Annotated in this window: 60 protein-coding genes (1 of these 60 running past the window's edge); 46 read left to right on the top strand and 14 right to left on the bottom strand. The window is 64.4% G+C overall.

The features are described 5' to 3' along the window. Positions 1-207: 207 nt before the first annotated feature. The 14 genes from flgB to BGP00_RS21770 all read left to right on the top strand — a co-directional run bounded on the left by flgB (position 208) and on the right by BGP00_RS21770 (position 12,466). Complete coding sequence (gene flgB, locus BGP00_RS21835) at positions 208-570, top strand: flagellar basal body rod protein FlgB (RefSeq protein WP_292688997.1); 363 nt, start codon at positions 208-210, stop codon at positions 568-570. A gap of 2 nt (positions 571-572) precedes the next feature. Then, positions 573-980: a flagellar basal body rod protein FlgC gene (gene flgC / locus BGP00_RS21830; RefSeq protein ID WP_292688995.1), complete on the top strand. Its 408-nt coding sequence runs from the start codon at positions 573-575 to the stop codon at positions 978-980. Further along, positions 980-1,330, top strand: coding sequence for a flagellar hook capping FlgD N-terminal domain-containing protein (locus BGP00_RS21825; RefSeq protein ID WP_292688993.1), 351 nt, complete (start codon positions 980-982; stop codon positions 1,328-1,330). Before flgC ends, BGP00_RS21825 begins: the two co-directional genes overlap by 1 nt. A gap of 28 nt (positions 1,331-1,358) precedes the next feature. Continuing rightward, on the top strand, positions 1,359-2,171 hold the full coding sequence (locus BGP00_RS21820) for a flagellar hook-basal body complex protein (protein ID WP_168604306.1): 813 nt from the start codon (positions 1,359-1,361) through the stop codon (positions 2,169-2,171). A 10-nt stretch (positions 2,172-2,181) separates the two neighbouring features. Then, a complete protein-coding gene (flgF, locus tag BGP00_RS21815; protein ID WP_292688991.1) occupies positions 2,182-2,928 on the top strand; it encodes a flagellar basal body rod protein FlgF in 747 nt (248 codons plus the stop codon). A 29-nt stretch (positions 2,929-2,957) separates the two neighbouring features. Beyond that, on the top strand, positions 2,958-3,746 hold the full coding sequence (gene flgG / locus BGP00_RS21810; RefSeq protein WP_168604304.1) for a flagellar basal-body rod protein FlgG: 789 nt from the start codon (positions 2,958-2,960) through the stop codon (positions 3,744-3,746). A gap of 8 nt (positions 3,747-3,754) precedes the next feature. Further along, positions 3,755-4,414 carry a flagellar basal body L-ring protein FlgH gene (locus tag BGP00_RS21805; RefSeq protein WP_292688988.1) on the top strand — a complete coding sequence of 220 codons (660 nt, stop codon included), beginning with the start codon at positions 3,755-3,757 and terminating at the stop codon, positions 4,412-4,414. A 9-nt stretch (positions 4,415-4,423) separates the two neighbouring features. After that, positions 4,424-5,515, top strand: a complete 1,092-nt coding sequence (locus tag BGP00_RS21800) for a flagellar basal body P-ring protein FlgI (protein ID WP_168604302.1) — start codon at positions 4,424-4,426, stop codon at positions 5,513-5,515. After that, positions 5,512-5,817 carry a rod-binding protein gene (locus BGP00_RS21795; protein WP_292688986.1) on the top strand — a complete coding sequence of 102 codons (306 nt, stop codon included), beginning with the start codon at positions 5,512-5,514 and terminating at the stop codon, positions 5,815-5,817. Before BGP00_RS21800 ends, BGP00_RS21795 begins: the two co-directional genes overlap by 4 nt. Positions 5,818-5,821: 4 nt before the next feature. Continuing rightward, positions 5,822-7,171, top strand: a complete 1,350-nt coding sequence (gene flgK, locus BGP00_RS21790; protein ID WP_292688984.1) for a flagellar hook-associated protein FlgK — start codon at positions 5,822-5,824, stop codon at positions 7,169-7,171. Positions 7,172-7,188: 17 nt separating this feature from the next. After that, positions 7,189-8,112 (top strand): flagellar hook-associated protein FlgL, encoded by a 924-nt coding sequence (gene flgL / locus BGP00_RS21785; RefSeq protein ID WP_292688982.1) that lies wholly within the window; start codon positions 7,189-7,191, stop codon positions 8,110-8,112. Between the two features lie 75 nt (positions 8,113-8,187). Then, positions 8,188-9,051: a flagellar motor stator protein MotA gene (gene motA / locus BGP00_RS21780; RefSeq protein ID WP_168604298.1), complete on the top strand. Its 864-nt coding sequence runs from the start codon at positions 8,188-8,190 to the stop codon at positions 9,049-9,051. 15 nt (positions 9,052-9,066) lie between these two features. Further along, on the top strand, positions 9,067-9,912 hold the full coding sequence (locus BGP00_RS21775) for a flagellar motor protein MotB (protein WP_292688980.1): 846 nt from the start codon (positions 9,067-9,069) through the stop codon (positions 9,910-9,912). Between the two features lie 127 nt (positions 9,913-10,039). Then, the gene (locus BGP00_RS21770) at positions 10,040-12,466 is read left to right on the top strand and encodes an HAD family hydrolase (protein WP_292688978.1); all 2,427 of its coding nucleotides are present in this window, start codon (positions 10,040-10,042) and stop codon (positions 12,464-12,466) included. A 161-nt stretch (positions 12,467-12,627) separates the two neighbouring features. Here the strand turns inward: BGP00_RS21770 and BGP00_RS21765 are convergent, their stop codons facing one another. After that, complete coding sequence (locus BGP00_RS21765; RefSeq protein ID WP_168604295.1) at positions 12,628-13,458, bottom strand: flagellin; 831 nt, start codon at positions 13,456-13,458, stop codon at positions 12,628-12,630. A gap of 405 nt (positions 13,459-13,863) precedes the next feature. On the opposite strand from BGP00_RS21765, the gene BGP00_RS21760 reads away from it, so the two are divergent. The 19 genes from BGP00_RS21760 (at position 13,864) to BGP00_RS21670 (ending at position 30,886) form a co-directional block, all read left to right on the top strand. Beyond that, positions 13,864-15,207, top strand: a complete 1,344-nt coding sequence (locus BGP00_RS21760; protein WP_292688976.1) for a sigma 54-interacting transcriptional regulator — start codon at positions 13,864-13,866, stop codon at positions 15,205-15,207. Next, complete coding sequence (fliE, locus tag BGP00_RS21755) at positions 15,204-15,581, top strand: flagellar hook-basal body complex protein FliE (RefSeq protein WP_292688974.1); 378 nt, start codon at positions 15,204-15,206, stop codon at positions 15,579-15,581. The genes BGP00_RS21760 and fliE overlap by 4 nt, the downstream gene beginning before the upstream one ends. A gap of 3 nt (positions 15,582-15,584) precedes the next feature. Further along, complete coding sequence (gene fliF, locus BGP00_RS21750; protein WP_292688972.1) at positions 15,585-17,318, top strand: flagellar basal-body MS-ring/collar protein FliF; 1,734 nt, start codon at positions 15,585-15,587, stop codon at positions 17,316-17,318. Then, on the top strand, positions 17,315-18,361 hold the full coding sequence (gene fliG / locus BGP00_RS21745) for a flagellar motor switch protein FliG (RefSeq protein WP_246870201.1): 1,047 nt from the start codon (positions 17,315-17,317) through the stop codon (positions 18,359-18,361). The genes fliF and fliG overlap by 4 nt, the downstream gene beginning before the upstream one ends. After that, complete coding sequence (locus BGP00_RS21740; protein ID WP_292688970.1) at positions 18,354-19,037, top strand: FliH/SctL family protein; 684 nt, start codon at positions 18,354-18,356, stop codon at positions 19,035-19,037. The genes fliG and BGP00_RS21740 overlap by 8 nt, the downstream gene beginning before the upstream one ends. Then, entirely contained in the window at positions 19,037-20,362 is a 1,326-nt protein-coding gene (locus BGP00_RS21735) for a FliI/YscN family ATPase (RefSeq protein ID WP_292688968.1), read from the top strand. Before BGP00_RS21740 ends, BGP00_RS21735 begins: the two co-directional genes overlap by 1 nt. A 2-nt stretch (positions 20,363-20,364) precedes the next feature. After that, complete coding sequence (locus BGP00_RS21730; RefSeq protein WP_292688966.1) at positions 20,365-20,799, top strand: hypothetical protein; 435 nt, start codon at positions 20,365-20,367, stop codon at positions 20,797-20,799. Positions 20,800-20,868: 69 nt separating this feature from the next. Continuing rightward, complete coding sequence (locus tag BGP00_RS21725; RefSeq protein WP_292688964.1) at positions 20,869-22,752, top strand: hypothetical protein; 1,884 nt, start codon at positions 20,869-20,871, stop codon at positions 22,750-22,752. Positions 22,753-22,785: 33 nt separating this feature from the next. Beyond that, complete coding sequence (locus BGP00_RS21720) at positions 22,786-23,391, top strand: flagellar basal body-associated protein FliL (RefSeq protein WP_292688962.1); 606 nt, start codon at positions 22,786-22,788, stop codon at positions 23,389-23,391. A gap of 28 nt (positions 23,392-23,419) precedes the next feature. Continuing rightward, positions 23,420-24,358 carry a FliM/FliN family flagellar motor switch protein gene (locus tag BGP00_RS21715; protein ID WP_292688960.1) on the top strand — a complete coding sequence of 313 codons (939 nt, stop codon included), beginning with the start codon at positions 23,420-23,422 and terminating at the stop codon, positions 24,356-24,358. Next, complete coding sequence (gene fliN / locus BGP00_RS21710; protein WP_292688958.1) at positions 24,355-24,684, top strand: flagellar motor switch protein FliN; 330 nt, start codon at positions 24,355-24,357, stop codon at positions 24,682-24,684. The genes BGP00_RS21715 and fliN overlap by 4 nt, the downstream gene beginning before the upstream one ends. After that, entirely contained in the window at positions 24,684-25,010 is a 327-nt protein-coding gene (locus BGP00_RS21705) for a flagellar biosynthetic protein FliO (RefSeq protein WP_168604285.1), read from the top strand. The genes fliN and BGP00_RS21705 overlap by 1 nt, the downstream gene beginning before the upstream one ends. Positions 25,011-25,015: 5 nt before the next feature. Then, positions 25,016-25,777: a flagellar type III secretion system pore protein FliP gene (fliP, locus tag BGP00_RS21700; protein ID WP_292688956.1), complete on the top strand. Its 762-nt coding sequence runs from the start codon at positions 25,016-25,018 to the stop codon at positions 25,775-25,777. After that, positions 25,777-26,061 (top strand): flagellar biosynthetic protein FliQ, encoded by a 285-nt coding sequence (locus BGP00_RS21695; protein WP_168604284.1) that lies wholly within the window; start codon positions 25,777-25,779, stop codon positions 26,059-26,061. The genes fliP and BGP00_RS21695 overlap by 1 nt, the downstream gene beginning before the upstream one ends. A 12-nt stretch (positions 26,062-26,073) precedes the next feature. Beyond that, the gene (gene fliR, locus BGP00_RS21690) at positions 26,074-26,856 is read left to right on the top strand and encodes a flagellar biosynthetic protein FliR (RefSeq protein WP_292688954.1); all 783 of its coding nucleotides are present in this window, start codon (positions 26,074-26,076) and stop codon (positions 26,854-26,856) included. 4 nt (positions 26,857-26,860) lie between these two features. After that, positions 26,861-28,024 (top strand): EscU/YscU/HrcU family type III secretion system export apparatus switch protein, encoded by a 1,164-nt coding sequence (locus tag BGP00_RS21685; RefSeq protein ID WP_292688952.1) that lies wholly within the window; start codon positions 26,861-26,863, stop codon positions 28,022-28,024. 30 nt (positions 28,025-28,054) lie between these two features. Then, the gene (fliD, locus tag BGP00_RS21680; RefSeq protein ID WP_292688950.1) at positions 28,055-29,572 is read left to right on the top strand and encodes a flagellar filament capping protein FliD; all 1,518 of its coding nucleotides are present in this window, start codon (positions 28,055-28,057) and stop codon (positions 29,570-29,572) included. A 15-nt stretch (positions 29,573-29,587) separates the two neighbouring features. Then, positions 29,588-29,965, top strand: a complete 378-nt coding sequence (locus BGP00_RS21675) for a flagellar protein FliS (RefSeq protein ID WP_292688948.1) — start codon at positions 29,588-29,590, stop codon at positions 29,963-29,965. A gap of 318 nt (positions 29,966-30,283) precedes the next feature. Continuing rightward, a complete protein-coding gene (locus tag BGP00_RS21670; protein ID WP_168604279.1) occupies positions 30,284-30,886 on the top strand; it encodes a LuxR C-terminal-related transcriptional regulator in 603 nt (200 codons plus the stop codon). A gap of 22 nt (positions 30,887-30,908) precedes the next feature. On the opposite strand, the gene BGP00_RS21665 is transcribed toward BGP00_RS21670, so the two are convergent. Together BGP00_RS21665 and BGP00_RS21660 are read right to left on the bottom strand one after the other, a co-directional pair. After that, complete coding sequence (locus tag BGP00_RS21665) at positions 30,909-31,055, bottom strand: hypothetical protein (RefSeq protein WP_292688945.1); 147 nt, start codon at positions 31,053-31,055, stop codon at positions 30,909-30,911. A 246-nt stretch (positions 31,056-31,301) separates the two neighbouring features. Next, positions 31,302-32,333: a chemotaxis protein CheB gene (locus tag BGP00_RS21660; protein WP_168604278.1), complete on the bottom strand. Its 1,032-nt coding sequence runs from the start codon at positions 32,331-32,333 to the stop codon at positions 31,302-31,304. Positions 32,334-32,569: 236 nt separating this feature from the next. On the opposite strand from BGP00_RS21660, the gene BGP00_RS21655 reads away from it, so the two are divergent. From BGP00_RS21655 to BGP00_RS21610, 10 genes are all read left to right on the top strand, one after another. Beyond that, complete coding sequence (locus BGP00_RS21655; RefSeq protein WP_292688942.1) at positions 32,570-34,477, top strand: HAMP domain-containing methyl-accepting chemotaxis protein; 1,908 nt, start codon at positions 32,570-32,572, stop codon at positions 34,475-34,477. A gap of 143 nt (positions 34,478-34,620) precedes the next feature. Next, positions 34,621-36,114, top strand: a complete 1,494-nt coding sequence (locus BGP00_RS21650) for a methyl-accepting chemotaxis protein (RefSeq protein WP_292688940.1) — start codon at positions 34,621-34,623, stop codon at positions 36,112-36,114. A gap of 39 nt (positions 36,115-36,153) precedes the next feature. Continuing rightward, positions 36,154-36,417, top strand: coding sequence for an STAS domain-containing protein (locus BGP00_RS21645; RefSeq protein ID WP_273617324.1), 264 nt, complete (start codon positions 36,154-36,156; stop codon positions 36,415-36,417). Then, complete coding sequence (locus tag BGP00_RS21640; RefSeq protein ID WP_292688937.1) at positions 36,414-38,627, top strand: chemotaxis protein CheA; 2,214 nt, start codon at positions 36,414-36,416, stop codon at positions 38,625-38,627. The genes BGP00_RS21645 and BGP00_RS21640 overlap by 4 nt, the downstream gene beginning before the upstream one ends. Beyond that, a complete protein-coding gene (locus tag BGP00_RS21635; protein WP_292688935.1) occupies positions 38,624-39,505 on the top strand; it encodes a protein-glutamate O-methyltransferase CheR in 882 nt (293 codons plus the stop codon). The genes BGP00_RS21640 and BGP00_RS21635 overlap by 4 nt, the downstream gene beginning before the upstream one ends. After that, the gene (locus BGP00_RS21630) at positions 39,502-40,527 is read left to right on the top strand and encodes a chemotaxis response regulator protein-glutamate methylesterase (RefSeq protein ID WP_292688933.1); all 1,026 of its coding nucleotides are present in this window, start codon (positions 39,502-39,504) and stop codon (positions 40,525-40,527) included. Before BGP00_RS21635 ends, BGP00_RS21630 begins: the two co-directional genes overlap by 4 nt. A gap of 17 nt (positions 40,528-40,544) precedes the next feature. Continuing rightward, positions 40,545-41,096, top strand: coding sequence for a chemotaxis protein CheD (locus BGP00_RS21625; protein ID WP_168604273.1), 552 nt, complete (start codon positions 40,545-40,547; stop codon positions 41,094-41,096). A gap of 18 nt (positions 41,097-41,114) precedes the next feature. Further along, entirely contained in the window at positions 41,115-41,486 is a 372-nt protein-coding gene (locus tag BGP00_RS21620; protein ID WP_168604272.1) for a response regulator, read from the top strand. A 20-nt stretch (positions 41,487-41,506) separates the two neighbouring features. Beyond that, positions 41,507-41,947, top strand: a complete 441-nt coding sequence (locus BGP00_RS21615) for a chemotaxis protein CheW (RefSeq protein ID WP_168604271.1) — start codon at positions 41,507-41,509, stop codon at positions 41,945-41,947. Then, positions 41,944-42,234: a hypothetical protein gene (locus tag BGP00_RS21610; RefSeq protein ID WP_246870199.1), complete on the top strand. Its 291-nt coding sequence runs from the start codon at positions 41,944-41,946 to the stop codon at positions 42,232-42,234. Before BGP00_RS21615 ends, BGP00_RS21610 begins: the two co-directional genes overlap by 4 nt. A gap of 57 nt (positions 42,235-42,291) precedes the next feature. On the opposite strand, the gene BGP00_RS21605 is transcribed toward BGP00_RS21610, so the two are convergent. Beyond that, on the bottom strand, positions 42,292-42,843 hold the full coding sequence (locus tag BGP00_RS21605; RefSeq protein ID WP_292688929.1) for a hypothetical protein: 552 nt from the start codon (positions 42,841-42,843) through the stop codon (positions 42,292-42,294). 419 nt (positions 42,844-43,262) lie between these two features. Between BGP00_RS21605 and BGP00_RS21600 the strand changes: the two genes are divergently transcribed. Further along, positions 43,263-43,433, top strand: coding sequence for a hypothetical protein (locus BGP00_RS21600; protein ID WP_292688927.1), 171 nt, complete (start codon positions 43,263-43,265; stop codon positions 43,431-43,433). 444 nt (positions 43,434-43,877) lie between these two features. On the opposite strand, the gene BGP00_RS21595 is transcribed toward BGP00_RS21600, so the two are convergent. Then, entirely contained in the window at positions 43,878-46,541 is a 2,664-nt protein-coding gene (locus tag BGP00_RS21595) for a TonB-dependent receptor (protein ID WP_292688925.1), read from the bottom strand. Between the two features lie 33 nt (positions 46,542-46,574). Between BGP00_RS21595 and BGP00_RS21590 the strand changes: the two genes are divergently transcribed. Together BGP00_RS21590 and BGP00_RS21585 are read left to right on the top strand one after the other, a co-directional pair. Continuing rightward, positions 46,575-46,835, top strand: a complete 261-nt coding sequence (locus tag BGP00_RS21590; RefSeq protein WP_292688923.1) for a hypothetical protein — start codon at positions 46,575-46,577, stop codon at positions 46,833-46,835. Positions 46,836-46,851: 16 nt separating this feature from the next. After that, positions 46,852-47,376: a Rid family hydrolase gene (locus BGP00_RS21585; RefSeq protein ID WP_168604266.1), complete on the top strand. Its 525-nt coding sequence runs from the start codon at positions 46,852-46,854 to the stop codon at positions 47,374-47,376. A 269-nt stretch (positions 47,377-47,645) separates the two neighbouring features. Here the strand turns inward: BGP00_RS21585 and BGP00_RS21580 are convergent, their stop codons facing one another. The 9 genes from BGP00_RS21580 to mlaD all read right to left on the bottom strand — a co-directional run. Continuing rightward, on the bottom strand, positions 47,646-48,560 hold the full coding sequence (locus BGP00_RS21580; protein WP_292688920.1) for a DNA-binding response regulator: 915 nt from the start codon (positions 48,558-48,560) through the stop codon (positions 47,646-47,648). Positions 48,561-48,564: 4 nt separating this feature from the next. Next, positions 48,565-50,262, bottom strand: a complete 1,698-nt coding sequence (locus BGP00_RS21575; protein ID WP_292688918.1) for an ATP-binding protein — start codon at positions 50,260-50,262, stop codon at positions 48,565-48,567. A gap of 207 nt (positions 50,263-50,469) precedes the next feature. After that, positions 50,470-51,738 (bottom strand): MFS transporter, encoded by a 1,269-nt coding sequence (locus BGP00_RS21570; RefSeq protein WP_292688917.1) that lies wholly within the window; start codon positions 51,736-51,738, stop codon positions 50,470-50,472. Next, complete coding sequence (locus BGP00_RS21565; protein WP_292688915.1) at positions 51,735-52,187, bottom strand: MarR family transcriptional regulator; 453 nt, start codon at positions 52,185-52,187, stop codon at positions 51,735-51,737. Before BGP00_RS21565 ends, BGP00_RS21570 begins: the two co-directional genes overlap by 4 nt. 57 nt (positions 52,188-52,244) lie before the next feature. Further along, positions 52,245-52,664, bottom strand: coding sequence for a cytochrome c (locus tag BGP00_RS21560; protein WP_292688913.1), 420 nt, complete (start codon positions 52,662-52,664; stop codon positions 52,245-52,247). Continuing rightward, complete coding sequence (locus BGP00_RS21555; protein WP_292688911.1) at positions 52,664-53,935, bottom strand: FAD-dependent oxidoreductase; 1,272 nt, start codon at positions 53,933-53,935, stop codon at positions 52,664-52,666. The genes BGP00_RS21560 and BGP00_RS21555 overlap by 1 nt, the downstream gene beginning before the upstream one ends. Positions 53,936-54,009: 74 nt before the next feature. Continuing rightward, positions 54,010-54,759, bottom strand: a complete 750-nt coding sequence (locus BGP00_RS21550) for an ATP-binding cassette domain-containing protein (protein ID WP_292688909.1) — start codon at positions 54,757-54,759, stop codon at positions 54,010-54,012. 11 nt (positions 54,760-54,770) lie between these two features. Continuing rightward, entirely contained in the window at positions 54,771-55,559 is a 789-nt protein-coding gene (locus tag BGP00_RS21545) for an ABC transporter permease (RefSeq protein WP_292688907.1), read from the bottom strand. 3 nt (positions 55,560-55,562) lie between these two features. After that, on the bottom strand, positions 55,563-55,695 hold the final stretch of the coding sequence (mlaD, locus tag BGP00_RS21540) for an outer membrane lipid asymmetry maintenance protein MlaD (RefSeq protein ID WP_292688905.1). 398 nt of this gene lie beyond the right edge of the window; 133 of the gene's 531 nt are visible here — the last part of the coding sequence; the start codon falls outside the window, past its right edge; its stop codon occupies positions 55,563-55,565.

The raw sequence follows: 55,695 nt of genomic DNA, 5'->3' as shown, positions 1-55,695 counted from the left end.
GGCGGCCATCAGCGCAAATTCACCCCACGGCCAGCAATTGCCGCCCCCCGGCAAAGCCTTGCCGCCCAGCATGGGACGCTTGCCGTCCGGCCCCGGCCATCGGTGCTTTCCCAGTGTTTTGCGCATCTCGCACCGCAATTGGCACGGGCTTTGCTATTCTGATGGTTCGGGCGTCCCGCCCCCTCGTTTCAACCGTGGAGCCACCTGATGAGCGATCCTGCCAGCAATACCGGACTGTTCGGAGTCCATGGCATGGCGCTGGAATTGCGGTCCCAGCGCATGGGGCTGATTGCCAGCAACATCGCCAATGCCGCCACGCCCAATTACAAGGCGCGCGACATTGATTTCAACACCGCGCTCAATGCCCGCATCAAGGGCGCCAGCCAGGATCAGGCCGCCGCGGCCGCCGTGCAATACCGTGTGCCGGTGATGCCCAGCCTGGATGGCAACACGGTGGAAACGGGCAACGAACAGGTCGCCTTTTCCCAGAATGCGGTGGGTTATGCCTCCACCCTCGCCTTCCTTTCCGACGATGTCGGCGAGGTCAAGCGCGCGATCAAGGGAGAATAAGGATGGCCGGAACCGACCTTAACATCTTTTCCGTCGCGGGCCGGGCCATGTCGGCCCAGCAGGTGCGGATGAACACCGCCGCCTCCAATCTGGCCAATGCCAGCGCGGTGTCCAGCAAGGAATCCGATGCCTATCGCCCGATCAAGGCGGTGTTCGCAACCCAGATGGACAAGGCCACCGGGCTGGCCACCGTCAATGTCAGCAGCGTCGTGCGCGCCGATGCCACGCCCGTGCGCCAGCATGATCCGGGCAACCCCCTGGCCGATGAAAACGGCGATGTCTGGGCCGCCCCGGTCGATGAAAGCGCAGAGATGGTCGAGATGCTCGATTCCTCGCGCCAGTACCAAAACCTCGTCGAAACCCTCTCCACCGCCAAGCAGCTCATGCTCGACACCATAAGGATGAAGTGATGACCACTGTATCTGCAACCGGCTCCACCGGCACAAACACCTCGTCTTCCAGCACGGTGTCCAGCAATGGCGCCTCCTCGCTCAGCTTCAAGGATTACATCAGCCTGCTGACCACGCAGCTGAAATATCAGGACCCGACCGCGCCCACCGACAACAGCCAGATGGTGGCCCAGATGGCGCAATTCTCGACCCTTTCGGGGATCTCGCAATTGAACACCACCTCCTCGGCCATTTCGGGCCAGCTTGGCTCGCTCTCGGATCTGGCCACCAGCGTGTCGAGCATCTCGACCAAGCTGGACACGCTGATTTCCGCCCAGAAGGCCGCCGGCACCGGCTCGACCACCGCCTGATCCCCCCTTTTGCCAGACAGGACTTACCATGGCTTTTTCCATCTCTCTTAACGGCCTCAAGAATGCCCAGACCGAACTGGACACGATCTCGAACAATCTGGCCAATGCCGAAACCACCGGCTTCAAAAAGAGCCGCGTGAACTTTTCGGATCTGGTGGCGGGTTCGGCCTATACCAATCCCAAGCTGGTCCACGGCATCGGCTCGATGGTAAAGAGCATCGACCAGAATTTCTCGACCGGCCCGATGCAGTCGACCGGTTCGGCGCTGGACATGGCGATCAACGGCGAAGGTTTCTTTGCCATGAAAAACCCGCTGACCGGCGACATGAGCTTTACCCGCAACGGCAAATTCAGCACCGATGTCAACGGCTATGTCGTCGATGCCAACAACAACCAACTGCAGGTGCTGGCCTATAATTCCACCACCGGCACCTATGCCACCACCCCTTCGAGCGGCCTGCTTGCCCCCACCAGCAGCTCGGGCGCGGCCTTTGCCGGGGTTCAGATCAAGACCGACGGCACCGTCGTGGCCGCCTATGGCGATGGCACGACCAGCACCGTGGGCAAGGTCGCGCTGGCCGCCTTCACCTCGCCCAGCGGCCTGCTGCAAACGGGCAATCAGAACTGGGCAGCCACCGGCCTGTCGGGCGCGCCGACCTATAACCAGCCCACCACCGCCGGTCTGGGCCAGATCCTGTCGGGCGAGCTGGAAGGCTCGAACGTCGACATGGCCGAGGAAATGGTCAGCCTGATTACCGCTCAGCGCTTTTTTCAGGCCAATTCCAAGGCGATCGACACGTCAACGGCGATTGCCGACGCTGTCATCAACCTGCGCTCCTAAGGGCTGAGGGATGGACCGGCTGATCTATACGGCGGTTTCGGGCATGTCCGATTCGATGGTGCGCGAACGCGTCATCGCCTCGAACATGGCCAATTCCAGCACCATCGGCTTCAAGGCCGAAAAGCTCTACACCACGCCCGTCACGCTCAAAGGCCCCGCGCTGGAAGCGCGCGCCATGGCCGATGGTCAGGTCAAGAGCGCCGATATGTCAGCCGGCAATATTACCCAGACCGGACGCAAGCTGGATATCGCCCTGCTGGGCGATGCGATGATGGCGGTGCAATCGGCCGACGGCACCGAAAGCTATACAAGGCGCGGCGATCTGACGGTTTCGCCCACGGGCGTGCTGGAAAATGGCGATGGGCGCCCGGTGATAGGCAATGGCGGCCCGATCACTGTGCCTCTGGACGCGCAGATTACCATCGGGCCGGACGGCATGGTGCTGGTGGCCAATACGGAAAACCCCAATCTGCCGCCCCAGCCCACCGACCGGATCAAACTGGCCAGCACATCGGGCACCACCATCGCCAAAGGCCTGGACGGCCTGTTTCGCGTGGTGGGCGGAGGCGTCTTGCCCGCCGATGAAAATGCGCGGGCCATTCCGAGCAGTCTGGAACAGTCCAACGTCAACCCTTCGGAGGTTCTGACCCAGATGATCCAGGCCCAGCGCCTCTATGACATCCGCACCAAGCTGATCGCCACGGCCAAGGAGGTGGACCAGTCGGGCACCTCGCTGCTGCGTATCTCCGGCTCCTGACACTCCATCTTTAAAAAAGGAAGCGCCCGATGCCTTCAACCGCTCTTCAAGTCGCCCGCACCGGTCTGGACGCGCAGGACACAAGGATGCGCGTCATTGCCAACAATCTGGCCAATGTCAGCACCACCGCCTACAAGCGCGACCGCGCCAATTTCGCGACGCTCGCCTATCAGGACATGCGCGTGGCGGGTCAGGCCTCGTCGAACCAGACCAATTACGCCACGGGCCTGAACCTTGGCACGGGCGTTGGCGTGCAATCGACCACCCGCGTCGATGAGCAAGGCACGCTCAATTCCACCACCAATGCGCTGGATCTGGCGATTTCGGGCAATGGCTATTTCCAGATCCTGCTGCCCACCGGGCAATTGTCCTATACGCGGGCGGGCAATTTCACCCTCTCGGCCGAAGGGCAACTCGTCACCTCGCAAGGCTATGTGGTGCAGCCGGCGATCACCATCCCCAATGGCGCCACATCCATCACCATTGCCAAGGACGGCACGGTTTCGGCCATGCTGCCCGGCACCACGGCGGCAACGCAGGTGGGCCAGCTCACCATTGCCAGCTTCGTCAACCCGGCCGCGCTGCAGGCCAGCGGCGACAACCTCTATGCCGAAACGCTGGCCAGCGGCCCGGCCCAGATCGGCGCGGCGGGTACAGCCGGGCGCGGCGACATTTCGCAGGGCTATCTGGAAACCTCGAACGTCAACATCGTCACCGAACTGGTCGACATGATCGAATGCCAGCGCGCCTATGAGATCAATTCCAAGATGATCTCGGCGGTCGATGACATGCTCAAGAACGCGAACCAGACACTGTGAGACACGCCATGACCCTGCGCCCCCTGCTGCCTGCGCTGGCTGCATCGCTGCTGCTTGCAACGCCCGCGCAGGCCGGACGCCGCCCCGCGCCCGGTTTCAACGCCACGCTGCCCACGCCTCCCGCCATGGCCCCCACCGAGGGCGCGATCTTTATCGCGGCGGCCGGTTATGCCCCGCTGGTGTCGGGCGCGCGGGCGCAAAGGGTGGGCGATGTGTTGACCATCATCCTGAATGAAAACACATCCACCGCGAAAACCAGCACCGCCAAGACCCAGCGCAGCGGCAGCGCCAATATCACCCCGCCCACGCTTGGCCCGCTCTCCATGACATCGACGCCCCTTAATGCATCCTCCTCCGGGTCGTTCAATGGTCAGGGCAATGCCACGCAGACCAATTCCTTCAGCGGAATGATCTCCGTGACCATTGCCGAGGTACGCCCGAACGGCACCGCCTTGGTGCGAGGAGAGAAACGCATGCTGCTGGCACAGGGCAAGGAGTGGATCCAGTTTTCCGGCATCGTGCGCCTGGCCGATGTGGATGCGGCCAATCAGATCCAGTCGGGCCAGGTGGCCGATGCCCGGATCGAATATGCGGGCAACGGCACCGTGGCGCAAAGCGCACGCGAAGGCTGGCTCTCAAAATTCTTCAGCTATATCAGCCCATTCTGAGGAAGCCTCATGCGTATCATCTCTCTCCTTGCCGCTCTTCTGGCGCTTTGCGCGGCCCCGCTTCATGCCGAACGCGTGCGCGATATCGGCAGCTTTCAGGGCGTCCGCTCAAACCAGCTCACCGGCTATGGCATCGTGGTGGGGCTCGACGGCACGGGCGATGATACGCTCGACTATCTGACCCAGGCGATGAAGGGCGTGTCGGGCCGCATGGGCCTGCAATTGCCGCCGGGCGTCAATCCGGGGCTGAAAAACGCCGCCGCCGTGATGGTGATTGCCGACCTGCCCGCCTTTTCCAAGCCGGGCCAACGCATCGACATCACCGTTTCGGCCATCGGCAAGGCCAAGTCTCTGCGCGGCGGGGCGCTGATCCTGACGCCGATGTATGGCGCCGATGGCCAGATCTATGCGATGGCGCAGGGCAATCTGGCGGTGGGCGGCCTTGGCATTGCCGCGCGCGACGGGTCGCAATTGTCGGTCAATGTGCCCACCACCGGCCGCATTGCCGAAGGGGCCACGGTCGAACGCGCGGTCAGCACCGGTTTCGACAAGGCGCCGATCCTGCGCTACAATCTCAACACCGCCGATTTCCTCACCGCCCAGCGCGTGCGCGATGCGATCAACCTGCGCTATCCCGGCATGGCCAGCGCCGAGGACGCCGTGACCGTGGCGCTGCGCATGCCCGATGGCGCCGATACGCGCGCCTCGATGCTGGCCGCGATCGAGATGATCAACGTCAGCCCCGCCGAGGCCGCCGCCAAGGTCATCGTCAACAGCCGCACCGGCACCGTGGTCATCAACAGCGCGGTGCGCCTCTCGCCCGCCGCCGTCAGCCACGGCAAGCTGACCGTGCGGATCGACGAGAAATCCCGCGTGACCCAGCCCGCGCCCTTTTCCAATGGCCGCACCGCCGTCACGCCCAACAGCAACATCTCCGCCGAGGAGGAGAAGGCTCATGTCGCGCTGCTGAAAAACGGCGCCTCGCTGTCCAAGATCGTCGATGCGCTCAATCTGCTGGGCGTCACGCCCTCGGATCTGGTGGCCATCCTCGAAGCGTTGAAAGAGGCAGGCGCCCTCAAGGCCGAGATGGTGGTGATATGAGCGATACGACCATCAGCAGCGCCTCGGCGCCCTCGGCCACCGGCGCTTCGCCCAAGCCGACCAAGGCCCAGATCCACGAGGCGGCGCAAAAGTTCGAGGCGCTGATGCTGCGGCAGATGCTGGCGCAGGCGCGCAAGGTCGATTTCGGCAACACGCTGTTCGACAACAAGGCAGCTGAGAATTTCCGCGACATGCAGGACAGCAAAATGGCCGACACCATGGCGCAGCGGGGCACTTTGGGCTTTGCGCGGATGATCGAGGCCCAACTGGCCCGCCAGAGCGGCGCGGACAACGGAGAGTGAGCCGATGAGCGCCAACATGATCTCCATCGCGTCGAGCGGCCTGCGGGCCGCGCGCGCCGCGCTGGACGTGACATCGCAGAACATCGCCAATGCCGGCACCGAAGGCTATGTCCGGCGCAGCGTTTCGCAAAACGAATTGTCGGCCAGCAACCTGCACGCCAGCTATGGCGAGATTTCGCAGCTGGGCGTGCGGGTTGCGGGGATCACGCGCAATGTCTCGGGCTTTGACCAGGCCGAAGTGCGCCGCACCACATCGGACGCCACCCGCGCCGACACACTGGTCGACGGATTGACGCAATTGTCGGATACGGCGGACAATTCGGGCGTCTTTACCGCGATCACCAATTTTCAGTCCGCCCTGTCACAAATGACGGCCAGCCCGGCCAATTCCTCGCTGCGCGCCAATGTGGTCGAGGCCGCGCGCACGATGGCGCAAAGCTTCAATGCGGCCAATAACGGGCTGCAATCGGCCGTCACCGGCATGCAGAACGAGGCCGCCGCCGGGGTCAAGGATCTCAATGATCTGGCCACCAATCTGGCGCAGGTCAACATCCGCATCTCGGCCGACACCGACCCGGCCAGCAACAGCGCGGGCCTGCTGGATGAACGCGACACCATCCTGCAAAAGATGGCCGCGATCACCCATATCAACACCACGATCAATGCCGACAACACCGTCACCGTGCAACTGGGCACGGGCACCGGCACCACGCTGGTCGATCATGCCGCGGCGGGCAGCCTGGCCATGACCAAGGGCAGCGACGGCAACATCTCCTTCACGCTGGCCGACACGACGGGCGCCTCTACGGCGATCACTCCGGCGGGCGGCTCGCTGGCCGGACAGCAGCAGGCGATCAGCGCGGGCGTCACCGCCCTGTCGGGGCTGGACAGCGTGGCCAGCGCCATGATGAGCACCATCAACACCGCACAGGGCCATGGCGTCGATCAGACCGGGGCCACCGGCGCGGCGATGTTTACCGGCAATGGCGCGGCCGACATGACCATGGCGCTGACCAACCCCAACCAGTTGGCCGCCGCATCGGCCGGATCGACCGTCAGCAGCCAGAACGGCAGCAATCTGAGCGCGATGATCAGTTCGCTTACCAGCGCCAATGTCTCGGGCCAGATGAACGACTATCTGTTCGGCCTGTCGAGCGCGGTGGCCAGCAACACCACGATGCGCGACGCCTTCGACACGATCGCCACCAATGCCAAGACCTCGCTGGCCGCCGCATCGGGGGTCGATCTCGATACCGAGGCGGCCAATCTGGTACGATACCAACAGGCCTATCAGGCTTCGAGCAAGGTTATTCAGGTAGCCTCGACCCTCTTCGACCAATTGCTGAATCTGTAACGGAAAGGCCAAGCACCATGACCAATGTCAGCACCAGCGCCTTTTACCAGAACGCAATCGCGTCGATGACGGATCTGCGCAAGCAGACCGAAAAGCTGCAGGCCCAGATCGACACCGGCAGCACGATCCAGCATTCGCGCGACAATCCGCTGGCCGCGGCCCAGATGCGCGCGCTGCAGGCCGCCGACACGCTGGCGAGCGCCGACAAGGCCAATACCAGCGCGGCCAAGACGCAGCTGACCCAGACCGACGACACGCTCAGCCAGTTCACCGACATCCTCTCGCAGATCACCACGCTGACCACGCAGGCCGCTTCCTCGACGCTGAGCGACAGCCAGCGCGCCTCGGTGGGCCAGCAGATCGGCGCCTATTACGACAGTCTGGCCAATCTGGCCAACACCAAGGACGCGCAGGGCAACCCGCTGTTTGGCGGACAGGCCACCGGCAACGCCTATACGTTCGACCCCACCACCGGGGCGCCCACCTATAATGGCACCACCACCGCCTCCACCCTCTCGCTGGGGCCGGGGCTGTCGGTGACGACCGGGGTGACGGGGCCGGAATTTCTGGATTTCCAGTCGGGCGGCGTGTCGAAAAACCTGCTGACCACGGTCAAGACGCTGGCCAACACACTGCAAAATCCGTCCTCGACGGCGGCGGCCGTGTCGGCGGCGAAAAACGCGCTCGACGATCTGGGCGCGGCCACCGCGTCGGTGTCGGCCAGCCAGACCGTGGTGGGCGCGCGGCTGGACTGGATCACCACCACCACCAATATGCAGACCCAGACCGCCGCCCAGCGTGCCACGCGCGAGGCCGATGTGGGCGGCACCGATCTGGCCGCCACCATCGCCAAGCTCAGCCAGCAGATGACCGTGCTGCAGGCGGCGCAGTCCAGTTTTGTGAAAGTGGCCAATCTTTCGCTCTTCTCGATGCTGAACTGATTGGCGGACCTGAATTTTTTCCGCGCCATGCCGTTCTATGGCCGGGCCCTTTTTGACTGACAAAGGACGTTAACCATGTTTGCCGGTATCGGTATCGTCGTGCTGTTTGCCATGGTGTTTGGCGGCTTTGCCATCACCGGGGGCGCGCTTGGCCCCGTGATGGAGGCGATCCCGCATGAATTGCTGATCATCTGCGGCGCGGCGATCGGCGCGCTGATCACGGGCAATGACATGCACGGATTGAAGGCGCTGGGCGGCGGGTTTGCGCGGGTGTTCAAGGGGCCCAAGCACAACAAGCAGGATCACATCGATGTGATCGCGCTGACCACCAAGCTGATGAAGCTGCTGCGCACCGAAGGGCCGGTGGCGATGGAAAGCCATGTGCAGGACCCCAAAAGCTCGGCCATTTTTGCCGAATATCCGCGCCTGCTGGCCAATCAGGAGTTGATCGATCTGATCTGCGACACGCTTACGCTGATCGTGGTCTCCTCGGGCACGCTGGAGGTCCATGCGGTCGAGGATGTGATGGACAATGCGATGAAGACCCATTTCCATTCGCTGCACGCGCCGCAACATGCGATCCAGAACCTGGCCGATGCCTTGCCCGCGCTGGGTATCGTGGCGGCGGTCCTGGGCGTGGTGAAAACCATGGGCTCGATCGACAAGCCCCCCAGCGTGCTGGGCGCGATGATCGGTTCGGCGCTAGTGGGCACGTTCATGGGCGTGCTGCTGGCCTATGGCATGGTGGCGCCGATGGCGGGCCGCCTGCAACAGGTGAACGAGGCCGACGAACAGATCTTTCAGGCGGTCAAGCAGGTCATCATCGCCTCGCTCCATGGCTGGCCGCAACCGCTGGTGGTGGAAAGCGCGCGTTCCGGGCTGGGCCATGATTTCCGCCCCGGCCTGTCCGAACTGCTCGACGCGCTGCGCGGAAGATAAGGGGGCGCACAGGCTATGGCTCCGCCGAAAAAACCGGGCAAGAACGAGATCCCTGCCCCCATCATCGTCAAGAAGATAACCGTGGTGGCCGGCGGCCATCATGGCGGCGCGTGGAAAGTGGCCTATGCCGACTTTGTGACCGCAATGATGGCCTTCTTTCTGCTGATGTGGCTGTTGGGCGCGACCACGGAAAAGCAGCGCAAGGGCATCGCCGATTATTTCACCCCCACGCTGGTCAAGACGCGGCAGGGCAGCGCGGGCTCGAACGGGCTGCTGCACGGCAATTCGCTGACCGATGTGGATGATTATCCCAATCGTCAGGGCCAGACCGGCACCCGCGCCATGTCCATCCCGCGCGACGCCACCGGCGGCCCCCGCGAAGGCGGCAGCAAGGTCAAGAAGGTCGCCTCGGTCACGCAGAAATTGCAGCAGCGCCTTTCGGCGACGGAAAAGCTGCAAAAGCTGGCCCGCACGTTGAAGGTGACGGCCACGCCCGAAGGCATCCGGCTCGATCTGGTCGATGACGCCGATTTCTCGATGTTCCAGTTGGGCACGACGATCCTGACCCCCGATGCGGTGCAATTGCTCCATGCCATCGGCGCGGTGCTCAAGGATGAGGATGGCGGGCTGATCATCCGCGGCCATACCGACGGGCTGAAATGGAAACGGGGCGATACGGTCAACAACTGGTCGCTGTCGGCCGGGCGCGCCGAAGCCACGCGGCAGGCGCTGATGCGCGATGGTCTGGGCGAGACGCGGTTTCGCCGGATCGAGGGCGTGGCCGACCGCGAACCATTGATCGCCGACGACCCCAATGACGCACGCAACCGGCGCATGTCGATCCTGCTCAATTACCAGTAAAGCTGCGTAATTCAGCCAAGACGGCTTCTTCACCTCGCCCATTTACTTCTTGGCAACACAGGAACGGGGCGAGGTCTGGCGCTATATTCGGCCCAAGGCGCGGCTCCGTCAAGTATGGAGCCTTGTCATGTCTGCGCCACTCGACCACGCCACGCTGGCATCCGATCGGGTCACCCCCGCCCGCAGCGAAGTTCTGCCCCATGAACTGCCCGATGTGCTCGATGATTTCCCGATGGCGCGGGTGCTCAGCCTCGACTGTTTCGACACGCTGATCTGGCGCGACACCTATCGGCCGGTCGATGTGTTCAAGGTGCTGCCGGGCATCGCCGGTTCCCAGCGCGCCCGCGCCGAGGAGGCCGCCCGCCGCGCCGCCCATCTGATGGTGCGCGGCGAGGATATCACCATTGCCGAGATCTATGACAAGCTGATGCCCGGCGCCGCGCCCGAGACGCGCGAGGCCGCGATCCGCGCCGAACTGGATGCCGAGGCCACCCATTGCTATGCCTTTACCCCCACGGTCGAGCTGATCCGCCGGGCCAAGGCGCGCGGGATGCAGGTGGTGATCGTATCCGACACCTATCTGAGCGAGGACATGCTGCGCGAACTGATCGCGCGGGCGGGGGGCGAGGAGCTTTCGGCCATGATCGACCGGGTCTTCGTCTCCTCGCATTGGCGCCTGCCCAAGGCGCGCGGGCTCTATCGTCACGTGCTGCCCGAACTGGGGGTCGATGCGGCGGCCGTGCTGCATATCGGCGACAATCTGAATGCCGACGTGCGCGGCGTGACGCCCTTTGGCGTACAGGCGGTCCACCTCAAGCAATTCCATGCCGAAATCGAGCGCCAGTTGCGGCTGGAGGCCTGCCTCGACACGCTGCTGTCCGAGGGCAAGGGCACGCTGGGCGCCCCCCAGCCCCACCGCGCCGCACTGGCGCAATGGACGCCGCAATTGACCGATACGGCGCAGCATTTCGGCTATGCCGTGCTCGGGCCGGTCTTTGCCGGTTATGACCGCTGGCTGGATGATGAAGCCGAGGCGCTGCGGCAAAGGCATGGCGGCACGGTCCACCGGCTGTTCCTGATGCGCGACGGCCATCTGCCGATGCAGGTCCATCGCCAACGCAGCGGCGACCAGGGCCACGCAGTCGAGATCAGCCGTTTTACCGCCACGGGCGCGATCTTTACCACCGATGCGGCCATCGACGCCTATGTCGAGGACCAGTTGGGCACCGACCCGGCCGTGATCGCCCGACAGTTGCTGGCCCCGCCCGCCGAGGTCAAGAAACTGGCCGCGATTCCCGACAAGACCAAGGGGACGCAGGCGCTCTATGCCCTGCTCGACCGGCGCGAGATCCGCCGCTTCATCCACAAGGCCGCGCGCCGCATGGCCGACCGGATCATCACCCATATCCGCCATGCCGCCGATCCCCGGCCCGGCGATACGCTGATGCTGATCGACCTTGGCTATAACGGCTCGGTGCAGAACCGGATCGACGCGCTGCTGGCCGAGGCGATGGGGGTGCATGTCGCGGGGCGCTATCTGCTGCTGCGCGAGGTGGAGGTGAGCGGGCTGGACAAGGCGGGCTATTTCGACGAGCGTCATTATGATCATGATGCGCTGGGCGCCATGGCCAACAATGTCGCGGTGTTCGAACAGTTCTGCACCAACACCGCAGGCTCAGTGATCGACTATACCGAGCGGGGCGCCCCGATCCGTCGCGCCAATGACATCAAGCAGGCGCAAAGCGCGATCCGCGAGGCGGCCCAGCAGGGATGCCTGCATTTCGCCCGGACCCAACCGGCAGCCAGCCAGCGCGCCAGCCGCGACCCCGCGATGGAGGCCGAACACTGGCGCCGCGCCAATGCCGCCACGCTGACCCGGCTGATGTTTTTGCCCATGCCCTATGAATTGGGCGTGTTTGAAAGTTTCGAACATGACGTCAATCTGGGCACGGACGAAACCATCGCGCTGTTTCACAAGGGCCATGCGCAAAGGGGGCTGCGCCAGCAGGGCCTGTTCTATCTGAAGGGCGCGCGGCGCATGTTCCTGCCTGCCGAACTGTCCGAGGAAGGCATGGCCACCCGTCTCGCCTATCTGGCCACCAGCCGTTTCGGCATGATGCTCAACGTGGGCGATTTCGTCGCCGAGGGCGGCTTCCTGGTGCCAACGATCTACAGCAACGGTCAGGAAGTGGTCGAAACGCGCTTCAACGCGCTGCCCACGCATAACGGCTATCACAGCCTGTGCATCCCGATCGGCGATTGCCGCTTTACCGCCGCGATCCAGTTCGGCGCGCTGTTCGACTGGGTCGAGATCTATTCGATCACCGCCCTGCCCCAGGCCGAGCATCTGAACAACAAGCATGATACCGCCAGCCGCGAGATCGCCATGTCGCCGCTGCTCGAGGGGATCGAGGCGCGTTCGGGCAATCTGTGGCAATGCACATCGCCCCATGGCTTTGCGCTGATCAACCCGCCGCCGCGCGGCGATGATACGCCGATGATGTTGCTGGTGGTGTTTCGCCCGGTGACATGGAAGGAAGGTGTGACCGTCTGAACCGCGCCACCGACAACAGCAAAACGCCGCGCCCCCATCGGGACGCGGCGTTTTTCTTTATGGACCGGCATTGGATAATCGGGAGGCAAACGCGGAAAAACCCGGCGCCTCCCTTTGGCGGGAAAGCACCGGGCTTGTTCCGGATTTACCCGGATCGCGGCTTACTTGAGCAGCGAGAGGACATTCTGCTGGCTCTGGTTGGCCTGGGCAATCATCGCGGTCGATGCCTGCGAGAGGATCTGGGCCTTGGCCATCGCGGTCGATTCAGCCGAATAGTCGGTGTCCTGAATGCGGCTGCGGGCGGCCGAGAGGTTGGTCGAGTTGTTGGTCAGGTTGTTGACCGCCGACTGGAGCTGGCTCTGACCGGCGCCGAAACCGGCCGCTGCGGTCGAAACCTGACGGATCAGCGTGTCCATCGTGTCGATGGTGGCCGAGGCCGAACCGCTGGTCGAAACGTCGATGCTGCTGCTTTGCGCGGCCCAGTCGATGCCCTGCGAGGTCAGCGTGATCGTGTCCGAGCTGTTCGCACCGGCCTGGATCGAGAAGGTCGTGGTCGAGGCCGAGCCGGCGCCGGCGGTGTTGAACAGCGCGTTGCCGTTGAACTTGGTGTCCGAGAGAATCGAGCCGATCTGGGTCTTGAGCGAGTCCACTTCCTGCTGCATGTCCTGACGGTCGGTGTCCTGATAGGTGCCCGAGGTGGACTGCACCGACAGTTCGCGGACGCGCTGCATCATGTTGGTCACTTCGGTCAGCGAGCCCTGCGCCGTCTGAGCCAGCGAGATGCCGTCATTGGCGTTCTTGATGCCCTGGTTCATACCGTTGATCTGGCTGGTCATCGAGGTCGAGATCGCCAGACCTGCCGCGTCGTCGGCGGCCGAGTTGATGCGCGTGCCGGTCGACAGGCGAGTCATCGCCTTGGCGGTCATGTTGGCGGCGCTGTTCGATGCATTGGTCGCCTGAAGGGCGTTAACGTTGGTGTTGATGACAGTCATGGTTCACTCCCGATTGGTCCCGAAGGTTGCCAGCCCGCCGGTCCATCCGGTACTGGCTGCCAGCCTCTAGAGCGGCCGGGAGAGCGCGGTTTTAAGCCCTTTGCGAAAATTTGTGCGCGTCGCCGGGCTGTGCGTGTTTTATCCAGTCAGGTGATTCGCCCGGCCCTGTCCGCGGTAACGAATCAATCCTGCGGAGCGCGCATGCGACGGCCGCTTTCACCCTTTATTAAGCCCCAAAACAAAATTTTTTTGCCGCTTGTTGGGCAAGCATGCCGCCACAGCCGCAAAACAGGGGGGTGAAACCGGCAAACTAGGGATTGTTACGAGGACTTAAATAACGCCGGATTTTGACGTTGGGGTGTCAAAAACAGCCTCGGGAATGGTTAAATCCGGGACTGGGAAGCAATGGACTATATCGAGGTCACCAACAGCACGGCACAGCGGCATGCCCCGCTGGTTCAGCGCGCCGGGGCGGTCATCGCCTCGATGGGCAACACCTGCCGGCTGCGCCTGGTCGAAGGCGATGCCGATGGCAAAGCCAGCGTCCATGGTGACGATCGCACGACAATCTCGCTGTTTCATGGACGGACCAACCGGCTCGACCGGCTGCCCACGCCGCACGGCGGGCGCAGGCCGCATTTCGCGCTCAACTATGTGGACCCTGCCGGAGAGGACGCGCTGGCCGCGTTAATCTCTTGTGCCACATTGGGTGGTCCGGTCGCAGCCGATCCGGACTCGCTTTCGGTACTGGCGCTGGCCGAACGTCTGGCGATGAGCGACATTCCCGTGCTCATCGGCGGACCAACCGGCACGGGCAAGGAAGTGCTCAGCCGCTATATTCACGACAGCAGCCCGCGCCGCAACGGCCCCTTCATCGCCGTTAACTGCGCCGCCATGCCCGAAGCCATGCTCGAAGCCCTGCTGTTCGGCCACACCAAGGGCGCCTTTACCGGCGCGACCAGCGCCAACGAGGGTTTCTTCCGCGCGGCCGACGGCGGCACGCTGCTGCTCGACGAAATTGCCGAAATGCCGCTGGCGCTGCAGGCCAAATTGCTGCGCGCGCTTCAGGAAGGCGAAGTGGTGCCGATCGGCGCAACCCAGCCGGTGCGTTTCGATGTCCGCATCATCGCCGCAGCCAACCGCGATCTGCCCACCGAAGTGGCGCAGGGCCGGTTCCGCGCCGATCTGTTCTATCGCCTCAACGTCTTTCCCCTGGCGCTCAAGCCGCTGCGCGAGCGGCCCGAGGATATTGCCCCGCTCGCCTTTGCGCTGGCGATGCGCCACACGCCCGCCCATCGCGCGGTGCCCTGGATCGGCGAAGAGGCGCTGCACATGCTGCGCAGCCATGGTTGGCCGGGCAATGTGCGCGAGCTGGAAAATGTCATCCGCCGCGCGCTCCTGCTGGCCGAAGGGCTGGGCGGTTCGCCCAGCGCCGAAATCGGCCCGGAACATATCCGCTTTGACTGCGTGGCCAAGCTGGTCGACGAACCGGCGGCAAGCGAAACAGCCGCTGTTCCCGCGCCTGTCGCCTCGATGCCCGAGCCGACCGCAGCCACCGGGCGCAAACTGGCCAGCATCGTGCAGGTCAGCGAGGCCAAGGCCATCCTTGAAACGCTGGCGGCCTGTGGCGGCAGCCGGATCGCCGCCGCGCGCCAATTGGGCATTTCCGAGCGCACGCTGCGCTATCGCCTTGCCTCGCTTCGTGAAGCCGGGATGCCGGTGGCCGCGGTGGGCGGAGGCCGCAGATGAGCGCCATCGGGGGCATCGCGGGCGGCGGCGCATCGGGCGGGGCATCGGGCCTGCGCGATATCATGAATCTGCGCGCCCAGATCATCGAAAAATCACAGATCCTGCAACAGATCCACTCGCCCCAGACCCAGTCTGTCGGCGCCACCTCTGGTCAGGGCCATTTCACCGACAGGCTGAACGACGCGATGCAGTCGGTCAACACCAGCCAGCAGCGCGCGGACCAGCTGACCACCGCCTATGAAACCGGCCAGACGCAGGATGTCGCCAAGGTGATGCTGGCGCGGCAGGAAGCCTCGGTCGGTTTCGAGGCCACGCTTCAGGTGCGCAACAAGCTGCTTTCCGCCTATCAAGACATCATGAAAATGGGGGTCTGATAAATGGCCGACCTCGTTCCGGCCGCCGAAATGGGCGGCCTGCCCGCCGCGTCGCCGGGCTCGATCCTCACCCCGCTGACCGCGCCCGATGCCGGGCCGCCGATGGCCCGCGCCCGCGCGTTTCTGGGGCAAGGCCCGGTCAAAAAGGCGCTGCCGTGGTTCGCGGGAGTGTCCCTGCTGGGCGCGGGCGCTTTGGCATGGGGCATGTTGGCCCAGCCGCCCCAGCGCGTGCTTTATTCGCATCTCGACGATGGCGAGCGCGCCAATGTCGCCGAACAGCTCGACAAGGCCAAGATCACCTATTCGATCGACAATGCCACCGGCACGCTGACGGTGGACGAGAGCAATCTCTACAAGGCGCGGATGGTCGTGGCGCAGAGCGGGACGCTCTCGATGCCCGATACGGCCAATGACAGCCTCGACAAATTGCCGATGGGGGCAAGCCGCGCGCTGGAAGGCGAACGCCTGCGCGCCGCGCGCGAACATGAACTGATGCTCTCGCTCAAAGAGATCGACGGCGTCCAGTCGGTGCGCGTCCATATTGCCGAGGGCGAGAAATCGGTCTTTGTGCGCGATCAGATCGCCCCTTCGGCCTCGGTCATGCTGCGCCTTGCCGATGGGCGTCAGCTTTCGGACAATCAGGTTCAGGCGGTCGTCAATCTGGTGGCGGGCTCGGTGCCCGGCCTCTCGCCCGATGCGGTGCGGGTGATCGATCAACGCGGCCGCCTGCTGACCGATCGCGGTGGGGCGGACAGCGACCGGCTGGAAATGCAGGCCCGGATGGAGGAAAAGCTGCACGGTCAGGTGGCCGCGCTGCTGACTCCGATGCTGGGCGATGACAATTTCACCAGCGAGATCCAGATCGATCTGGACATGGAACAGGTGACCAGCGCGCGCGAATCCTATGACAAACAGGGCGTGGTGCGCAGCGAAACCAGCCAGCAAAGCCAGCAGGCCGCCACGCCCCAGCCTTCCGGCATCCCCGGCACGCTGTCGAATACGCCGCCGCCCACCACCCAGCCTTCGCCCGGCGCGCCGCAAGGCACGCCCTCCGCCGCCGCCAGCCCCGCCCCCACCGCCAGCGAAACCAGCGCCAGCAAGAATTACGAGCTGGGCCGCGAGGTGGCCGTGACCAATCGCGGGCCGGGCCGGATCCGGCGTCTGTCAGTGGCGGTCGCGCTCTCGTCCAAGGCGATGGCCAAGGCCAAACAGAGCGACATAGACCAGATCAAGTCGCTGGTCTCGGCCGCCGTGGGCGCCGACCCGGCGCGCGGCGATCAGGTGGCCGTGGTGGTGCGCAGTTTCGAGCCTGTGACGGCGGCCCCGGTGCCTTTCTATGAAGCACCGTGGTTTGCCCGCGCGCTGCATTACGGGGCGATGCTGCTGGGCACGCTGATGGTGCTGCTGCTGGGCGTGCGCCCGCTGATCAAGGCGGTGCGGGGCGACAAGCCGGCCGCGCCCAAAAAGCTCTCCAAGGCCGATAAGGCCAAGGCGCAGGCCGCCGCCGAAGAGGAAAGCGCAGAAGCGGCTGAAACCGTCAATGCCGCCGATCCCCCCGGCCTTGCCGCCATTTCGCCGCGCAGCCGCGATCCCGAACCGCAACCTATCGACGCCGATATGATCGAGCGGCAGGTCGGCCTGGCCCAGCAGATCGTCGATACCAAGCCCGACACGGCGGTCATCGCCCTGCGCCAGATGCTGCAGCAGCCCACCCAGGAAGAGGCGCCCAACCCATGAGCGAGATGAATTCCCTCGAAACCGCAGGCGCCCAGGCGCTCGCCGTGCCCTCGCTCTCGGATGCCGAGGCCGCCGCCGTGCTGGTGATGCTGCTGGATGAGGATCAGGCCAGCCGGATGCTAGGGCAATTGAGCCCGGCCGAGTTGCAGTTGCTGGGACAGAAGATGTGCGCGCTGGGCGAAATCGGGCCTGAGGCGATCTGCCGCGCGGTCGATGGTTTTGCCGCGCGCACCGAAAAGCTGGGCATCCACGCATGGGGCCGCACCGACCGCGTGCATGGCTTGATGCGCCGCGCGGTGGGCACGATCAAGGCCGACAATCTGATGGAGCGCATCGCCCCCGAGGCCCCGCCCGCCAGCCCGCTCGACATCACCAAATGGCTCAATCCGGCCGCCATCGTGCCGCTGGTACGGGGCGAGCATCCGCAGGCGATTGCCGTGCTGCTGGTCCAGCTTGAACCCGATGTCGCGGCCAAGGTGCTCCATTCGCTGCCCCCCGAACAACAGACGCAGGTGGTTCACCGCGTGGCCACGATGGGGCCGGTCAGCCCCGAGGCGCTGCTGATGCTGGAGGAATTGCTCAGCCGCCGGATCATCGAGTTTCACGGGCGCGGCACGCTGTCGATGGGGGGCGCAAAAAACGCCGCCGAAATCATCAACAACTCGGCCAAGACGGTGGAAAAGCGGGTCATCCCCGAGATCACCAAGATGGACAAGGCGCTGGCCCGCGCGATCGAGAACGAGATGTTCAAATTCGAACATCTCTTCGAACTCGACCCCAAGTCCATGGGCGCCCTGCTGCGCGAGGTGGAAAGCGACGTTCTCATCAACGCGCTCAAGGGCATTGCCGAGGATCAGCGCGATGTGTTCTTCGCCGCGATGTCCAGCCGCGCCGCCGATGGCGTCAAGGACGAGATCGCCAGCCGCGGCCGGTTGAAAATGGCCGATTGCGTCGAGGCGCAAAAGCAGATCGTCACCGCCGCGCGCCGTCTGGCGGCCGAGGGCGTGATCTCCTTCGGCGGCGGCGAGGACGATTATGTCTGACCTGGGCGCCATGCTGGGCAGCGGCGGCGGTGGGTTCACCCCCGATGCGCGCTTTGCCGGGCTACGCGGGATCGAGGAGGATCTGCCCCGTCCGCTCTCGGTCATGCGGATGCGCTTTGCCGCCGATCCTGCCCCGGAGACTGTGCCGCCCCCAGTCATCGTGCCCGAATTCCCCGTCGCGCCCGATCCCATCGAGGAGGCCCGCGCCGATGCCTATGCGCAGGGCTGGGCCGATGCGCAGGAGGCCGCCGAACTGGCCGCCGCCAAGGCGGATGAAACGCGCGGACGCATGGAAACGGTGGTCCGGCGGCTGGACGGCGAATTGGCCGAACAATTCCGCCAGCGCCTGATGGAAACGGTGATCGCGCTGTGCGAAAGCTGTCTTGCGCCGCTGGCGCTGGACAAGGACGCGCTGCTGCGCCGGGTCGAGCGCGCCGTCGCGATGTTCAACCGCGCCGATGATGACCGCCTGATCCGGCTGCATCCCGAAGATCTGGCTGCCATCCGCGCCTACCTGCCCAATGACTGGCAGGTGCAGGCCGACCCCACCCTGGCGCGCGGCGCGATCCGCATGGAAAGCCGCAGCGGCGGGGTGGAAACCGGCGGGGCCGAGGACGGTCCCGAACAATGGCGCCGCGCGATTATCGAGGCGCTTGATGTGGGCGGGCTGGACTGATGCTGCGCATTTTCGACGATTTGCTGGGCGATCCGCAACCGATTGATCTGACGGCGCAGCGCTATGGCGTGGTGGCGGCCTGCGATGGCGGCTTGCTGGAGGTTTCGGGCCTGTCGGTGCCGGTGGGAGCGCTGTGCCGGATCAGCCATGGCAACGGGCAATCGCTGCCCGCCGAGGTGATCGGTTTTCGCAATGGCCGCACGCTGATGATGCTGCTGGGCGATACGGTGCTGCTGCGTCCCGGCGCGCGGGTTCGCCCGGTGGGCAAGCCGGGGATGCTGCCGGTGGGCGAGGTGTTTTTGGGCCGCGCGGTCGATGGCGAGGGCAAGCCGATTGACGGCCTTGGGCCTTTGCACCCCCGCGCCCTGTGGCCCGCAGGCGGCGTGCGCGCGGGCGCGCTGGACCGCAGCCCGGTGCGCCAGAGTTTCGACACCGGCATCCGCGCGCTCAACGCCATCACCACCTTTGGCGTGGGCCAGCGTATCGGCATTATGGCCGGGTCGGGCGTGGGCAAATCGGTGCTGCTCGACATGATCGCCCATGGCGCCAGCGCGGAAATCGTCATCGTCGGCCTGATCGGCGAACGCGCGCGCGAAGTCTCCGATTTTGTCGAGCGCCATATGGCGGGCAGCAAACGCGCCACCACCGCCGTCATCGCCGTGCCCGCCGACCATGCGCCCAACCTGCGTATTCGCGGCGCGATGCTGGCCACATCCATGGCCGAATATTTCCGCGCGCAGGGACGCCGCGTCCTGCTCATCATGGATTCGCTGACCCGCGTGGCCCATGCCGGGCGTGAGATCGGCCTGCTGCTGGGAGAGCCCGGAGCGGCGCGGGGCTATCCGCCCTCGGCGCTGGCCACGATCACCAAGCTGGTCGAACGCGCGGGTAATTCGGCGCAGAGCGGAGGCTCGATTACCGGCCTCTATACCGTGCTGGCCGATGGCGATTCGCAGGATGATCCGGTGGTCGATACCGCCCGCTCGATCCTCGACGGGCATATCGTGCTGTCGCGCGACTTGGCCCAGCGCGGGCAATATCCGGCCATCGACATCGCCGCCTCGCTCTCGCGCGTGATGACCGACATCACCAGCAAGGAACACCAGCGCCTTGCCCGCGCCTTCCGCGCCTTGGTGGCCGCCTATGAGGCCAACCGCGATCTGGTGCTGATGGGCGCCTATCGCGCCGGGGCCGATCCGCAACTGGACCGCGCCATCGCCATGCATCCCGCTCTGGTGCAATTCCTGACGCAGGAGGGCGGCTCGGTGGTCACGCTGGATCAGGCCGTGGCGCAATTGGGGGCGCTATTGGGTCATGAAGGCTGACGATGAAGGCTGAGCGCGACAAGCTGAAGCGTTTGCAAAGGCTCGAGCGCGTGCGCGCCATCGCCAAGCAGACCGTGGCCACCGAGGCCGCCCGCGCCGAGGGCACCTATACCCAATTGATGCAGTTGGCCGAGCGGACCGGGCAACTGGCCGCCGATTATGCCGCGCGCACCGATATCACCGATGGCGCGGCCCTGCGCGAGATGAACCGTTTTGCCGCCGGATTGCAGGGCATCCGCGCCGCAACGCAGGCCGACGCCAACCGCGCGCAGGCCATTGCCGACAAGCGCCAGCAGGAATTGGCCATCGCCGAGCGCCGCCGCGCCGCCGTCGAGGACCGCGCCACCGCCCAAGCCCGGCAAATGGCCGCCCGGCAGTCCTATGCCGCATTGGCCGGAGCGATGCAGGGCGCAAAACGCCGCGATTCCCGGGGGTGATCGGCATTTCGGGAATTGGCACGCAGTTTGCTTAATTCAGTGGTGAACCCTCAACCGGAGCCAGCATCCATGCCCGAAGCCACCAGTTTCAACATCGGTTCCAGCCCCCTCAATGCCCTGTTCGGCACCGGGGCGGCGGGCGTGGCGGCGCAGGCGGAGGATGGCAACCCCCATGGCTTTCAGGCGACGCTGGCCGCGCAGACAGGCCCGGCCACGGCCCCCGGCATGGAGCAGAACGCGGGCGCAGGCCTGTTTTCCACGCCGACCTTGGCTTTGTCAGCGGCTCCGCCACCCTCGGCTTTGACAGCGGCCCCGACGGCATTGGCTTTGTCGGCGGCTCCGCCACCCCCGGCAGCCTCCGATCCGGCGAGCAAAGCCGCGCCCGCGCCGGTGGTGGCGACCATGACGGCCCTGCGCAACAATGGCGCGGCCATGAACGGGGCCGATATCGTGGCGCCGGAAACCGGGGCCGCCGCCGCGAATGCCCCCATCGTGATTTCAAACGGCAATTTGCCGGTGGGCGGCAAGATCTTGCCGGTGCCCCTTGCTCCCCCGGACAGCGAGCCGGATACAGCCGATCCCTCGGCGGATGCGGCCCCCGCCACCGCGCCGGATACGATCAAACCGATGCTTGCCAAGGCCGCCGCGCCGCGCCCGCGCAAACCCGCCGCCGAACCGGACGAGCAGGATGCCGCCCCGGCCACCGCGCAGGCGGAAAAGGCGGTTGCCGAGACCCGCGACGATACCGGCGATCAGGATACGCCCGCAGCCATGGCGCAGACCATGACACCCGACGCACCGATGCCCCCGGCGATCACACCCGATGCCCCTGTTCCGGGCAATGCCGCGCCTGCTGTCATGCTGTCCATCAATCCGCCCGCGCAGCCTGCGCCCACCGCCGGCAATGCCGCGCCCAGGATGGATGAGGCCGCCGGCCAATCCGCCATTTCGGGCGTTTCGGCAATTGCCCCCGCCGCCCTCGCCGCCAGAACGCCCGTGGCAGCGACCATGACAGCCGCCCCGCTTCAGCGCCCTGCGGCACCCGCCGATCCGGCGGCGGCAATGATTGATCCGAGTGCACCGGCCTTGGCGACCGGCGCCGTCTGGCCTGCAGGTCTGCCTCAGACGGGCGAGGCGGTCACGCAAGCCCGCGCGCCGATCGCATCTCTTACCCCGGCCCCTCTTGCATCGGCAAAGACCACCGCCAGGCTGGCGAAACCCGCTGACGCCGACCTGTCGGCATCTACCGAGGATCCCGTGGCGGCGCGACAGGCCGGGACACCGCTGCCCCCAACCGCAGCGGCCGCCATGCAGGGCGGCGCATCGCCAGCCGCCGACACCATCACCGACACGACGAACAGCGCGCTGACCGCCACGCAACCGAGCGGCGAGACCACCCGCATTGCCGCGCCCTCCCCGGCGCCCGACACCGGCGTATCCCGCGATATGAGCGCGCTGGTCGACCGGCTGGTCGAGACGCGGGCAGCGATGCGTTCGGGCGCCCCGGCGCAATGGGTGCAGACATCGATCCAGCACGTCGAATTTGGCCGGGTCGCCTTGCAGATCCGGCAGGACGGCGACAATCTCTCGGTGGCGATGGCCAGCAATGATCCCGGCTTTGCACCCGCCGCACAGGCCGCGCTCAACGGCTCGCAAAGCCTGTTGCAACCGGCCGCAGCCAGCCGGAGCAGCGCCGATACGGATCAGAACTCCGGCCAGAATTCGGGTCAGAACCAGGGCCAGAACAGCCACTCCGGCAGCCAGCCGGGCGGGCAATTCACCGGCCAGTTCAATGGTCAGTCCGGCGGCCAGCACCAGCAGCCCGCCACGCGCCAGCAGGCGCCCTTTGCCAATACAACCACGGCCGCACAGCAGGGTCACACCCCCGGCGACACGGCGGGCAGCGCGCCCCAAAGCCGCGCACCCTCAAGCCGCTCGGGCATTCTGGCCTGATACCCTGTTTGAAACAATTCAGAGACCGACATCATGAGCAAAGACAAGACCGAGACCGGCGATAAACCCGCCAAGGGCAAAAGCCCGATTCTGCTGATCGCGATCACGGCGGTGCTGATGCTGGCGGTGGGCGGGGGCGGCGCCTTTGCCCTGGTCAAGATGGGCATTATCGGCGGCGTCAAGGAAGCGCCGCGCAAGGAGGACAACTCGCCCAAGCTGATCCGCAAGGGCCAGGAGGACCCCTATGCCCCCAAACCCGCCGAGGGCGGCAAGGAAGGCGAAGGCGCGGTCAAGGAAGTCGAAGGCGAAGGCGGCAGCCCCTACAAGACCTCGTATTATACGTTTTCGGATGATTTCACCTCCAATCTCAAAAATTCTTCGTCGCTGGTCCAGATCTCGATCGCCTGTTCGACGCATCGCGATGGTCGCGTTCTTATGTGGCTGAAAAAGCACGAATTGGCGATCCGTTCGGAAATGCTCAAAGTGCTGGCCGACACGCCCGAGGAGGACGTTTCGACCATGGAAGGTAAGGAAAAACTGCAAAAGCGGCTTACCGGCTCAATTAACCATGTCCTGACAGAGGAAGAGGGCTTTGGCGGCGTCGATGCCGTCTATTTCAAGAGCTTCCTCGTCCAATAATGCGCCAGAGCGACCGGAGACCCGCATCATGAAACCGCAGCGCGAGTTCATCGCCGAGCGCCCCCTGGCCGAGCATTGCCCCGAGCTGCTCAAGCGCGGCCCCGCGCCCGAAGACCTGCTGCATCTGCTGGAAAAGATGGGCCAGCGTTTTGCCCGCCGCCTGTCGGGCGCCTTTGCCCCGCTGATGGGCGGCGAGGCTCCGTTTGTCAGCTGCACCAGCCCGCGCGAAACCAAGCTGGCCAGCCTGAATTCCTCGATTGCCGCTCTGGCCGCCAACAGCCTGCTGGCGGTGGGCGGGCCGCAGACGCCGATGCTGGTGTCGATCGAGGCCGAACCTGTGCTGCGCATCGTTGATCGCGCCTTTGGCGGCAAGGGCGAGGCCCCGGCCCCCCTGCCCAAGCAATTTCCGCCCGCCGCCGATCTGATGATCGCCCGGCTTGAAGTGCTGCTGGCCGAACACCTGATGGCGGCCGTGGCGGCCACGGCCGGGCGCGGCGGCGATGTCGAAATGCCCGAGATCGCCGCCATGCGCCGCAGCGGCAGCCTGATCGACCTGTCGCCTTTCGACGACAATCTGCCGCTGGCCATGCTGTCGCTGGAGGTGGACGATGGCGGGGTTCTGCCCTGGCTGATGACGGTGGCGATGCCCTTTGCCACGCTCGGGCGGATCTTTGGCTATGCCGAAAAGCCCGCGCGCCGCGCCGCGCCCTATTATCGTGGCGATCCGACGGCCGCGCCCTTTGGCGATGTGCCGGTTACGCTCAGCGCAGTGCTGGTGGACATGCGCGTGCCCTTCCCCGCGATTGCCACGCTGGCGCCCGGCGTCATCCTGCCGGTTTCGGTCTCGCGCCAGATTCCCCTGCGCGTGGGCGAAAACACCATCGCCCATGGCACCGTGGGCACGATGGACGACCGCGTGGCCGTAAAAATCGACAAAGCCTTTACCGATGAGAGGAATAACCCATGAATTTCGAAACTTCGCAGGGCTTTGGCGCGCGCGGCTTTGACTTCCTCAAGGATGTCGATGTGCGCCTCTCGGTCGAATTGGGCCGGACCGACATGAAGCTGAAAGACGTTCTGGCGCTGGGCGAGGAAAGCGTGGTGCTGCTCGACCGGCTGACCGATGAACTGCTCGACGTGATGGTCAACGGCAAGGTGATCGCCAAGGGCGAGATCGTGGCGCAGGGCAACCGCTTTGGCCTGCGCATCGTGGAAATGGCCGGGGCCGAGGACAGCCCCGAAATGCCCGCCCCCACCGCGCGCGGTCGCGGCAGGGCCTCGGACGCCGAATAATGCTGTGGTATATCGCCAAGCTGTTGATCCTCCTGCCGCTGATCGGCGGCATGATCTGGGGCAGCCTGAAACTCTCGCAGAAATTCCAGTCGCGCTTTATGGCCGCCGGGCAGGGCCGCCGCATCCGCATCGTGGAAACCGTGATGCTCAGCCCGACCCAGAAGCTGGCGGTGATCGCCTTTCACGGGCGCGAAATTCTGGTGGCCAGCACGCGCCATGGCATGACGCGCCTGTCCGAAGTCGAAGTGATCGACGGCGAGGCGTTTGAGGAAAATTTCCGCGACGGGGCCGATTTCGCCCAGACCTTGCGGAGGATCGACAAGTGAGACGGATGATCCGCGCCCTTTGGGCGATCCCCATGCTGTTGCACGCGGGCGCGGCCATGGCGCAGGCCGCCCCGCCGGGGTCGGCCATTCCGGGCGCGCTGGACCGCGCGTTCTCGTCCATGAACGGCGGGCCGGGGGGCGGCATGACGCTCTCGATGCAGATGCTGCTCATCATGGGCCTGCTCTCGGTCCTGCCCACGCTGATCCTGATGATGACCAGCTTTACCCGCGTGCTGGTGGTGTTTTCGATCCTCCGGCAAGCGATGGGGTTGCAGCAATCGCCGCCCAATCAGGTGTTGATCGGGCTGGCGCTGTTCCTCTCCCTCTTCATCATGACGCCCACGCTCGACAAGGTGAACGCCAACGCGATCACCCCCTATTCGGCGGGACAGATCAACGCCCAGCAGGCGATTGCGGCATCGGGGGTGGAATTTCACGCCTTCATGATCCGCCAGACGCGCCGCGCCGACCTGCAAATGTTTGCCGATATGGCCAAGGCGCCCAAATTCAACCGACCCGAGGATGTGCCCTTTTCAATCCTGCTGCCGGCCTATGTCACGTCTGAGCTGAAAACCGCGTTTCAGATCGGCTTCATGCTCTATCTGCCCTTTCTGGTGATCGACCTTGTGGTCTCGGCGGTGCTGATGAGCCTTGGCATGATGATGCTCAGCCCGGCGATGATCTCCTTGCCCTTCAAGCTCTTGCTTTTCGTACTGGTCGACGGCTGGGCGCTGCTGATGGGCAGCCTTGCGGCGTCCTTCAACTGATGGACGAGACATCCCCCCTCCTCGCTCTGGCCGACCGGATGCTGTATGTGGTGGCGCTGTGCGGCGCGCCGGTGCTGCTTACCAGCCTTGCCGTCGGCCTTGTCGTCTCGATCTTTCAGGCGGCCACTTCCGTCAACGAACAGACCTTAACCTTTATCCCCAAGGTGGTGGCCACCGGGCTGGTGCTGGTGCTGTTTGGCGCGGGAATGCTGGGGCTGATCGAGGATTTTGCCCGCGAGATCTTTGCCGCCATCGCCCATCTGGGCGCGATGCCCGGTCAATAGGGGCGGCGCGCGATGATCGGCCTCGATTTCGGCTTTGGCCCGCTTCAGGATGAATTCTTCCGCTGGATGTTCCTGATGACGCGGATCGGAGCCGCGCTGGTGGCCGCGCCCTTTTTCGGCATGATGAACATTCCGGTGCAGGTCCGCGTGATTACCGCAGGCGCGATTGCCGTGCTGGTAGCGGCCTGGACCGATACGGCGATGCCCGCCCATCTCTTCTCGCTCTCGGGCCTGCTGGCGGTGGCGGGCGAGGTGCTGGTGGGCACGGTGATGGGCTTTGTCCTGCAATTCGCCTTTGCCGCCCCGGCGATTGCCGCCGAACTGATCGGTTCTGGCATGGGCCTGTCGATGGCCTCGACGGTGGACCCGCAGAATGGCGCGCATTCGCCCGCGCTGGGCCAATATTTCACCGTGGTGCTGACGCTGGTGTTCTTTGGCCTTGGGTGCCATCTGCAATGGATCGCGCTGGTGGTCAAAAGCTATGAGGTCTTTGCGCCGGGCCACACATGGATCGGGCCGGACCGGATACAGGCGATCCTCTCTTTCGGATCGGTGCTGTTTGCCACCGCCGTCGCCATGGCGCTGCCGGTGACGCTGCTGTTGCTGCTGGTGCTGGTGGTGGCGGGGGTCTTGTCACGCTCGGCCCCGGCGCTCAATCTTTTCTCGCTGGGCCTGCCTGCGGCGATTGCGGCCGGGTTTGCCGCCATGCTGGCCACCAGCCCGATGCTGACAGACCGGATGATCGAATTGTCCGCCGATGCGATACGCGCGACCGCGCGCATGATCGGAGCCTGAGGCCGTGGCGGAGGAAGGTCCCGGCGAAAAGACCCATGCCCCAACCGCCAAGCGGCTGAAAGAGGCTGCGGAAGGCGGCGATGTCCTACGCTCGCGCGATCTGGGCGTGGCGGTCACGATGCTGCTGGCCGCCGCCTTTTTGCGCACCGCCGGGCCGTGGATGCTCGACGCGCTGACCCAGGTGATGCGGACCGGCTTTACCTGGGACCGCGCCATCCTCGAGGATTTCAACCCCGCGCGCATGGCCGCCACGGCGCTGTGGCTGACCGCGCCGCCGGTGTTGGTGCTGGGCTTGTTGATGGCGGTGATGGCGGTGATAACACAGCTTGGCCCCTCGCCGGGCGGACGTTTCATGATGAGCAATGTCGCGCCCAAATTCAGCCGGTTGAACCCCATGTCGGGTTTCAAGCGCATGTTCGGCGTCAATGGCTGGATCGAGGTGGGCAAGGGCCTGCTCAAGCTGGGCCTGCTGGGCGCGATTGCGTGGTTCTGGGCCGGATCGCGGATTGAACCGATGCTTGAACTGGGCGCGGTGGGGCTGGCCGGGCAATTGAATTTTGCGTGGGACGCGCTGACCAGCCTGTTGTTTCAATTGGCGGGCGGGCTGATCCTCATCGCTCTGTTCGATTTTCCGGTGCAATGGATCCGCCGGATGCGGCGCTTGCGCATGAGCCTTGAGGAAATCAAGGAAGAGAACAAGCAGCAGGAAGGCAGCCCAGAGGCCAAGGGCGCGCAAAAGCGCCGCCAGCGCCAGATCGCCATGGGCGCCATCGCCACCGCCATGGCCAAGGCGCAATTCGTGGTCACCAACCCCACCCATTTCGCGATCGCGCTGACCTATGATCCCGAAGTGGCCGCCGCGCCCTATGTGCTGGCCAAGGGACGGGGCGAAAAGGCGCTGGCGATCCGCGAACTGGCGGCCGAATGCGCGCTGCCCTGTCTGGAATTTCCCGGACTTGCCCGCGCGATCTATTACACCACCCGCGAACAGCAGATGATCCGCGAGGAACTCTATATAGCGGTCGCGGCCGTTTTGTCCTTCGTTTATGCGCTGAAACGCGGCGAAAACCGTCCCGCGCCCACCATCGATGTGCCCGTCGATCTGCGTTTCGACGGCGATGGGCGTCCCGATCCGGCCAATGATTATGATCCCTTCGCAGCCCCTTAAGTCAGGCTCCCAACGGACGTTCTTTCAACCATGACCACCACCAGCGCCACAACCAGCACCAGCACGGCGTCGACCACCACGACGACCACGGCCAGTAGCTCATCGGCCAGCTCGGTCGGCTCCCAGTTGCTCACCTCGCTGGGCGTGGGGACCGGGGTGGACATGACCGCCATGGCGACCAACATCGCCACCGCGCAATATGCCACCCAGACCGACGCGGTGAACACCCGCCTGTCGAACGTGGCGCTCCAGATTTCTCAGGCGTCGCAGTTGAAGAGCGATCTCCTTACGCTCTCCTCGTCTTTTTCCTCGCTGGTCGACAGCGGCAATCTGTTGCCCGCGCCCACCGTCACCAACGCCTCGGTGGCCAGCGCCACGCTGCCCAGCGGCAGCAGCGGCATCACCGGCACCTATGCGCTCGAAGTCACCGCGCTGGCCCAGCCGCAGGTGCTGGCCACCACCAGCTTCTCCGCCAGTGCCGCGACGATGAAGCCGGGCACGCTGACCTTCAATTTCGGCGCGAGCAGCGGCAGCACCTTTACCGCCGACGCCAGCCATGCCCCCGCCACCATCACCATCGCCGATGGCGCCACGCTGGCCCAGGTGGCCAGCGCCGTGAACAGCGCGCGGATCGGCGTGACCGCCTATGTGGCCACCAATGCCAATGGATCGCAACTGGTGTTCAAGGGATCGGAAGGGGCCGCCAACGGCTTTACCATCACCGCCAATGACACCTCGACCGGCACCAGCACCGGGGCCAGCAGCCTGAGCACTCTGGCCTATGATCCGGGCGCGGCATCGGCCACCATCACGCGCCAGCAGTCCGCAGGCGATGCCGCCTACAAGCTGGACGGGATCAGCCGCACCAGCACGACCAACACGATCGACAACGCTGCCCCCGGCCTTTCGCTCAAGCTGACCGGCACCAACAACGGCAATCCCACCACGATCACCTATTCCGATCCGTCCAGCGGCATCACCTCGACCATGAGCAATCTGGTCAGCGCGCTCAACGCGATCATGACCGAGCTGAACACCGATATGTCGGCCGCGACCGGCAATCTGTATAACGATCAGGGCGCCAAGGCCGTCTCGCGCGCCTTTTCGCAACTGGCGGGCACGACGATCATGAAGAATGCCGCCGACGGCGAGCCCAAGACACTGGCCGATCTGGGCGTTTCGACCAAGAAGGACGGCTCTTTCGCGCTGGACACGACCAAGCTGGCCAAGGCGCTGTCGGACAATCCGGCTGCGGTGGCGGCGATGTTCACCAAGGGCGTCAACGGCATCTACAGCACGGTCTATAAAGTGACCTCGGCGCTGACGACCAGCACCGACACCGGGTCGCTGGCCGGATCGATCACGCGCTATACCGCGCAGCAAACCACGCTGACCACGCAGAAGAGCAAGCTGAGCGATCAGCAGGCAGCCCTGCGCGCAAGGCTGATCACACAATATGCCGCCGCCAACAGCGCGGTGGCCGCCTCCAATTCCACGCTGACCTATCTGAAGAACCAGATCGCGGCGTGGAACAAGACCGGCAATTAAGAAGGATCGCTCGACATGCTAGCCCGCCGCAATCCTGGCGAAGCCTATCGCCGGGTGGATTTTGACGCCCGAGTTTCCGGAGCCACGCCGGGCGAACTGGTGCGCCTTTGCTATGAACAGCTGATCTCCTCGCTGGGCGGCGCGCTGATCGCGGTGCAGCGCGGCGACAACCAGATGAAGAGCCAGATGCTGACCCGCGCGATTTCGGCGCTCAACGCGCTGCATATGGGCGTTGCGGGCGAGGATGGCATCGCCGCGGCGCTGATCCACTTCTATACCGCCACGCGCCGCGCGGTGCTGGACAGTGTGCTGGATTTCGACGCCGATACTATTGCGCAGGTGCGTCAGGACTTTATCGACATCTCCGAAAGCATGAGTCGGGCCGCGAATTGATGGGAATGACCGGCCGGATCGGCATGAGTTGTATAAAAATACGAGCCGATGAAGAAAAATTTCGCATCATTTTTTCATAAACTGAAACGCGAGATAAACAGAAAAATCGTTAGAATACAGCCGCTCGTCAGAAAATTTGGGATCAGGAACCGCAAGTCCTGAAAACCTCGGATTAGCTCTTACGTTCAAATACTTATCATCCCTTGAATGAAACGGTTTCGGATCGAACGCTACGCCGTAACGGAGCCAGTTAACGTCCAATGCCTAGGCAAGTTTTGCTAGGCATTAACCAAGATCACTTCTGGGGGTGAGGTTACATTGAACAACGGGACCAGCCTTTTTCTCGTCGATGGCGATGTCCGCCGTCGTGCCGCCATTTCTCACTGTCTGGCGGGCAGCACGGTGCATGTCGAACCTTTTGAGGATCCATCCGAACTTATCGCACGCTGGCCCAAAAACGGGCTGCTGCTGGTGCATGATGATGGCCGCTCCATCGGCATGCTGCTGGCCCAAATGGGCCGGTTGGGCCAATGGCTGCCCGTCATCGGCTTTGCCCAGGAGCCCAGCACGAGGCAGGTTGTGGGGGCCGTCCTCGAGGGCGCGATCGACTATGTTTCCTGGCCTTTCACGCGTGAGGAAATCATCGGCGTGGTCGAACAGGCCGAGGCCAAGGCCGAAGTCTTTGGCAGCGCCAAGCTGCGCGAGGCGCTGGCCCGCAGCCGGGTGGACCGCCTGACCAAGCGCGAGCGCGAAGTGCTGGCGGGTGTGGCGGGCGGCCTGTCGAACCGGATGATCGGGGAAAAGCTCTCGATCTCGCCGCGCACGGTGGAAATTCACCGCGCCAATATGCTGACCAAGATGGGCGCCAACCACACGTCAGAGGCGATCCGCATCGCGATCGAGGCGGCTCTGGTCAGCTGATTCGGGGGGATCAGCTAACCTATCAGGTTGATGCTTTTGGCAAAAACAAACGGCGCTCGATACGGGCGCCGTTTTTCATTTCGGGAGCAATGGGGGCAAAACCTGTCCGGAATGGCGGGATCTGCGCTTTCACCAAGGCGGCAGAAAGGGAATAAATTGCCCAATCCAAGAGCAATACCCCCGAACAAGCCCGAATGTCCCTTCCGATAAACAGCTTGCAGGATCGGCACGCCGAGGCGGCATCCCAAGGACAGCCGCCCGGAACAGATTGGCCCGATCCATTCACCCAAATGCCACGCCCCAAAAATGTGGCCATGCTGTTTATCGGCCCTGCCGCCGGGATGCCCGACCTGGCCGCTTTTCTGCCGCCGCCCTGCCGCCGTTCCAATGCGGCGGGGGGCGGCCTCTTTTTGCCTCAGCCCTGATTACAGGACGCCATCAGGGCCACGCCCAGCTCGTCGAGCGAAAGGACTTTTTCAGCGGCATTGGCGGCCACGGCCGCAGCGGGAGTTTCGCCAACCTTGGCGGTGGCGGGGTCCTCGACAAAGGTGCGCGAACCGGCATCGCGCAGCAGGCGCAGCCCCTTGGCCCCATCGCCGCCCATGCCGGTCAGAATCGCGCCGACCGCCGGCACGCCCGCGCGCGCCATCGTGCCGAACAGCAGCGTGGCCGAAGGGCGCGCGCCATCGACCGGATCGCGCTGGACCATGCGCAGGCGCGGCGGCGAACCGGGCTCGAACACGACATGCTTTTCCGGGTCGGCGGCAATATGGATCATGCCCGGCGTCAGCGTCGCACCGTCCTTGGCCATGCCGATCTTACACTTCAATTCGCCCGCCATGCGGCAGATGAACGTATCGACCAGCGCCGGTTCGCTCTGCAGCACGATCACCGTGGGCGGGCATTCGGCGGGGAAATCGACCAGCATCTGCGTTAACGCATCAATGCCGCCCATGGATGTGGCCATGGCCAAATAGTGACCGTTCCAAGTGAACTGCACTTCGCTGTGGCGCGCCTCGCGGTGGCCCGTTTTTTGCGCCTTCACATTGGAATTGGCCGCCGCCAGCACGATCTTGCCCAGCTTGCCAACGGTCTTGGCAAATTGCTCGGGCGTGGCCTTGAGCGGCTTGGGGAAACATTCCACCGCGCCCAGCGCATAGGCCTTGAGCGAGGTTTCGGTCCCGCTCTGTGTCAGCGAGGAGAGCATGACCACCGGCAGCGGGTTGGTGGCCATGATCTCTTCGAGAAATTCGATGCCGCTCATGCCCGGCATTTCCACATCCAGCGTCACCACATTGGGCTTGAGCTGGGCGATCTGGTCGCGGGCCTCGTCGGCATTGGCGGCGGTGCCGATCACGGTCACATTGCGCTGCTGCTCCAACACATCGGAAAACAGCGCTCGCATGGCGGCAGAATCGTCCACAACCAGCACACGTGCATCGTTCATTGTCGCAGCTTTCCCGTCTTACGTTGATAAACCGGCCGTATTGGCCTGTGCGGACATGTTTAACCGTGATTCACAAAGCAAATATCCGCCCCTAACTAAGTGGTTAGGCCTAATCCCCACCTAATCACAATTCAGCGCTGCGCCTGTAGCAACTCATGGCGGAACCGCGCAAACCGGGCGAAATTGGCCCCGGCGCGCCGGTTTTGGGCATTAAGAAAGATAAGGCAGCAGCGCGCATGAAACACCGATCCATTGCCAGGAAGACCCGCATCGGCGCCATGACCATCCTGTTTGTCCTGCTGACGGCGGGGTTGCTGGCCGGGTGGGGCTTTAACGATATAAGGCTGGGCGGGGCGCTGCATCGCCGCAATCAACAGGTCAGCGATTTCGTCGCCGACATCCTGCCCCCGCCCGAATATGTGATCGAAGGCTTTCTCGAAGCCAGCCTGCTGCACAACAATCCCGCGCTTCTGGCCGACAAGCGCAGCCGTCTGGGCGATCTGGAAAGGACCTTTCGGCAAAAGAGCAGCGATTGGGCGGCCTCGGACCTCGATGCCGATCTGAAACAGCAACTGGCCGGTCAGGCCCAGCGCAGCGGGGAACAGTTTTGGGCCGTCCTCGATGAAGACTTTCTGCCCGCCCTGTCGCGCGGCGATGCCCCCGGCGCGCAGGCCGCCTATGACCGATTGAGCGCCATTTACACCACCCATCGCGGCCAGATCGAGGCGCTGACGCAGGCCGCGCTGCTGCGGCAGAAGGACATTGCCGCCTCCAGCGCGACGACGATGTGGGCGATCATGGCGGGGCTTGGGCTGCTGGGCGTGGTCGTGCTGTGGCTGATTCTGGGGGCTTTGCGCTGGCAGCGCCGCCATGTGCTCGAACCTCTGGCGCAAACCGCACAGGTGATGAGCCGGATGGCCGCAGGCGATCTGGAGGCCGGGCGCAGCACCCGCCACCGCGAGGATGAGATAGGGGCGATGACCGCCGCCATCGAAGTGTTCCGCGCCGCGGCCCTCGCCGCGCGGGAAGCCGCCGCCCGCCAGCAGCGCGTGGTCGATTCGCTCTCGCAGGGTTTGCAGCGTCTGGCCGGGGGGCAATTGCATTACCGGATCCACACTCCGCTGGGCGAGGAATACGAGTCGCTGCGTCAGGACTTCAATGGCGCGATGCAGGAGTTGGGCGAGGCCATCGGCGGCGTGATGGCCACGGCCGCCCGGGTCGAGAAAGGCGCCTCGGAAATTCGCGGCGCCTCCGACGATCTGGCCCGCCGCAATGAAACCCACGCCGGCACGCTGGAGGAAATGGCCGCAACCATGGATCAGGTCACCCACACGATCCGCGAATCGGCCAGCCACGCCACCCATGTTCAAGGTTCGATCGCCCAGACCCATCAGGCCGCCGTGGCCGGGGGCGATGTGGTGGCCCGCGCCACGCAGGCGATGACGGGAATCGAGCGTTCATCCCAGGAAATCAACCAGATCATCAATGTGATCGACGGCATCGCCTTTCAGACCAACCTTCTCGCGCTGAACGCGGGCGTTGAGGCGGCGCGCGCAGGTGACGCGGGCAAGGGCTTTGCGGTCGTGGCCAATGAAGTGCGCGCTCTGGCCCAACGCAGCGCGGGCGCGGCCAAGGATATCAAGGCGCTGATCCACGCCTCGACCGATCAGGTGCTGGGCGGGGTGGCGCTGGTGCGCCAAACAGGGGCCGTGCTGGGCAATATCGTCGAGCAGGTCGGGCTCATCAACGCGCAGGTCAGCGACATGACCAGTTCGACCGAGTTGCAGGCCGCGTATCTGAGCGAAATCAACAAGGCGATCGCCCAAATGGACGGCATCACCCAGCAGAACGCGGCCATGTCCGAGCAGGCCAATGCCGCCGCGCGCAGTCTGGCCCAACAGGCGCAGGCAATGAATGCAATGGTGGGCCGGTTTGAAACGGACGATCCGCACATGCGCGGCTGGAATCAGAACCGGCAACAGGGCTGGAGCCGGGAATGGGATCGCGAGGATGACCGCGGCTGGAGCCGTGACCGGGGCCATGATCGAGGCCGCGAATGGGATCGGGCCGAGCCTGTCCCCTTCACCCGCAGCCGCAGGCGCGAATTCGCGCGCGAACAGGGCCAATTTTCTACCGCTGCGTGAAGATTGCCGCCCAATTTCCCCGCGATTCTACAGATGAGCCCGCAAACATGACGTTGCCAACCAAGGCCTATGATTAACCACAAGGGAAAGCGTGTCTTTCGGGCCTCTCATATTACCCGAAACTGACGCGGAGGGAACAGACAATGCTCGACTGGTTTGCAAAGCAGGCTCCGATCCGGACCAAATTCCATAGTTTGACGGCGCTGGTGGCGCTGATGGGCGCGGCGGGTGTCGCGGCCAATGTGATGCAGGACAATGGATCGCTGTCAGCGGGCGCGGCTCTGGCGGTATCAGCCGCCGCAGCCGTGCTGGCCGTTTTGTCCGTGGCGCTTGCCGGCCGGGTGATCGCCACGCCTTATGTCGCCACGGTCGAACGGATGGAAGGTCTGGCGGCCAATGATCTGACCAGCGCCATCCCCCACACGGAGAATGCCGATTGCGTGGGCCGCATCGCGCGGGCGATGGAAGTGTTCCGCGCCCATGCGCAGGAGCGCGAAGCCCAGCACCAGCAGCAGAAGCAACTGGCCGTTCTGTTCGACCATCTGGGCGAAGCGCTCAAAAAGATGGGGCGCAACCAGCTCGACTGCCAGATCCGCGAACCCTTTCCCGCGCCCTATGACGAGGTGCGCAAGGACTTCAACAATGCGGTGGGCGCTCTGGCCGATGCGATCGCGGCGGTGTCCGCCAGCGCGCGCCATGTGCTGAACGGCGCCAACGAGATCCACTCCGCCTCCAACGACCTGTCGAACCGCAACGAGCAGCAGGCCGCCACACTGGAGGAAACCGCCGCCGCGATGAACCAGGTGACCGAGGGTGTGCGCGAGAGCGCCCGCAGCGCGCATGATGTGCAAAAGTCGATCACCGAGGCGCATGAGGAAGCCACCGAGGGCGGCATCGTCGTCAGCCGCGCGGTGGAGGCCATGGCCGCCATCGAACGCAGCGCACAGGAGATCAACCAGATCATCGGCGTGATCGACGGCATCGCCTTCCAGACCAACCTGCTTGCACTGAACGCGGGCGTCGAGGCGGCGCGCGCGGGCGATGCGGGCAAGGGCTTTGCCGTGGTCGCCAACGAAGTGCGCGCGCTGGCCCAGCGCAGCGCGGATGCCGCCAAGGAAATCAAGGCGCTGATCACCACGTCGAGCGAGCAGGTGGCCGGAGGCGTCACGCTGGTGCGCGAAACCGGCACCTTGCTGGGCAAGATCGTGCACCGCGTGGGCGAGATCACGGGCCTCGTGGGCGAAATTGCCGAAAACGCCAATATTCAGGCCGACGGGCTGGAAATGGTCAACACCGCCGTGGGCGAGATGGACCGCGTGACCCAGCAGAATGCGGCGATGGTCGAACAGGCCACGGCCGCCGCGCGCAGCCTTGCCGATGAAGCGCGCGAATTGAACACTGTCGTCAGCCGGTTCCAGTCGGACGCGCTTGAGGACACATACGGCCAGCAAAACCGGCAACAGGGCCATGAAGCTGCGGTTCCCTTTGTCCGCCAGAGCGCCCGCAGCGCGCCCCGCCTTGCCGCCGCCCCGCCTCCGTCCCGCACGGCGGGCTCCGGTCAGGGCGGCATGGTCCAGGGCAATCTGGCCATCAAGCCGCAGGCCGAAGTCTCCACCGATGACTGGTCGGAATTCTAACCCTTCGGGCCCAGCCCCACACCCAAGACGGGAATTTGCATGATGCGCAAGATTGTCCTGCCCGCCCGATGCGACCGGGCCGCCGCCGAGGCATTGCTGCCCGAATTTCAGGCCGCGCTGGGCGCCGGGCCGCTGTCGATCGACGCCAGCGAAACCAGGCAGATCGGTCAGGCCATGCTGCAACTGTTGCTGAGCGCGCGGCGCACCGGCGATGGCGCGACGATCAATCCTTCCTCCGCCCTGCGCGATGCGGCCCGGCTGACGGGTCTGGAAAATGCGCTGTTTGAAGGGAATATGGTATGAGCCCGGAAGAAATTCAGGGAATTTTCTTCCTCGAATGCGAGGAATCGCTGGTAGCCGCCGAACAGGGGCTGGCCGCATGCAAGGCGGGAACCCAGGACAGCGACACCGTCAACGCGATTTTCCGTGCGGTCCATTCGATCAAGGGCGGCGCGGGCGCATTCGGCTTCGAGGCGCTTCAGGCCTTTACCCATACGTTTGAGACGCTGCTCTCGGATGTGCGCGAGAATCTGGTGCCGATCACGCCCACGCTGATCGATCTGCTGCTGCGCGCGCTCGATGTGCTGTCCGATCATGTGACGGCCGCGCGCGATGGCGGCAGCCCGCCCGAGGACGCCTCGCTGATCCGCGAGATGGAAGGCGCGATGGCGAATGCCCAGGGGCAACATGACGCGCCCGGCGAGCCCGAACCGACCGCCCCCACCCATGCCGTCACCTTTGACGAGGACGACCTGACCAGCGACCTCGACCTTGACGATCTGCTCAACGATCTGGCGGGCGGCAGTCCGGCAGGCGAGGATCCGTCGGCAGATGGCCCGGCCGGGGATGCCCCTGCGCCGGAGACCGGGTGGAAGGTCCACCTGCGCCCCCATGCGGGCGCGATGCGCAATGGCGGCGAACCGCTGCTGCTGCTGCGCGAATTGTCGGCACTGGGCGCGGTGGCGTGCGAATGCGATACGACCTCGATCCCGGCTCTTGATGATTTCGATCCGCATCAGGGCTATCTGGGCTGGACCTATCTGGTCCCTCAGGATGTCTCCGAGGCCAGCGTGCGCGATATCTTCGATTTCGTGGGCGACGATTGCCCGATCGCCATCGGCCCGGACGCCACGATCCCGCCGATCCAGATCGAGCCGTCCAGCACCCTGCCCGCGCCCGCCCCTTCGGCGCCCAAGGCGGTGGCCCCCGCGCCCGCGCCGGTTGCCGCCCCTGTTCAGGCGCCCGTCGCGGCCAACCCGGCTCCTGCCCCCGCCGCCCCCGCACCTGCGCCCGAGGCGGCCGCAGGCAGCGCCCCGCCCGCCGCCCCCGCGCCCGGCCAGTCGATCCGCATCGATCTGGTCAAGCTGGACAAGCTGATCGACACGGTGGGCGAACTGGTGATCGCGCAGGCCATGCTGGCCCAGCGTCTGCAGAACGAGAATGTCCAGTCGGTCGAGGAACTGACCCTGCTGGAAAGCCTGACGCGCGACATTCAGGAAAGCGCGATGTCGATCCGCGCCCAGCCCATCGGCAGCGTGTTCAGCCGCGTGCCCCGCATCCTGCGCGAATTGTCGGCCAGCACGGGCAAGCATGTGAACCTGCAGGTCTTTGGTGAAACCACCGAACTGGACAAAACCGTCATCGAACGACTGGGCGAGCCTTTGACTCACCTGATCCGCAATGCGGTGGACCATGGCATCGAAAGCCCGGAAGACCGTCTGGCCAAGGGCAAGAGCGCCGAGGGCACTCTCACGCTTTCGGCCGAGCATCGCTCGGGCCGCATCCTCATCAAGATCGCCGACGATGGCGCGGGCATCAACCGCGCCCGCGTCTTTGCCAAGGCGGTGGAAAAGGGCATCGTCGCCCCCGATGCGGTGATGTCCAAGGAAGAGATCGAGCAATTGATCTTTGCCGCCGGTTTTTCGACCGCGGCCACCATCACCAATGTTTCGGGCCGCGGCGTGGGCATGGATGTGGTGCGCCAGAACGTCAAGGATCTGGGCGGGCGCATTTCCATCGAATCCGAAGAGGACAAGGGCACGACCTTCATCCTCACCCTGCCGCTGACGCTGGCCATTTCCGATGGCATGATCGTCAAGGTGGGCGACCAGACGCTGGTGGTGCCGCTGACCCATGTGGTGGAAAGCCTGCGCCCCGAACCCAAGGATGTGCAGGGCCTTGGCGCCAGCCGCCAGATGCTCAACGTGCGCGGGCGCTTCATTCCGGTCGTCTCGGTGGCCGAGGCGGTGGGCGCCTATGATGCGGTGGACAATCCTTCGCAGGGCGTGCTGATCGTGGTGGACACCGAAAGCGCAGGGCAGGCAGCCCTGCTGGTCGACAATATCTGGGACCAGCGCCAGTTCGTCATCAAGAGCCTGGACACGCATTACCGCAATGTCGACGGCGTGGCCGGCGCGACCATTCTGGGCGACGGGCGCGTGGCGCTGATCCTCAATGTCGACACGCTGGTCCAGGGCGCGGTTTCCGCCGGGTTCGGGCTTGAAGCGGCATGAGCACCGCGCCCGACCTTGCCAGCACCTTTGCCGATGCCATGCCCGGCATCAGCCCCGGCGTCTATGACGAGCGGGACTTCCGGGCCGTGGCGGCGATCGTGTACCGCGAGGCGGGGATCATGCTGCCCTCGGGCAAGGCGATGCTGGTCTATTCGCGCCTTGCGCCCTTGGTGCGCGCCAGCGGGCTTGGCACCTTTGCCGCCTATATCCGCCATGTCGAGGTCGATGCCGGGGAATTGCGCAAGACGATCAATGCGCTGACCACCAACCACACGTTCTTTTACCGCGAGGCGCATCATTTCGAGCATTTCGCCCGCGTGGCGCGCCCGCAATTGCTGGCCGATCTGAACCATGGCGAGGCGGTGCGCATGTGGTCGGCGGGATGTTCGAGCGGCGAGGAGGTGTTTTCGCTGACCATGACCATGCTGGGCCATGATCGCCACGAGGGCGCGCAGATCGCTCGCCGCGACATCCGCATTCTGGCCAGCGACATTGCCGACCACGCGCTGAAAAAGGCCAGCGAAGGGCGCTATGGCGTCAGCGATGGCGACGCCCTGCCCGCCGATCTGCGCCAGAACTGGACCGGCACGCAGGGCAAGGAGATGGTGATCGGGCCGGAGGCGCGTTCGCTGGTACAGTTCAAACGGCTGAATTTGCAGGGCGAATGGCCGATGCGCCGCCCGTTTCAGGTGATCTTCTGCCGCAATGTGATGATCTATTTCGACCAGCCGACCAAGGACCGGCTGGTCGCCCGCCTGGCCGAAGCGCTCAGCCCCGGCGGGTTCCTCTATATCGGCCATTCCGAGCGCGTGTCGGGCCCTGCCGAGGCCCTGCTCGAACCGGTCGGTCCCACGATTTACCACAGGAGAGGTCGGTGACGATCCGCGTCTTGATCATTGATGATTCGGCCACGATGCGCGCGGTGCTGGCCGCGCGCCTGTCGGGCAATCCGGATATTCAGGTGGTGGGCCTTGCCAACAATGCCTCCGAGGGGCGCCAGCTTATCAAGGAACTGGAGCCCGATGTCGTGACGCTGGACATCGAGATGCCGGGCATGAACGGCCTCGATTTCCTTGACAAGATCATGACGCTGCGGCCCATGCCGGTCATCATCGTCTCGGGCCTGACGGCGGCGGGCAGCGATGCCACGGCGCGCGCGCTCGCGCTGGGGGCGGTCGATTGCTATTGCAAGACCGACTATTCGGGCGCCGCGATGCAGGACGGCGGCAAGCTGGCCGGGATGGTGCGGCAAGCCGCGCAAGTGACCGTGCGCCGCCGCGCCACCGAAGTGCATCACATGGCCGATCCGGTCCGCGCGATCAGCGCCGGCCATGGTCGCACCAACACGCGGGTCATCGCCATCGGCTCCTCCACCGGCGGGGTCGAGGCGCTGCAGGTGCTGCTGCGCAATTTCCCCGAGGATTGCCCGCCCACGCTGATCGTTCAGCATGTCGATGCGCGCTTTGCCCCCGCCATTGCCCGCACGCTCAATCAGGCCTCGCCCGCCACGGTCCAACTGGCCGAACCGGACATGCCGCTCAAACGCGGCCATATCTATCTGGCGCCGGGCGATGATCGCCATCTGATGGTGGCGGGCGCCAACAGCCTTCATGCCAAACTGCGTCCGGGCGAACTGATTTCGGGCCATCGCCCCAGCGTGGACGCGCTTTTTGCCTCCGTGGCGCAGCGGATCGGGGCCGATGCCATCGGCATCCTGCTGACCGGTATGGGGGCTGACGGGGCCAAGGGCCTGCTGGCGATGAGCCAGGCAGGCGCGCTGACCATCGCGCAGGACGAGGCCAGTTGCACCGTCTTTGGGATGCCGCGCGTCGCCATTTCTCTGGGCGCGGCACAGGTTGTCGCCCCGCTGGGCCGGATTGCCCAACATGCCTTTTCGTAAATCGGGGGAAACCGAATATGCCTTTTGAATCCTCCCCCGCCTCACCCGTCACGCGGATCAACATCCTTCAGGGGCAGGCGCGTGTCTCGGCGGGCCCGCGCGTGGAATTTTCCACCGTGCTGGGCAGTTGCGTGGCCACATGCCTGTTCGATCCCGACATCGAGGTGGGCGGAATGAACCACTTCCTGCTGGCCGAACCGCCGCCCAACACCCACAGCGGCGATTTCGACGAGCATTACGGCGTCTATCTGATGGAGCTGCTGATCAACGAGATGCTGGCCCATGGTGCGGCCAAATCGCGGATGCGCGCCCATCTTTACGGCGGCGCCAATCTGAACAGCGGCTTTGCCCGGATCGGCACCAAGAACGCCGAATTCGCCCGCACCTTTCTGGCCAGCGAGCGCATCACCGTGGTGCGCGAAGATCTGGGCGGGATGAATGCACGCCGCGTCGATTTCCGCCCGGCGCGCGGCCAGGTGCGCTGTCGGACGGTGGAAAACACGCTGGCCCCCGAACCCAAACCCATCATGCGCCCCGCCGTGTCGCGCGGCGATGTCGAACTGTTTTAACGAAAGCGAGCCTGCCCCATGGATAAGACTACCCGCATTCTGACCGTTGACGACAGCGCAAGCATGCGCGCCCTGCTGAACCATGCGCTGACCAGCCAGGGCTTTGACGTTGCGCAGGCCGAGGACGGCGAAGTCGCCCTCGAATGGCTGGCGCTCAACGAGGTTGACGTGGTGATCACCGACATCAACATGCCGCGTCTGGACGGCTTTGGCCTGATCGAAAAGCTGCGTCAGGGCAACCGCCACCGCGACCGTCCGATTCTGGTGCTGACCACCGAATCGAGCGAGGAAAAGAAGGCCCGCGCCCGCGCCGCCGGCGCCACCGGCTGGATCGTCAAGCCGTTTGACCCGGAAAAGCTGGTCGCCGCCGTGCGCCGCGTTTCTCACTGATATTGGCAAAGGAGCGACCCATGCACCGTGAACTCATCACTTTCGAAGTCGGCGGGCAGGTTTTCGGCATCGACATCATGGCCATCCGCGAAATCCGCGCGTGGAGCCCGGCCACCCGTCTGCCCCGTGTGCCGCATTATGTGGCGGGCGTAGTCAATCTGCGCGGGTCTGTGCTGCCGGTGATCGATCTGGCCGCGCGGCTGGGCTGGGAACCGACCGAGCCGACGCCGCGCCATGCGATCATCGTCACGCAACTGGGCGCGCAGGTGTGCGGGCTGATCGTCGATTCGGTCAGCGACATCGTGACGCTCAACAATGACGCGCTGCAGCCTCCGCCCACCACCGCCAATGACAGCATCATCTCCTTCCTCGAAGGGCTGGCCGCGATTGAGGATCGCATGGTGATGGTGCTCAATCTGGCGGCGCTGGCCGATGGCGACGAGTTTGGCGAGGCCGCATGACCGAGGACAACGCCATGCCCGATCCCGCCCGCATCGCCGCCCATCTGACCACTGTGGCCGATGTCCTGGGCGAACTGGCCGCCGAGATCGAGGAGCTGGGCACCACGCTCTGCCTCGATCCGGCGATCATCGCCCATCATGTGGGCACGCTGCAATCGATCGATCTGATAGCGCAGAAACAGCGCTGGCTGGCCACGCTGCTTCATGCCGATTGCCCGCTGTCGGCGGTCGATACGATCGGGGTCGAGGCGCTCAAGGCGCGCTTTGCCGCGCCCCGCGCGCATTGATGAGACGCCGCGCCCCGCGCGCATTGATGAGACGCCGCGCCCCGCGCGCATGGAGCATCAGTTGAGCAGCGTCCCGGCGGGCCGCTGCCAAAGGTTGTCGGCATAGGCATCGCTGCCCTGCGACCGGGCATCACGCTCGCGCGCGGCGACGGCAACTGCCCCGTTGCTCTGGGTTACATGAGCCAGCGCGGCCAGCAGCGCCGAGGTCAGCGCCATGGCCAGACTGCCGCCTTCCGAGGTCACCTCCTCCTCCATGCCGGGCAGAAAGACCGAGGCGAGCCAGGCCCCTTCGATCGAGCGCGACATCAGGTAGCTGGCCTCTTCGGGCAGCAGCGCCAGCGCCACGCTGTCGAGCGCGCCCTGTTCGATCAGGCATTCGATGCGCGCCATGGGCGGCAAATGCGCAAGAGCCATGGCCAGATCGAATCCACCGGCCGCGCCGGGGGTCTCGGGCGCCTGCATCATCAGCGCATGGGCCACTCGCAGGCAATCCCCTTCGTCATCCGAGTCGGTCAGCACACAGTCGCGGCACAATTCGGCCAGTCGCAGGCGCCATTCGCCGATAGTCATCGTCAGGGCCTTGGTGGAGGTGTGGGTGCGTTGGGTCATGTCCATCTCTTCCGCCGCACCGTGGAAGGAATCAACGATAACGGATGTAGTAAACGGGCGCGAACTGTTCCGCTTTGAGACTTAACAGGTAGTTATCCGTATACCGCCCCTGCATCGCGTCACAAACTGGGACGGAATTAGCTCGATTTCGCACCTTTCTGGGCCATCGGCCGTGCAGCGACGGCGCCATCGCGAATCACGATTCCATCACTATTTCGCAAGTGCAGCAATGCATTCTGCCGCAACTTTGCGGCGCAGCATGCAATTCCTGTTGATGAAGGGGGGGATTTGTATTAATTGCCAAGACAAGCCCAAAAAGGGTGGCCAACAGAGGATTTACCCAGACCTTCGCCTTTGGCACGGGTTTTCGAAAATCACTGCCGGTCAGGAACAGTTAACTGTTCGCAGGAGAAGATGCCATGCGTTTCATGCTCGCCGCACTGTCGGCGGCCGGGGATTTTGACGCCTCGGTTACAGCAAGATACCCGGATCGCATCACCAATGCGAAGGCGGGGCGGCAGGCGGGGATTAACCCGGCTGCGGTGGTTTTTGGTCCGCCTGGTCAGGATGCGGTCAGAAATCCGCTTTAAGGAACAGTGCATGAGCGACCGGGAGGAGGCCCCGGCAAAACGGAAACAACAATCATATTGCCCACGCCCACTGCGTCTGGGGTCGTCAGGATCCAGCCGTTGACGGTTTGCCCCCTGCCAGATCGGCGGCTGAAGGCAGTGGGATCACCGGAAGAGCAGACGCGAGGCGAATGCGTCTTCCGTTCCCGGCATACCGGCATGCCGGATGTGCGAAAAAGGAAAGTTGGCCGTCCCCGCCGGTGGGACCCACAGCTTTCCGAACGCAGCCCCTCGGGGCTGCACCCCCCTTCACTTGCGTTCTTACGCAAGTGAACAAGCCGGCAGCGACGCATCGACCCCATCGCTGCCGGCTTGCTTTCTTTGCCCGCCAAACACCCAAAAGGCCGCCAAGGGGATTGCCCCAAGGCGGCCCTTTTGCATGGCCCTTATGGCCCGCTCAGGCGATCAGAACTTCACGCCCAGCTTGGCATAATAATAGCCGCCGTTGATCCCGACCGAGGAGAAGGAGGGATACTGGCTGACATAGGCGGTGGAGGCGACGTTGAACTGCTCCTGACGGCGCGCCGCGTCGATCTTGTCGGGATAGATGCCGAACAGGTTGTTGGCACCGATCGAGAACTTGACGTCGCGGGTAAAGGCAAAGGTGCCTTCCAGATCGGTCACGAACATCGTACCGACATGCTGGTAGTAGTCCTCAGCCTTCTGCGCCGACTGGGCCAGCAGCTTGGCCGGGCCATAGACCGATTCGCGCAGGTTGACGCTGAACTTGCCGCTTTCCCAATAGGTGTTGAAGGTCGCGCGCCACTTGGGCGTGGTGTCGGTCAGAGCAGACTTGGAATATTTGTCGAAAATGCCCTGAAGCGGGTTGATGTTCGAAGGCGCCGCATTGGTCGCCTTGATCGAGGTTTCGTTGTAATTGGCCGACAGCGAGAAATCGACACGCCCGCCCAGCGCGCGGGTGTTATACGTCGCAAGGAAGTCCACGCCGCGCGTCAGCGTGCTCAGACCGTTGACGAAAGAGTTGATGGTGAGCGAACCGGACTGGCCACCATTGATCGTGTCGATGATCGAGGTGATCGGCACGCCATTGTTATACAGCGCGGTCAACACCGAGGGCGAAACGATCACATTGCTGGGGCAATTGGCCGCCGTCAGGGCCGCAGACAGGTTGGTCGTGGGCGTATAACCGCCGGGCAGATATCTGCAGTTGTTCGAATAGCCCAGGAAGCCCGAGGACTGCACGATACGGTCGCGCAGATAGATCGAATAGGCATCGACCGTGATCGTCAGCTTGGGCAGCGGGTTGAGCACCAGACCAAGGCTGAGGTTGGTCGACTTTTCCGGCTTCAGGCCCGAAATGCCCAGCGCCTTGGCGCCCGCCGAATTGGGCGCGAAAATGCCCGAGAGCGAGGCCGGACCCACGTTGATGCCCGAATAGAAACCTTCGGCCAGCGTGGGGGCGCGGAAACCGGTCGAAACCGTGCCTCGCACCGCAATCGCCGGGCTGAAGTCGTAACGGCTGGTCAGTTTGAAGACGGTGGTGTCGCCAAAGTCGGAATAATGTTCATGACGCACTGCCCCGTCGACCAGCCACTTTTCCAGCGGCTTCAATGAAATGTCGAAATATTGCGAGAGGTTGGTGCGGCTGTTGTTGCTGGCATTGGCGGGCGAATAGCCGAAGAAGGACTGGATGCCCCCGCCCAGCTTGCCGGTGCCGACATAATAGGAGGCCACTTCGCCCGCGCCCAGCGCATAGGTGTCGCGGCGCCATTCGCCGCCCGCGGCCAGGTGGACCGGTTCGGACAGGCCGACTTCCAGCTCATGGGTGGCATCAAGGTTGACGGTCAATTGCGAGGCGGTGAACGAACCGTCGAACACATCGCGCGGAGTGTAACCGGCGCGGGTGGTCGTCGAAGAGTCATAGTAGAGCGCGGCATTGGCCGAGTTCACCACGTAGACCTTGTTGATGTCCTTGCCATAGGTGGCCGACAGGTCGATCGTGGATTTGCCGAAAGTGCCCTTGACCCCGCCGGTCCAGGCAAAGTCGGTTTCCTTCAGCGCTTCAAGCGGCGAGAAACCCAGCGGGAAAGGAATGTCGCCCGAGGCGACCGAACCGGCGGGCGGCGCCACCACCGCGCTTTGCCCATAGACCACGTTGGGCAGGCGGTAGTTCTGATAGGTGCTGCCCGTGCGGGTCGAATAGGAACCGAAAGAGTAGATCTCGATATCCTGAATGCCGGTATAGCCCATGTTATAGAACATGTTGGTGAGCGCCATGCGGCCATCGCCAAAGATGCGGTTCACATAGGGATAATTGGCCGCGCCCGTCAGGCCCGGAAAGCGCGAGAGCAGCGTGGCGCCCTGCGTCGTGCCCGAAACCACGCGCGGATCGACATCGCCGCGGAAGCTGTAATCCTTGACCTTATGCTGCACGGTCAGGTTCAGGTACATGTTCTCGACCGGCGCCATGCCGATATTGCCCGCCAGTTCATAGTTGAACCCGTCCCCGGCATAATACTGGCCCACCGAGCCGCTGATATAGCCGCCCTTGTCCTTCTTTTTCAGGATCAGGTTGACCACGCCCGCCACCGCGTCCGTGCCGTACTGGGCCGCCGCGCCATCCTGCAGCACTTCGACATGCTCGACCGCCTCCATGGGAATGAGGCCCATGTCGGGAGCGGCCGCGCCCGTCCACATCGCATTGGTCACCACCACGTTGGCAGTGCCGTGGCGGCGCTTGCCGTTGATCATCACCAGCGTGTGGTTGGGGTTCAGACCGCGCAACTTCACCGAGGGGTGGAACGCGGTCATGTCATTGCCGAAGGTCTGGATCTGGATGCTGGGCACCGAGAGCGAAAGCGCCTGGTTGATGTCAGAGCGGCCCGCGCGCGCCATCAGATCGGAGCTGAGCACCTGGACCGGGGCCGGGCTGTCGCCGGCCTTCAGGCCCGTGGTGCGCGTGCCGGTCACGATGATCGCAGTGCCCTCTTCGGGCGCGGCGGCGGCGGCAGGTTCGGCGGCATAGGCCGAGGTCGCACCCAGAACGGTGCTGGAAAGGAGCGTGGCGAGCGCAGCCTTCTTGATGGCCCGTATGTTAATGGCCTGCATGAAAGTCCCCCTGAACAGGCCGCGCATGCTGCGATGCAACAAAAGTCCCTCACCAAAAGCGCTTTCGCTTTTGATCTGGTACGCGGCGAAAATTTTAAAGCATTCGTGACGAGGGCAGACGACGCAGTTTCCCTCTACGTCGTCGCCCTTCGCAAATGCACAATTTTCCGTCCTAAATGCCCATACGCCGATTTGCGTACCGGCCTGTCAGGTGGCGAAACTGGACTGTTCAACGCGCAAAATCGCGACAATATGGCCACAGTTCTTCTGCCCGAAATGGCGCGTGTTACGTAAAGTGAGGAAGTCTATTATGCTGCGTAAAATGCTGAAAACCGCCGGCTGTGCCGCTCTGCTGCCGATCCTGATGGCGGCCGCTCCGGCCCAGGCGCAGGTGACTCGCATCAAGACCAACCCGTCCGCCTTCATTCTCGACGGCGTGCGCGTGGCGCCCGGCAATGAAATCTACTTCCTCTCGGGCCAGCTCGCCTCGCCCATCGACCCGGCCAAGGCCACCACGATGGAAGATTTCGGCGACACCAAGACCCAGACCGTCAGCGTGCTGAACAAGATCAAGAAGCAGCTCGAATCGCAGGGCTATTCGATCAAGGACGTGGTCAAGATGACGCTGTTCATCGCGGCCGATCCCAAGCTGGGCAAGATCGACTTTGCCGGGGCCAATGCCGGGTTCAAGGAATTCTTCGGCAGCGCGGAAAACCCCGACACCGTGGCCCGCTCGGCGTTTCAGGTGGCCAATCTGGTGGCCCCGCAATTCCTGATCGAGATCGAGGCGATTGCCGCCAAGAAGCCGGCCCCCGCCGCCAAGGCCAAGAAGTAAACCCGGCATAATTGGGAGAGTTAGCACCGGTTTCGGCGCGATGGTCGAACCGGTGCCTGTCGCCGCGTCATTCTTCGCCATTCAGGTGGCGCGGCGACAGTTTTTGTTGGGTGCGCTCAGGCCATCCGGCCTTCGCTTGCGGCGAGTCTCTGTTGGTTGGCAATCGGCTCCGCGATTTGCCCGGCACCGGCCCTCTCCCCCGGCCCTGCCACCCAATAGCTTACCCTGATAGGGTAACAGGACCGGGGGAGAGGACCGGCGCCGGGATCTTACTGCTCGATAATCCTGATCGCGATGGCGGCAGCAGCCGAACGCTTCTCGACGCCCAGCTTCACATAAATCCGCTCCAGATGCTTCTGAACGGTGCGCGGGCTGATATCCAGCACGTCGGAAATATCATTGCTGGCCTTGCCATAGCCCACCCACAGCAGCACCTCGGCCTCGCGCTGGGTCAGGTCCAGACTGTCGCGCAATTTGGCGACGTTCTGTTCGTGGCTGATTTCATTGAGGCGGATCAGCACCTCATTCTCGCGGTAATGGGCGATGACCAGCAATTCGAGCGAACTCTCGCCAAATTCACCCTTCACCGCCGACCCCGGCTTGCCCCCGCGCTGCAAAAGGCGCTCGACCAGCACCGACACCGCAGGCGGCAACCCGCCTTCGCGGCTCCACTCGGGCACCAGCCGCGCGATCGCCTGTTCGGCGCGCGGAGTGCACCACAGCATCCGCCCCTGCGCATCGGTGGCCATCATCAGGCGGCCGGTGGCATCAAGGCTGGCCACGCTGGCATGCATCGCGCGGCTTTGCGCCATATGCACCCGCACCCGCGCGATCAGTTCCATCAGATTGACCGGCTTGCGCACATAATCGGTGCCGCCCACCTCGAAGGCCTCGACCACATGCTCGCTCTCGGTCAGGCCGGTCATGAAGATCACCGGCACATTGGCCAGTTCGGGCCGCGCCTTGATCCGCGCGGTGGTTTCAAACCCGTCGATGCCGGGCATCACCGCATCCATCAGGATCAGATCGGGAAGGATATGGCCCAACAGATCAAGCGCAGCCTGCCCCGAGGTTGCCACCAGAACGCTCAATTCCGCGCCTTCCAACGCGGCGGTGAGCATGCGCAGCGAATCCGGTTCGTCATCGACGACCAGCACGGTCTGCGTATGAACAGGCAGCGACATGCAGTTAGCACTCCTCAAGTATGCGCGTCATGCCGCTCAGATCAAAACGATCGAGGCATGTAAACAGTTTTCCGGCCAATTCGGCAGTTTCGGGCTGGGCCGCCAATTGGCGGATCTCCTGCTCAAGGCCACGCACATAACCTATTCTGAGCAATTCGCGAAGCCTTGCCGTGCGGTCTGCAATCTCGGTTGTGCCGGAATCTGACACCGGCGCTTCATCGCTTGCCGCAAACAGGGGCAGAGTCGCGCGGGGCGGTTCGGATTCGACCCCCCATGCCAGATCCAGCAATCCGCCGATCGTCTCGATCAGCTGATTGAAGGCGACAGGCTTAACCAGGAATTGATCATGCACGGGCTTGCGCGTTTCGGGCCGGTGGAATTCGCCCGCATTGGCCGAAAGCATGAGGATGCGGATATCCTCGCCAAAGCGTTCGCGGACATGCTGGGCCGTGGTCCACCCATCAATGCCCGGCAGCGAGATGTCCAGAATGGCCAGATCGAAGGCGGGCGCGCTCTCGCTCTCCACCAGCGCCACGGCGGTTTCGCCATTGGGCACCGCCTGCACCACAAAGCCCAGCGAGGTGAGCAATTCGGTCAGGAACTTGCGCTGTTCGGCATCATCATCACAGATCAGCACATGGCGCCGACGCCCCAGATAGCCGCTGACCTCGCGCTTTTTCGCCGGTTGGCTGGTGGTCTGCGCCACCTCGCCCAGCATGATGGTCAGGCGGAAACAGGTGCCCTCATCCGATGTCCCGGCCAATTCGAGCTGGCCGCCCAGAATGCCCATGATCGCCCGCGCAATCGCCAACCCCAGCCCGACGCCGGGGCGCGAATGCAGCGCATCATTGCCGCCCCGGTCAAAGGGTTCGAAGATGGCGCGCTGATCTTCCTCGCGGATGCCGGGCCCGGTGTCGCGCACCTCAAAGGTGGCGACCTGCCCCGAATAGCGTAGGAACAGCGTGACCGAACCCTGATCGGTATATTTGACGGCATTGAGCAAGAGGTTGAGCAGAACCTGTTTCAGCCGGCTCTGATCCATCCGCACCACAGCGGGCAGGCGCCCCTTGGTCTCGTAATGGAAATCCAGCCCCTTGGCGCTGGCCGCCGGGCGCACCATGCGGATCAATTGCTCGATGAACTGGTCCAGCCGCACCGGCTCGGGCTTGACCCGGATCACGCCCACCTCAACCTGCGAAATGTCGAGCAGCGCTTCGACAAGGCTGGTGATATGTTCCGAACAACGGCGAATGACGGTGGCCGCCTCCTGCGCGCCCGCGCCATCGTTGCGCTCGACCAATTGGGCATAGCCATAGATCGCGTTCAGGGGCGAGCGTATCTCGTGGCTGACATTGGCCAGATAGCGGCTCTTGGCCTCGTTGGCGGTTTCGGCGGCCTGACGCGCCTTGACATGCTCGTCGATAGTCGATGCCGCATGACGCCAGCGCGCATGGCATTCCTGCCACCGGCGAAACGTGTAAAGCCCCAGCCCTGCCAGCGCGGGCATCGCCGCCAGCGTGACGCTGTGCGCCAGATCGAGCGGATTTTGCAAAAGGTCGAGGCCCGTCACCGCCTCCACGACCAGAGCGCCCATCAATCCCGCGCCCAGCAGGCGCCTTGCCCCCGTTTCGGCATTGTCGAGATGATCCAAAGCGTCTGTCTTGAGGTCGGCCGAGGTCGATGCTTTGGGATAATGGGGCATGATCAAGCGACACCCCCCATTTTCGGATCCATGCGCAGGGCGCAACGACGGGTCCCTGAAATCAGGGTGCCGCCCAAGGGCAGCAAGGCCGCCACGGCCCGCCCGCACTCCATTCGACCCATTTACAACCCTGCCTTGCGCTTATCTTTCTATGTAACCTTATGTTGCATTTTGGAAACTGACTGGCAAGCTCTCATGAGCTTAACGCTACACTGCCGCAGCGGTCAGAAGCGCGCTCTTATCCCCCGTCCGACCATCGCGAAACATCAGCAGAGCCAGCGTCGCCACCAGCCCGAAACCGCCCGCCACGATGAAGGCGGGGGAATAGCTGCCCCATTCCTGACGCACGAGGCCGCCGCCAAAAGCCGCCACCGCCGCGCCCACCTGATGGCCCACCGCCACCCAGCCGAACACCACCGGCGCCTCGCCCTCGCCAAAGCTGCGATTGGCGATGGCGAGCGTTGGCGGCACCGTGGCGATCCAGTCCAGCCCGTAAAAGATGGCGAAGGCCCCCAGCGAAACCGGCCCAAAATCCATGAAAGGCAAGGCAATCAGCGACAACCCGCGCAAACCGTAATAGACAGCCAGCAGATAGCGCGGATTATGCCGGTCGGTCAGCCAGCCCGAAGCCGTTGTGCCCACCAGATCGAACAGGCCCATCAGCGAGAGCAGGCCCGCCGCCGCCACAGGCGCAATCCCATGATCGCCGCAAAACGCGATCAGATGCGTCCCCACCAGCCCATTGGTGGTCAGCCCGCAGACAAAGAACGTGCCGAACAGCAGCCAGAACGTGCCATTGCCGCGCACCTTCCACAGGATCTGGAGCGCAAAGAGCGGGCTGCCGCTCTGCTTGCGAGCGGGGTTCGCGCCCGGCTCCTCGCCAAAGCGGCCGACGCCTGCACTGGCCGGACTTTCAGGCACCAGCCAAGCCACCAGCGGCACCAGCGCCAGACAGGCAATACCCACCGTGCGCACCACGCCCACCCACGCCCCGCCCTGAGTCAGCCAGGCGAGGAAAGGCAGGAAGATCAGCGATCCGGTGGCCGTGCTGGCCGCGAAAATGCCCATCACCAACCCCTGATTGCGGGCAAACCAGCGGTTGACCATGGTCGCGCCCAGCACGCTGGCCACCATGCCCGTGCCAAGGCCGGAAACCACGCCCCATGTCGCGGTGAATTGCCAGGCTTGCGTCATATACTGGCTGATCAGCGCCGAGGCGCCCATCAGCGCAAGACCCGTCATCATCACTCGCCGCACGCCCACGCTCATCATCAGCGCGGCGGCAAAGGGGCCGATCAGCCCATAAAGAAAGATCCCCAGCGCGGCGGTGGCCGAAATGCTGGCCCGATCCCAGCCGAAATGAAGTTGCAGGGGCACGATCATCACGCTGGGCGCGGAACGCACGCCTGCGGAAACGAGCAGGGTCAGAAAGGTGATCGCCGCCACCAGAAAGGCGGGGTGGAAACGGCGGCTCATGCCCGCGCCTCCCGGCCTGCGGTCTGGCCAAGCGCAATGATTGCCCCGCTCATCTCCATCAGCCGCGCCCAGCCGTCCTCGCCCAAACGGCCATGGATCCGGGCCTGCAAATCCTCCCAGTCCGGCTCGGCGGCGCGCAGCATGGCCCGGCCCGCATCGGTGATCTGCGCCAGCCGCGCCTTGCCCGGACCATCGGTGATGCTCACCCATCCCGCCTCCTCGATCGCGCGGATGGTGCGATAGAGCGAGGTGCGGTCCATCACCAAAAGCGTGGCCAGTTGATTGAGGACGATGGCCCCCGCCCGCTCGATATTGCGCATCAGCGCGAATTGCGTGGTGGTGATGCCATGGGGCGCCAGCGCCGCGTCATAAAGCCGGTCGAGCGTACGGGTCGCCTTGCGCAGGCTGGTGCAGGCGCAGGGGGCGCTGGCGAGGGAATCATGATGCATCTACATCATATCGCCCGCCCATGTGTTCTTGTCAATCGCGCCTTATTTAACCGTCCCCTATTTAACTGTCGTTGCCGCCAGAGGATCAATGCGGATCGCGGCAAGCGCGGCATGGTCCTCGGGCAAGGGCTTTGCCCCCGCCGGATGGCCATTGATCTTCAAAAGATAAGCCACCAGCCGCCCATTATCCTTGGGTTCCAGCGTACCGGGCGCGAATTGCGGCATGGCGCGCGCCAGATAATCGGACAGAGCCGCCACGGATTCCCGCCCCCAATTGGCCATGAACTTGCCCTTCAGCGCGGGCACTTCCCAGGTCCCCTCGGCCTGTTTGCCGTGACACATGGCGCAGCGCTCGGCAAAGACCGCGGCGCCCTCGGTGGCCTGCGCCTCGGTGTAAACGCCATTGGCCGTGCCCGCATTCACCGGCACCGCCGCCAGAGTCAAAGCCCCGGCCAACACCCATTTCAGCCCGCCCATCACGCAATCCCCTTCATGCCCGCCATGATCGGCTCGACAATCTTCATCACCTCAAGGATCGGCGCCGGATCGGGCAATTCCATACTGTCGCCCACGCCGAACATTTCGCCCAGATCAATGGGGTTGTTCATCACCACGATGCCGTCATTCTTGGCCATCAGCGAGGCGTTTTTATAGCGCAGCGAATAGGAAGCGTCGTGCTGGGGCACCAGCCATCCGGTCTGGCCGCGCACGGGGAAGACGGTCTTGTCGCGCCACAGATCGCGCGCAGCATAGCCGGTGGCGTTGATGACCACCTTTTCCTTGAGCTGACCATATTGCGAGGGATCGTTGAAATCGCGCATCACCATCAAACCGCCACGCTGATAAAACTCGGTCAGCAGATGATGGGCATAGGAGGGGAAGTTGAAATGCATTTCCGATGACCGGCGGGTATAGGCCACCGGAAACGGATTTTCCGCCGCCTCCAGCATCACCGGATCGGGCACCAGATCCTTGATCCGGTCCATATAATGCGCCCATTCCGATTCCTGCAAAGGCAGCCCGCCCGGTTCCCACGCGCCCTTGATCGCGGGGTCGGCATCGTGGTGCTTTTTGACCGGCGGCGCGTCGGAGAGCGCGAAGGCATCCTGAAACACCACCGGATCGCCCGGCAGGCCCAGCATCGAGCGGAAGCCCTTCCATGACAGGCGCGTCATCTGCTCCCACAGATCGCCAAAGCCCGCCCCGGCAGGCGCCGACAGAGCCACGCGCGAATCCGGCGTAAACGAGCCATGCGCACGGAAGGATCGCGTCCGCTGGATCACATCGCGTGTATAGATCGTGACCTTCAGCCCCGCCCTTTGCGCCACCACGGCGGTCGTCAGGCCAATGATGCCGCAGCCCACCACCGCGATTTCCGAGGGCAGGACGGACAGAGCCTTGCCCACCGCCACCTCGGCGCTGCCCCAGGACAGCGACCAGCCCGAGCCGCCATGGCCGTAATTGTGCACGACCAGCGTATCGCCGATCATCTGCGTGCCAAGGTTTGGCCCCGCCGCGCGGACCGGGCGGATACAACATTTCATGTCGATCAGTTGATCGGGCGTCACGCGCATCGGCGTGAGGTAAGGCCGCCGGGGCGCAGGACCGGCCGACGCCACCTTGCCCGCGCCGGTGCAGGCCGACAAAGCCCCCACCGCGCCCAGCGCCGCGCCCCCGCGCAGCATTTGCCGCCGCGCGTAATGAGCATTTCGGCCCGCTTGCGGATACCAGTTCTGGCTGCTCATCATGATCTCCCCTTGGCGGCGCGAAGCTGCAAGGAGGGCACTCTAATGGGAATGGCGCGAATTGCGTATAGTTTGTTTTATTCCATACTCTTGCCGGTGACAAAGGCGCGCACCAGCGGATGATCGGCATCATCGAGTTCATCGGCGCGCCCGCGCCACACGATCCGCCCATTGTCCAGCATCGCCAGTTCATCGGCAATCGTGCGGGCCGAGGCCATGTCATGCGTGATCGAAACAGCGGTGCAGCCCAGCGAGGTCACACGGTCGCGGATCAGTTCATTGATCGCGCCCGCCGTGATCGGATCAAGGCCGGTGGTGGGTTCATCAAAGAACAGCAGGCTGGGCGTGCCGACGATGGCGCGGGCCAGACCCGCGCGCTTCTGCATCCCGCCCGAGAGTTCGGACGGATAGCGGTCGGCCACATCGGGCGCGAGCTTGACCAAGGCCAAAGCCTCGACCGCGCGCTCGCGCGCCTCGCGCCGCCCGATGCCATCGGCGTTGATCAGGCGGAAGGCGACATTTTCCCAGACCGGCAGACTGTCGAACAGCGCCCCGCCCTGAAACAGCATGCCGATGCCGCGAAAACTGGCGCGGCGCTCGGCCTCGCTCTGCCGCGTCACATCCACGCCGTCGAGCAGCACCTGCCCCGCATCGGGCTTCATCAGCCCCAGCGCCAGCTTGAGCGTCACCGACTTGCCCTGGCCCGAACGGCCCAGCAAGGCCAGCGAGCGCCCCGGCGCCACCGCCAGATCCAGCCCGTCCAGCACCACCTGCGCGCCGAAACGCTTGGTGATACCCATCCATGCGATTTTAGCGTTGGTTGTCATGGGGGTCTGGGTCATTTCAGGGCAAACACCGAGGTCAGCAGATAGTCCGAAGCCAGGATCAGCACGGCGGCCGACACCATGGCCGAGGTGGTGGCCCGGCCCACGCCGCGCGCGCCGCCCTTGGCATTGTCGCCATGGAAACAGCCCATCAGGCCGATGATGAAACCGAACACCGCCGATTTGATCAGCCCCGATTCCACGTCCCACGCGGTCAAAAAGTCCATCGTGTTGGTGATATAGATGCTGGGCGAGAGGTCGATCAGGTAATTCGACACCTGCATACCGCCCGCCACACCGATGATGTCGGTGATCAGCGTAAGCAGCGGCAGGCTGAGCGTGGCCGCGATCAGGCGCGGCGCGATCAGATAGCGGCGCGGATCGGTGGAGAGCGTGACCATCGCATCGACCTGCTCGGTCGCGCGCATCGCCCCGATTTCCGAGGCCATGGCCGACGCCACCCGCCCGGCCAGCATCAGCGCGGCCAGCACCGGCCCCAGTTCGCGCGTGATGCCCAGCGCGACGATCTGGGGCAGCACGGTTTCGGCGTTGAACCGATCCCCGCCCGAATAGATGTTGAGCGCCAGCGCCGCACCCGTGAACCACGCCGTCAGCCCCACAACCGGCAGCGAGAGGAAACCGACACTGGCGAATTGGGCGAGGATCTGGCGCGGATACCATGGCGGAGAAAGGGCGGCGCTGATGCCGCGCGCGGCAAACAGCCCCACCCGGCCGATCGCGGCAATCCCCTCCAATGTGGCGCGCCCAAGAGCCGCCACCGGGTTTGTGGAGAACAGCCCCATGGCTTACATCTCGGGCAGGTCGGAGGAGGCCTTGGGGGCAGCAGGGGCGGGCGCCTTGGCGACGCCATCGGCCGAGGAAGCAGCCGAGGAGCCGCTCTGCGGGCGGATGAATTGCCCGATCAGGCCGAACAGATCG

It is taken from the genome of Novosphingobium sp. 63-713, assembly GCF_001898925.1.
Taxonomy (GTDB): Bacteria; Pseudomonadota; Alphaproteobacteria; order Sphingomonadales; family Sphingomonadaceae; genus Novosphingobium.
Note: the sequence above shows the minus strand (reverse complement) of the source record. Positions and strands in the feature narration are given on the sequence as shown.

Coding starts and splice junctions, on each gene's coding strand:
- BGP00_RS21590 (WP_292688923.1), top strand. CDS start 46,575: ATGCAACAAAAGTCCCTCACCAAAAGCGCTTTCGCTTTTGATCTGGTA.
- BGP00_RS21660 (WP_168604278.1), bottom strand. CDS start 32,333: ATGAACGATGCACGTGTGCTGGTTGTGGACGATTCTGCCGCCATGCGA.
- BGP00_RS21775 (WP_292688980.1), top strand. CDS start 9,067: ATGGCTCCGCCGAAAAAACCGGGCAAGAACGAGATCCCTGCCCCCATC.
- BGP00_RS21675 (WP_292688948.1), top strand. CDS start 29,588: ATGCTAGCCCGCCGCAATCCTGGCGAAGCCTATCGCCGGGTGGATTTT.
- flgC (WP_292688995.1), top strand. CDS start 573: ATGGCCGGAACCGACCTTAACATCTTTTCCGTCGCGGGCCGGGCCATG.
- flgK (WP_292688984.1), top strand. CDS start 5,822: ATGAGCGCCAACATGATCTCCATCGCGTCGAGCGGCCTGCGGGCCGCG.
- BGP00_RS21585 (WP_168604266.1), top strand. CDS start 46,852: ATGCTGCGTAAAATGCTGAAAACCGCCGGCTGTGCCGCTCTGCTGCCG.
- BGP00_RS21605 (WP_292688929.1), bottom strand. CDS start 42,843: ATGACCCAACGCACCCACACCTCCACCAAGGCCCTGACGATGACTATC.
- BGP00_RS21560 (WP_292688913.1), bottom strand. CDS start 52,664: ATGGGCGGGCTGAAATGGGTGTTGGCCGGGGCTTTGACTCTGGCGGCG.
- BGP00_RS21720 (WP_292688962.1), top strand. CDS start 22,786: ATGAGCAAAGACAAGACCGAGACCGGCGATAAACCCGCCAAGGGCAAA.
- BGP00_RS21705 (WP_168604285.1), top strand. CDS start 24,684: ATGCTGTGGTATATCGCCAAGCTGTTGATCCTCCTGCCGCTGATCGGC.
- BGP00_RS21655 (WP_292688942.1), top strand. CDS start 32,570: ATGAAACACCGATCCATTGCCAGGAAGACCCGCATCGGCGCCATGACC.
- BGP00_RS21600 (WP_292688927.1), top strand. CDS start 43,263: ATGCGTTTCATGCTCGCCGCACTGTCGGCGGCCGGGGATTTTGACGCC.
- BGP00_RS21610 (WP_246870199.1), top strand. CDS start 41,944: ATGACCGAGGACAACGCCATGCCCGATCCCGCCCGCATCGCCGCCCAT.
- BGP00_RS21635 (WP_292688935.1), top strand. CDS start 38,624: ATGAGCACCGCGCCCGACCTTGCCAGCACCTTTGCCGATGCCATGCCC.
- flgL (WP_292688982.1), top strand. CDS start 7,189: ATGACCAATGTCAGCACCAGCGCCTTTTACCAGAACGCAATCGCGTCG.
- flgG (WP_168604304.1), top strand. CDS start 2,958: ATGCCTTCAACCGCTCTTCAAGTCGCCCGCACCGGTCTGGACGCGCAG.
- BGP00_RS21760 (WP_292688976.1), top strand. CDS start 13,864: ATGGACTATATCGAGGTCACCAACAGCACGGCACAGCGGCATGCCCCG.
- BGP00_RS21770 (WP_292688978.1), top strand. CDS start 10,040: ATGTCTGCGCCACTCGACCACGCCACGCTGGCATCCGATCGGGTCACC.
- BGP00_RS21615 (WP_168604271.1), top strand. CDS start 41,507: ATGCACCGTGAACTCATCACTTTCGAAGTCGGCGGGCAGGTTTTCGGC.
- fliE (WP_292688974.1), top strand. CDS start 15,204: ATGAGCGCCATCGGGGGCATCGCGGGCGGCGGCGCATCGGGCGGGGCA.
- fliF (WP_292688972.1), top strand. CDS start 15,585: ATGGCCGACCTCGTTCCGGCCGCCGAAATGGGCGGCCTGCCCGCCGCG.
- BGP00_RS21645 (WP_273617324.1), top strand. CDS start 36,154: ATGATGCGCAAGATTGTCCTGCCCGCCCGATGCGACCGGGCCGCCGCC.
- BGP00_RS21575 (WP_292688918.1), bottom strand. CDS start 50,262: ATGCCCCATTATCCCAAAGCATCGACCTCGGCCGACCTCAAGACAGAC.
- BGP00_RS21570 (WP_292688917.1), bottom strand. CDS start 51,738: ATGAGCCGCCGTTTCCACCCCGCCTTTCTGGTGGCGGCGATCACCTTT.
- BGP00_RS21695 (WP_168604284.1), top strand. CDS start 25,777: ATGGACGAGACATCCCCCCTCCTCGCTCTGGCCGACCGGATGCTGTAT.
- BGP00_RS21725 (WP_292688964.1), top strand. CDS start 20,869: ATGCCCGAAGCCACCAGTTTCAACATCGGTTCCAGCCCCCTCAATGCC.
- BGP00_RS21545 (WP_292688907.1), bottom strand. CDS start 55,559: ATGGGGCTGTTCTCCACAAACCCGGTGGCGGCTCTTGGGCGCGCCACA.
- BGP00_RS21565 (WP_292688915.1), bottom strand. CDS start 52,187: ATGCATCATGATTCCCTCGCCAGCGCCCCCTGCGCCTGCACCAGCCTG.
- BGP00_RS21735 (WP_292688968.1), top strand. CDS start 19,037: ATGCTGCGCATTTTCGACGATTTGCTGGGCGATCCGCAACCGATTGAT.
- BGP00_RS21715 (WP_292688960.1), top strand. CDS start 23,420: ATGAAACCGCAGCGCGAGTTCATCGCCGAGCGCCCCCTGGCCGAGCAT.
- BGP00_RS21640 (WP_292688937.1), top strand. CDS start 36,414: ATGAGCCCGGAAGAAATTCAGGGAATTTTCTTCCTCGAATGCGAGGAA.
- flgF (WP_292688991.1), top strand. CDS start 2,182: ATGGACCGGCTGATCTATACGGCGGTTTCGGGCATGTCCGATTCGATG.
- BGP00_RS21730 (WP_292688966.1), top strand. CDS start 20,365: ATGAAGGCTGAGCGCGACAAGCTGAAGCGTTTGCAAAGGCTCGAGCGC.
- BGP00_RS21550 (WP_292688909.1), bottom strand. CDS start 54,759: ATGACAACCAACGCTAAAATCGCATGGATGGGTATCACCAAGCGTTTC.
- BGP00_RS21795 (WP_292688986.1), top strand. CDS start 5,512: ATGAGCGATACGACCATCAGCAGCGCCTCGGCGCCCTCGGCCACCGGC.
- BGP00_RS21765 (WP_168604295.1), bottom strand. CDS start 13,458: ATGACTGTCATCAACACCAACGTTAACGCCCTTCAGGCGACCAATGCA.
- fliP (WP_292688956.1), top strand. CDS start 25,016: ATGATCCGCGCCCTTTGGGCGATCCCCATGCTGTTGCACGCGGGCGCG.
- BGP00_RS21625 (WP_168604273.1), top strand. CDS start 40,545: ATGCCTTTTGAATCCTCCCCCGCCTCACCCGTCACGCGGATCAACATC.
- fliR (WP_292688954.1), top strand. CDS start 26,074: ATGATCGGCCTCGATTTCGGCTTTGGCCCGCTTCAGGATGAATTCTTC.
- BGP00_RS21650 (WP_292688940.1), top strand. CDS start 34,621: ATGCTCGACTGGTTTGCAAAGCAGGCTCCGATCCGGACCAAATTCCAT.
- BGP00_RS21740 (WP_292688970.1), top strand. CDS start 18,354: ATGTCTGACCTGGGCGCCATGCTGGGCAGCGGCGGCGGTGGGTTCACC.
- fliN (WP_292688958.1), top strand. CDS start 24,355: ATGAATTTCGAAACTTCGCAGGGCTTTGGCGCGCGCGGCTTTGACTTC.
- fliD (WP_292688950.1), top strand. CDS start 28,055: ATGACCACCACCAGCGCCACAACCAGCACCAGCACGGCGTCGACCACC.
- flgB (WP_292688997.1), top strand. CDS start 208: ATGAGCGATCCTGCCAGCAATACCGGACTGTTCGGAGTCCATGGCATG.
- BGP00_RS21825 (WP_292688993.1), top strand. CDS start 980: ATGACCACTGTATCTGCAACCGGCTCCACCGGCACAAACACCTCGTCT.
- BGP00_RS21555 (WP_292688911.1), bottom strand. CDS start 53,935: ATGATGAGCAGCCAGAACTGGTATCCGCAAGCGGGCCGAAATGCTCAT.
- BGP00_RS21620 (WP_168604272.1), top strand. CDS start 41,115: ATGGATAAGACTACCCGCATTCTGACCGTTGACGACAGCGCAAGCATG.
- BGP00_RS21805 (WP_292688988.1), top strand. CDS start 3,755: ATGACCCTGCGCCCCCTGCTGCCTGCGCTGGCTGCATCGCTGCTGCTT.
- BGP00_RS21580 (WP_292688920.1), bottom strand. CDS start 48,560: ATGTCGCTGCCTGTTCATACGCAGACCGTGCTGGTCGTCGATGACGAA.
- BGP00_RS21595 (WP_292688925.1), bottom strand. CDS start 46,541: ATGCAGGCCATTAACATACGGGCCATCAAGAAGGCTGCGCTCGCCACG.
- fliG (WP_246870201.1), top strand. CDS start 17,315: ATGAGCGAGATGAATTCCCTCGAAACCGCAGGCGCCCAGGCGCTCGCC.
- BGP00_RS21820 (WP_168604306.1), top strand. CDS start 1,359: ATGGCTTTTTCCATCTCTCTTAACGGCCTCAAGAATGCCCAGACCGAA.
- motA (WP_168604298.1), top strand. CDS start 8,188: ATGTTTGCCGGTATCGGTATCGTCGTGCTGTTTGCCATGGTGTTTGGC.
- BGP00_RS21800 (WP_168604302.1), top strand. CDS start 4,424: ATGCGTATCATCTCTCTCCTTGCCGCTCTTCTGGCGCTTTGCGCGGCC.